Genomic DNA, 57,671 nt, shown 5'->3' with positions numbered 1-57,671 from the left:
AAATCGGTATGGCTAGAAGACACACCAACACGTTGAAAAATTTCATAATAATTATTTATAAAGCTAATATTTGTTTGTTTTAGAAAATAGTGTGAGCTTGATCTAAAAGTAATAACAATGTTGAAATTATCACTTTTAGACATAAGTGTTTTTTCTATGAGTTTGCTTTGTATGCTGCTTTAGCTTCTGATTTTGATAAGCCGCCTAGTGTTGAACAGGTGCCTTTTTCTACTAATTTCCATTCACCTTTATCATTATCAAGTGTTGATTGACCTGCACAAGAATGTGTACCAGCTAAGTTTGCACAATCATTTTGACCTGCCGCTGCGACGCCATAACATTTTTCTTTACTTGCTGCTTGTGCCGGAGCTGAAATACCTGCTGCGATAACGGCTGCTAATGCTGCACTTGCTAATAGTTTATTACTCATAGGAAAATCCTCTCATTGATAAAAATAAATTGAAAATTAAATGTACTGTTCTATCCATTGCATTAATTGAATAGGAGGGATTCCACCTATTTGTTGTGCAACAATTTCGTTATTTTTTACTAACAGTAGTGTCGGAACACTACGAATGCCATAATCTATAGCATCATTTTGCGATGTATCAACATCAACCTTAATAATGTTAAGGCGTTCACGCATTGCGTTGGATACATTTTCAATAACAGGTGTCATTGATTGGCAAGGTCCGCACCATGAAGCACTAAAAAACAATAATGAGTGTTCATGCTCTGATAATAAGGTATCTAGGTTATCGGTAGAGGTTAGTTTCTTCATGGTTAACATCTCGCTTATTTATTATTAACACTAAAGAGGTATTTGGCAATGTTTGTGCTCTTAAATTAAGATGTACATTGCATATCAACCGAATACGCTCTTTAGAATGGGTCTTAATCGTTTATTTCTTCTATTTGTGCCGTTGTAAGGCCTTTAATAGTTGTCCAGTTACCTTGTGATTGTTTAAGGTATCCAGGTACATCTGTTAACCATTTCTTTTGAACATCTTTGTTAAGGTTTAAATATAATTTGTCACCTTTGATGTGCCATGCTGTTGGGTCAGTATCAAATTTTTGGTTTAAAGCAACACCAAATGCACAGAAACCACCATATTGAGGTGCATATTTAGCTGGATCTTCTTTAAATAAGTCACGGTTATCTGCGCTTGCGAAGTGATAAACAGCGCCGTTATAAGCTGCTGTATATTTATCTGAACCTTTAGTAGGTGTTCCTTCAGTAAAATATGAAACAGTATCGTAACCTTTAATTGCTAGATCATTATCGTTTGCATTAACTTCAATATTAGCGGCAAATGCAAAGCTACTTGCTAACAGTGCCGTACTTACTAGTGTTGATTTGATTAATGATGAAAGTTTCATTGTGTATCTCCATATTGAATAAATTATTAATATTTAATTTAAGTTAGGACTCACCCTTGGCTTGGTTGATAATATAAGGCTTTCAATATTTCAAAAGGGATGACATAGTCCTTATATTGAACCCAATCGTCCAAAACAGTCATGAAGAGAGTCAAAATGGATCAACTTTCAATTATATTGAAGCGATTTTCGATGAACACGGAAGTCTTTTTTAGTGGTAATTTATGCGGTATTAGCCATTTCGATAAACAACCTAACCAAGGTCATCTACATCTTTTACAAAGTGGTGAGTTAACATTAATTGATGAGCTGGGCGTGTCGCAGGTGTTTAATGAACCGACAGTATTGTTTGTGCCTTTACCGCATACCCACCGTATTATTGGTAGTGACGATAACCCGCCGAAATTGGTTTGTGCTAATGTAATGTACGATGAAACGACCTCTAATCCTATTGCTGAAGCCTTACCTAGCTTACTTTCTTTTAATTTCAATGATTGTCCAAAAATAAAGCAAACTTCATTGCTGTTATTTGAAGAAGCTTTTAACGATCGATGTGGTCGAACACCAATGATTAACTCATTAACCGATATCTTTATCATTTATATCTTGAGACATGTTTTAAGTAATAAAATCATGGAATATGGTTTATTAGCAGGATTAGCTCACCCACAATTATCTAAAGTAATATTAGCGATTCAAGATGCGCCCGAGCAAGCTTGGGGATTGCAAGAAATGGCTGAGCTTGCATTAATGTCTCGCTCTAAGTTCTCTGAATTATTTAAACGAGTTATTGGCCAAAGCCCTGGAGATTATGTGATTGATTGGCGTATTGTTGTTGCTAAAAGTCTATTAAAACAAAAAAAATCTGTCGCGTTAGTTGCGAATGCTGTTGGATATGAAAATGGTTCAGCTTTAGCTAGAGTATTCCGAAAGAAATTAGGTATTTCACCTAAAGAATGGTTGGAATTAAATAATTAATAATGTTAATTACTTATATGACCGCTGTCGTTCAAGGTGCTTTGTTCAGACGTTAGTTTAGACTCCAAATTAAGGCTCGACATGATGACAATAGCTAGTACTTATCGAAGGTGGTAACGCAGAGTTAGTTTTCAAGTTAACGACTCAGAGGGCAAGTGGTGAAGTAAAAACCTTCGTTGTTCAAAGTATCGGTTTAACTCGTTAGAGCTTCCTCTTGCTGCCTAGAAGCTGTTTACTTCATTGCTTGCTGAATGTTGTACCTTGAATAGTAATGGGTACATATAAAAGCACTTAACGGAAAAATTAATTACTACTTATATGTTTGAGATTCTACATAGTAAATTGAATATGATAGTTATTTTTTATTAACAAGGCTTTACAGGGGCTTTTTAATATTCTACTTTGAATATAGGTCTACTTTGAGTATAGTTTTACTTTTATATAATGTAATATATTGTGAAATAAGTGTTGTAATGTAGACAACCTTTTTTATAGCGCGTTAAAGTTCATATGGACATTAATTTAGAATACTTCTGCTTAATTATTTAACCCTGTTAGGCAGCTCATTTATAATGGAGAAAAAGTGAGATACTGTAAGCTTACAATTGGTTTGTTATTTTCATTTGCAGCTAACCTATCTGCTTTAGAGTTGGTTACGCCGTCTGAAGAGTCTGCCATAGAGCAAATAAATCAAGAATATGACATTAATAGTCTATTGATATCCTCTAATAATAAACTAGGCCGCTATAACAAAAATGAATTTGAATATAGAGCGTTAGGTTTAGAGATTGAAAATAGTAAAAATAATTATCAGAAAAGCCTTAACGTGCTAAGTGAAAAAGTGGTTGCAAAGGATAATGTAGAACAATTCTTTAAAGACTTAGAAGCGCTTGTTTTAAAAATAGATGCTCTGGAAAAAGATTATGAAAATAAAGGGCTTGAGTTAAAAGAAGAACATAAATCTATTTTAAATGATGGCCAAAAACTGAAAGATACACGTATAAAAAGAAGTACTGAATTAGCTGCGTTAAAACAAAAAGTGGTAGGACGTTTAACATCTGAACTAGCCGATCCTAAAAGTGTGAAAAATGTTTCATTAAGTGGCACTGCTGTTTGTACTAAATTTCAATCTATTAATGAATGTTTGAATGAAAATGAAAGTCAGATCATCAAAAATGCTAAGCAATCAGATGACTTTTTAAATGAACGAAGTGTTTTATTGTCATATAAAATAGTTGATGCGAGTCAAAATTTGGACGGTGAATTGTCTTATCGTGCTGCTATTTCATTTAAACCATCTTACAATTCTAAAATTGAATCTATTTTAAATGAAAAATTTGGACTTAAGTCTGCTGTCTTAACTTTAAAAAGTAATGTCAAAGTAGATTGGTACATTGATGGTAATAAAGTCGGTAGTGGCAAAGAAATTACACATGAAGTCTCACTGGGGCGACATGGTATATTGGCTTCTTATAATTCTATTGGTCAATCAACTATTGAGATGATTGAAAGTAATGGTGAGTTTTTCTATACTTTTTCAGAAAAAACTAAAAAAAATCAAGCCAATAAAGCAGTCTCGACACAAAATAAATTAGCTAAAACTAACTATCCTAATGTGTCATTGACAGAGCCCCATAGTCAAACTAATAAACCTGTTATCAAATTGAAACCAAGTGATACTCCTGCAAGTAAAAAAGAGAAAGGTTATTTATATTACATCGGACTTGAGCCGAAAGATGAATTACAAGAAACTTTTTAATCGAGTTATATGATTGAAAGTAAGTGATTATTAAAAAGTAACGTCAATGTGATGTTACTTTTTTTTATCAATTGGTAGCTAAATAATAAATGACTTACTTTCACTTTGAATCCATTGAAAGACCCCAACAGATATCTTTATCTAATGGAGGTGAGTATATAGAAACATATACACAAAGTAGTTATGATATCTGGAAATAGTCGTTTTTTTGTAGATGAGTATTAGTGCCAAAGTAAATTATAAAATGATCATTATATTTATAATAGATTAAGTTATTAAAACTTGGCCATTATTCTTAAATAGCTTCCACAAGTAGAAGTGTATTAATCACCTTTTTGATTACTGCTATGGCGATGACCAAGTTGTTTAATAACTTATTCCGTTGGTTCCACAATATTCTTAATACCAAAAGGAATGTGTACGGAAGGAGCAACTTTACTGGTTGAACTTAAATGTCCTGACTGGTCATCGAAAAAGATATGTGGCTTTAATACGCCTAATACCAATCCTTTATCAACACCGCCTAAGAAGAAAGCATCGTTTGCCATGACTCCCCATTTTTTTAACGTGTTTAATGCACGTTCATGAGAGGGGGCATTTCTCGCCGTAACAATAGACACGCGTAATCTATTTTTATATTGAGTATCTATTTTCTTTTTATTTTCTTCTCGTAGTTGAATAGCTGATATTTTAACTAAAAATTCTTTTAATGGCCCTGGTGTATGGGGTTGTAATATGTTCTTGGTTTCATGATTGTGAAATTGTTTTAAATCATTGGTGTTATGCATCACCGTTTCAGATTCGTCATCAGCTAGTACGCCATCAAAGTCAAAGGCAAGTCTTAAATCATCATCGTCTTCTTCATCAATAATGGTTGAACTTAAAACATGGCCAGCAGGGTAGCCACGTTTAATTGCTTCTCTTACATCTGATAAGTTACCTGAAAGAAAAAGTGAAATGCTCAAGGCTGGAATATATTCATAAGGTGATTTACCTTGCATGAAAATCGCTCTAGAGATTTGTAAATGATGATGCTCTATCGATTTCATTACACGAAGCCCAGTATCAGGGTCATTGCGAGACAATAAGACCACTTCAACTAAAGGATCATCACTTGGATCATCACTTAAATCATTTAACGAAAGTAATCGTTTAATAAAAGAGAAAGCAACGCCTTTGTTAAGTGGCTTTTTAATGTTTTTAGCTTGGTATTTTCTATACTCAGCTTCACCTTTGCTTTTAAATACTTGATCTGATTCTGTTAGGTCAAATACCGCACTCGAGGCAACACCAATGACTAAACGTTTTCCTAATTCATAGGACATATTTTTACCTCTTATATTGTAAGTTTAAGTGAGCTCACTCAATCTTTTAATGGTACGTATATTATCAGGTGCTATTTGAACACTATTTGGTGTGAACCAGATAGGCGTGATACCGACAGATATTGCTGGTTCAATGTCTTTTACAAAAGAATCACCGACCATTGTTATATTGGTTACAGGAATTGCTAACGTTGAAATAATAGCATTAAGAAATGCCGCAGTTCCTTTCTCTAATCTTATATTTTCTTTGCAAAAATAACCTGATATATATTGGCTTAGCTCGACACGTTCAAAGGCTGATTTAATTTCCTGTTCAGTTGAATCTGCAGCACCTGTCGCTATATAAATTTTCGCTTTTCTGGATAAAACCGCTAATGTTTCTTTTGCACCGGCGATCGCTTCCACTGTTTCCCATTCACACATTTTTCCTGTGTTTTGAGGGAAATCAACCATTAACGTATCACCCCAATCAAACAGATAGACATTCATTACAACCGTTCCTTTTAGTAAGTGTTTAATGCTGAGTATTTAAAGTTACATCCGTTAATGTAAAGCAGTGAATGTTGAATAGAAGTCATTAATATGGACAGCTAATATAGGTACTAGTATAAGTACTAGTATAGGTCATAACATTAAACGCTAGGGATTAAGTTTAAGCTTAAACTTATAAAAGTATAATAGTTATTTACAGGCTTATTCATATAGATACTGTTCACTATCTTCTAGTTGTCGTTCCTATATGTGGTTCTTGAAGCGCAAAGTAATCGTCATCACTAATATGAACGAAACGATCCTAATAAAGGTTATTGTTTCACTGCTTGTTGAATTTTGCACCTTGAATGGTAACGGAGATATCTGGCACCGTTATATTAAGGTGTTCAATTTTAGCCATAATAGCCCTTATCTTTATTCGCTATGATGGATGAAGATTTTTTACATTTAACTTTATAGGAAATGTAAAATTTAGCCTTTAAATCAATGGCTTAAATAGATATTAGTATTGAAAATACAGTTAAGTTAAAAACCTCCCTCAGTCTCCTCTATAAATAACCGTTTAGCTTAAGATAAAGCCTGTAAAAATAACCTCATAAAAGAGGCTTTATATTGACTGTTTAACCCGTAACACGCTATTGTTCAGCTTCCTTTGGATATAGCATTAAAGCTATGCATTGATGACTTATAAAAAATAAGATATCAATGTTTGGGAACTTGGTTAAATGCCAAGGCTGCCCCCGCAACGGTAAAGCAAGTCGAATTGATTCTCTTGTTAAGCCCGGATACCAAACCATAGGATGATACTTGCTCTTTAAGCGAGTACCGTGGTGTTGCGGAGGGCTTCACCGGCTGGTCTTCTTTTATTGATAATGAGTATGTAAATACTCTTAGATAAAAGTAACCATCTCCTCCACAACTTCGCCTGTTCATTACTCAGACGGAGATTTTCCTTTTGCTAAACGTAAAAAATACTAAGTCAACTTCATATTTAAAGTCATTTTTGACTACATTCTTTATTGCTACAAGCTGTATGCTTTCATTTTCAGCGAGTGCACATTTTCAAATGCTTTATACCCCGAACTTATTACATGAAAAAGGCGGTGCAATCACATTGAAAATGCCTTTTACTCATCCTGCCTCGAGTGGACATGTGATGGCGGTTGATAAGCCTCAAGCTTTTTATATGATTAAAAAAAGTAAAAAAACGGATTTAATCGATACTATTTCTGATATTGAGTGGGAAAGCTCGGTTGATAAAGGCCATGCTTATCAAGCTGATGTTAAATTACGAGGATTAGGTGATTACGTGTTTATCGCACAACCTTCCCCTTATTTTGAAGCTGAAGAAGATAGTTATATTCAGCAAATCACCAAAACGATTGTTAATGTTGGCAATCTACCAACAGACTGGAATACAGATTTCGGGTTAAGTGCTGAAATAGTGCCATTAACTAAGCCTTATGCTATTTATGAAGGTGGTATTTTTAGTGCCGTGGTTAAATCAAGAGGCAAGCCAGTACCCTTTGCTGCCATTGAAGTTGAATTCATGAACTATGTGCCAGATATGCAAAAAAATCACTTTGCTAAAGAACCTATCATGACCCCGCCTTCGGAAGTGTTTGTGACACAAACTATCTACGCTGATGCCAACGGTACTTTCCATTTTTCATTATTGAAAGCAGGTCAGTGGGGATTTGCTGCGTTAGGCATAGGCGAAGAGAAAACCTATAAAGGCAAAGCACTTTCACAGGATGCAGTTATTTGGGTACAGGCAACTAAACTGCCATAGTTACTGCCGTAGTTACTGTCGTTTTTTAAGCTGTTGTATTTGGCTTGATTGCTATATTTATCAAGCCAAATTATTTTTTATGATAAAAGTCTATTCTAGAAAGGCTTTGTAAATTATTGAGCTGTTTAGTTTTTTAAATATGTTGAAATGTTAACTAAATAGTAAAAAGGTAAATTATGCATATTGTTGATGGGGCATTATCATCTCCTGTATTGATAACTGGAGCTGTATTAACCGTTATTGGGGTTTTTATTGGCCTTAAAAAAATGGATTATGATCATTTACCATTAGTCGGTGTATTAGCGTCGGTATTTTTCATTGCTTCTTATATCCACTTACCGTTAGGCTTTTCGAGCGTTCATTTAATTATGAATGGCTTATTAGGCATCCTATTGGGTTGGGTTGCCTTTCCTGCTTTATTGGTTGCGTTGTTATTACAGGTTATTTTCTTTGGTTTTGGTGGTTTATTGGTGCTCGGTGTGAATACACTGAATATTGCATTGCCTGCCGTGATTATTTATTACCTTTGTTATAAAGGTATTCGCCATGAAAGTGCTAAAGTCGCTGCTATTTGGGGCGCCATTGGTGGCGCTGGTGCGATTATTATTACCTCATTAATGGTGGCATTCTCCTTAGCATTATCTGGTGAGTCATTTGTATTAGCTGCGAAAGCGGTACTACCTGCGCATATTCCGATTATGATCATCGAAGGTTTTGTTTCTTATGCGGCTGTTTATCTAATCCATACCGTTAAACCTGAATTTATTACTAAGGATGCTCATTAATGAAACAACGTATAGAATTAATGAAAGCGAATGCTTTATATACTGTTCTGTTGTCTCTTTTCTTATCTGTTTCAGGGTTTAGTTCACTTGCTCGTGCACATAATGTAGTGGGGGGCGTTTATGCTGAAGGGGTTACTATTGAAGGTGAAGCTGGCTTTTCAAATGGGTCTATGGCCAATGCAGGTACTGTCGTTAAAGTGTCGGATACCTCGGGAACACCTCTTGGTGAAGCGGTTACTGATGATCAAGGTTACTTTGTTTTTACCGCTAAGAAACGCATTACTCATGTTTTTGAAATTAACATGGGAGCAGGGCATCTCTTAAAAATGCAGTTACCAGTAGAAGAACTGCCAGACAGTTTAGATGATGCAACAGCCACAACGGCAAGCTCTAATTCTGCAGCTTCTACAAACGATATAACACAAACCTCTAATAATAATGGGCAAGTTGAAAATACTAATCAAGCAACGAGTAATCAAGCTGTCATTCAAAAAGAAATTCAAAAACAAATTCAAAACCAAATTACGCCGCTGATGTTAGAAAAAGCGATTGCTAAGCAGATAAAACCATTACGCAGAGAAATTAGTGCATTAAAAGAAAAATCAGGCATGCGCGATATTATCGGCGGTATTGGTTACATCTTTGGTTTATTGGGGTTAGTTGCTTTTTTGCGTGAGCGTAAATTAAAGGCAAAACAATAATGTCACAGGGTCTAGAGCATAGCCTGACATCTTGGTCGGGTCAGGCGTTAAAACATCAAGCATCATGGATTGATGATATTGATGCACGTGTACGTGTTGTTTGTTCTGGACTCTTTGCATTGGTCGTTGTGTCGAGCCAGCATTTTGTACCTGCATTATTAGGTTTGTTATGTGCTTTTTTATTAGTTAAATCTAGCAAGCTTAATATTAAGCGTACTTTACGTCGTGTTGTAGCGATGGATTTGTTTATGCTGATGTTGATTTGTGTACTCCCTTTTACCACGCCTGGCGATCCTATTTTTAGCGTATTTGGGTTGACGGCGAGTTGGCAGGGTTTATTACATGCGCTATTGATAACGGTGAAAGCGAATGCCGTACTATTGGTATTATTTTCTTTAGTTGCGACCATGAGTGCCTCAACCTTAGGTCACGCACTTGCACATCTTAAAGTACCTGATAAATTGGTTCACTTAATGTTGTTTATGGTGCGTTATTTAGATGTGATCAGCCAAGAATATAAAAAGATGCGTCGTGCTATGCAAGCACGTGCATTTGTATTACGCACCAACAGACATACTTGGAAGAGCATCGGCTATCTATTTGGTATGTTACTCATTCGCTCAGTAGAACGAGCCGAACGTATTTCAGATGCAATGAAGTGTCGTGGTTTTTGTGGTCGTTATTATCTTAATGATGAGATGAAAATAGGGCGTGTAGATGTTGTTTTCGGTGTGGCTTCTTTATGTTTTTTAGTACTGTTAATAGGGCTCAATATTGATGACTTATTCAAATAAACCTATGATTAAAAGTGATACCCCATTAATTGAAATTAATAACCTTAGCTATGCTTACCCGAGACGTGGCAGTGTATTAAAGGATGTTAACTTTGCTTTATACGAAAGCCAACGAGTGGTGATAAACGGTGATAATGGTGCTGGAAAAACAACCTTATTACATCTTATTGTCGGCTTAAAAAAAGCAAAGCAAGGTGACATTATTGGTTTTGGTGAAACCTGTAAAACAGAAAAAGAGTTTAATAAATTACGTGCTAAAGCCGGGCTATTATTTCAAGATCCAGATGACCAATTATTCTGTCCTACGGTGTTAGAAGATGTCATGTTTGGACCGTTAAACTTAGGCTTTACTAAACAACAAGCCATTGAGAAATCATTACAGACATTGAAAAATTTAGGGATGCAAGGCTTTGAGTCACGTATTACGCATCAACTTTCTGGTGGTGAAAAACGTATGATTACCTTAGCCAGTGTTCTAGTAATGGAACCAAAAGTGTTAATTTTAGACGAACCAACTAACGCGCTGGATGAAAAAGCAAAAACACGTTTAGTCAATGTGTTGCAAGCTTTACCCCAAGCGATGATTATTATTTCTCACGATAAGTTGTTTTCAGATAAATTAGCAACAAGACAACTTAATCTTAAAGATGGTTTGTTAACTGAACAGTTAGCCGCAACGGTAGCAGTAGCTTAGGTTACTGTAATAGAAAATTATTATGAATAAATACGATGAGCAAAAATTCATGAATCAAGCGCAACAAGAAATTATTTTTCCTTTTAGTGCGGTACAAGGTCAACCTTTGTTTAAACTCGCACTATTGCTTGCGACGGTTAATCCTTTAATTGGCGGAGTGTTGATTTCTGGCCCTCGTGGTAGTGCTAAATCGACGTTAGCACGCGCAGTGGCGGATCTTTTACCGGTAACAGAAGGTATGACACCTGAGTTTGTGACCTTGCCTTTGGGGGCGAGCGAAGAAATGTTGATTGGCACCTTGGATTTAGACCACGTATTAAAAGATAAACAAGTTAAGTTTTCACCTGGTTTACTCAAAAAAGCACATACTGGTGTGTTATATGTCGACGAAGTTAATCTTCTCTCCGATCATCTTGTTGATCAGTTACTCGATGTTTCCAGCAGTGGTGTGAATATTGTTGAACGAGACGGTGTTAGCCACCGTCATGATGCTCGTTTTACCTTAATTGGCACAATGAATCCCGATGAAGGTGAATTGCGACCACAACTGAAAGACCGTTTTGGTTTAATGGTGGAATTGGATAATGTTTATAGTATCGAAGAACGTATTCGCATTGTTAAAACACGACAGTCTTTTGAGAAAGATAAAGTCGCTTTTTGTGATAATTACCAAGCGAAGCAAATATTATTACAACAACAAATAAGTGATGCACAGGAATTACTTCCAATCGTGAACTGTGACGATACTTGTTTGGTTGAAATCGCAACGCGTTGTCAGCAAGCTAATGTTGATGGGTTACGTGCTGATATTATGATGCACCGAGCTAGCTTAACGCATGCTGCATGGTGTGGAAGAAAAGAGGTCACTTTTGCTGACATCGAGCAAGTTGCCCCGCTGGTTTTATTACATCGTCAACAAAGTGCTGGTTCGCCGCCTCCGTCAACTTCATCTCAGGCTGGATCATCGCCAGATAAACCATCAGAAAAAAATAATAGCGGTGGTTTTTCACGACCTCAAGCACCTCAACAACATGATTCACAGTCAAAATTAAAGCCTGAACAGCAAAATACTGATCAAAATACTGATCAAGGTAATGAACAAGCTGAAGAATCTTCAGATGAAAAAGGTAATATCGGAGAATGGGGGGCAATGCCACCTCAAGCTGGCGAAAAGCAAAAAACCAATGAAGCTGTAAAAGTAGTACTGCCAAGTTTGCAACATAGCACTCTGAGTAACGCTTTAAATACGACTTTATTGAGTGAAGCCTTTAATAAAAATAATCAGGGTAACACCACCAAAGGCGAGAAAAAATCAACGTTGGAAAGTAATAAACCTGATTGGTTTAACACGCTAACCAATAGTTTAGGGCAGTGGCCTCCTACAAAATTTTCATTTAAAAAGGTCAATACAGGTAAGGAAAAGTTACACCTTATTTTATTGGACACATCTGCTTCTACATTGAGTGATAGTTTGTCATCAATCGCGAAATCAGTCGTAATGAATATTACTGACAAAGCCTACATTCAGCGTGATAAAATCAGTTTATTAGGTTTTGGAAATAATAATGTTGAAACGATTATTAAAGCAGGACGTGCGCCAAAAAAAGTGACCAGTTTATTAGATAATATCAGCGCGCTAGGAGGCACTCCTTTACGGTTGATTTTAGAAAAGGCAGGGCAAAGTATTAAGCAACTTAGTCTGCAATATCCTGGTGTTTCACTTTTTTGTTATTTAATTACTGATGGTCGTAGTCGTGTTGATCTCAACGATTTAAAATTGAATATACCCACATTGTTAATTGATATCGAAAGCGCGCAGATAAAACGTGGTCGTGGCCCAGTATTAGCAAACCAGTTAGATGCACAATATTTTGCGGTTTCACCTTGATTCTTGTTTGCTTAACAAAGTTGAAAGAGCAGCAAGCTAAAACAGAAGTAAGTTAAAACAGAATTAAGTTAAAACAGACATATAACTGGTTAATGTAAATAGAGAGTAGGAAAAGTAGATGACAGAGAAAGCAAGTTGCCCCGCATTATTTTTAGCCGCTCCGGCGTCAGGGCAAGGTAAAACAACCATTACTTCAGCCATTGCTCGTTACTTTACTGAGCAAGGCAAAGTGGTACGTGTTTTTAAAACTGGACCTGATTATCTTGATCCACAAATTCTAGCGCAAGCATCACATGGCCATGTTGAACAGTTAGACATGTGGATGGCAGGCGAGAACTATTGCCAGCAAAAATTGTATGAAGCAGCAAAAGAAGCCGACCTTATTTTAGTCGAAGGTGCGATGGGGTTATTTGATGGTGAACCTTCAAGTGCCGACCTAGCTGCTCGTTTTAATATTCCTGTTGCGATTGTGATGGACGTAAAAGGCATGGCGCAAACCGCAGCCGCCGTTGCTATTGGTTTAGCTAACTTTCGTGATGATTATAGTTGTTATGGTTTAATCGCTAATAATTGCAGCAGTGAACGCCATGCTCAATTAATTAGAGATGCATTGGCTGAACAATTACCGTTATTAGCATGTCTTAAAAAAGATGCCGATATTACCTTGCCTGAGCGTCATTTGGGGTTAGTGCAAGCCAGTGAAGTCTTTGATGAATTAGAAGAAAAATTCACATTGGGTTGTGAGTGGTTAACTGATGGTGTTAAACGTGCGGATGGCAACGACAGTACTGAAAACCTATTACTTACATTACCGCCAAGCGTTGATTTTTATGCCGGAAAAACTGAGAAAGTAGGCAAATTGCTCGAAGGTAAAAAAATTGCTATTGCACGTGACCTGGCTTTTAGTTTCATCTACCAAGCTAACACGCGATTATTAGAAGAGATGGGGGCGACGCTGCATTATTTCTCTCCACTAAAAGACACGCAATTACCAGATGCTGACGCTTTATGGTTACCCGGCGGATACCCAGAATTATATGCACAGCAACTTGCCGCTAATATACAATTACAAACACAAGTTGCTGATTTTTATGAGGCAGGAAAACCGGTGCTCGCTGAGTGTGGAGGTTTTCTCTATTGTTTGAATGAGCTGGTGGATCTTGATAACAAACACCATAAAATGTGTGGTGTGTTAAATGGTCAAGGTAGTATGTCAGGTAAACGTGGTTGTCAGGGCATGCAAAAAGCGATGTTACCGGAAGGTGAAATACACGGACATGCACATCATCGATCTCGTGCGATCATGGAAGTTGATGCAATGGGCTATGGGCAACGTCAACGTCACCCTGCACCCGGTGAAGCTATCTATCGTGATAAGAAATTAACGGCGAGTTACTTACATCTATTTTTTCCGTCTAATCCAACCTTGATTGCTGATTTGTTTATCGGGAAATTACAAGCGGTGGATCAGAAAAAGCTAACAGACTGGCAAAACTACGCAACTTTAGACACTAATAAAGATGCTGAAAGTTCAGCTTCTCCTATCAATGCGTCAAGTGATGCTCCTCAAAAGCAAGCTGTTCATGCCGCTATGCAAGCACAACAGTAGGAAACGTTTATGTGGCCTGAATCGAGCGAAACAGAACAACCATTACGTAATGGTTTAACCACAGGAAGTTGTGCAACAGCTTGTTGTGTTGCTGCTGTGCGCTCGTTATTAGCCAACAAGCAACCCAATAGTGTTGAAATTACTTTACCACGCGGTGAAAAAGTCGATCTGAATATTATCAGTTACCAACCAATCGACAATGGCATTCGTACCAGCACTATTAAAGATGCTGGTGACGACCCCGATGCCACTCATGGTGCGACGTTGTTTGTTGAATTACGCTTAACCGATCAACAAGGTATTAAATTTAAAGCTGCGGAAGGTGTTGGTACTGTCACTCGAGATGGTTTGGTATTAGCAATTGGCGAACCCGCTATCAATCCTGTACCACGAAAAATGATGAGCGAACATCTTGAACATTATGCGCTAGCTTATCAATACGGTGGTGGTTTTGAAGTGTCAGTGGGTATTGAAAATGGTGAGCAGATTTCACTGAATACCATGAATAGTCGTTTGGGTATTATTGGCGGTTTATCTATTTTAGGCACAACAGGTATTGTCCGTCCTTATTCTTGCGCTGCTTACATTGCTTCTATTCATCAAGGCATTGATGTTGCGCGCGCTAATAATTTCACTCATTTGGCCGCTTCGACGGGTGTTGCTAGTGAGCATGCGATTAAAGCATTTTATCAAATGGATGAAGTGAGCTTAATTGAAATGGGCGACTTTGTTGGTGCGATGTTGAAATATTTACGCCGTGAGAAAGTCGATGCTAAAACAGGTAACCAAATTAAAAAGCTCAGTATTAGTGCGGGCTTTGGTAAGTTAACTAAGCTTGCCAATGGACATTTAGACTTAAATAGCCGTCAATCGAGTATCGATTTTCAGCAGTTAGCTAATATTGCTAAATCCTTAGGGGCGTCGCAAACACTACAGCAGCAAATACTAGATGCTAATACGACTATTGAAGTGTTAAATAAAACCAAAGAAGCTGGATTAGATATTGCCACTGTTGTGTGTGTTGAAGCATTAAAGTTTGCTAAAAGTATTGTTCATGAATCTATTGAAGTAGAGGTCTGGGCCGTTGATAGAAAAGGCTTATTTGTAGCGAATAGTTACAATGATCGCTTTGATAAAAATGGACATCAGATTAAAATATCAGACGAACAATTAAATAGTGAAGTAAAACAATGAAAGTCTTAGTCATTGGTGGCACAGCAGATGGACGTAAACTAGCCACTCAATTATTTGAGTTAGGTTTTGATGTGGTTTATAGCATTGCTGGGATCGTGCGGAAAGCAACGGTACCAGGGCCTGTTATTAGCGGTGGTTTTACGCAATTCGGCGGCTTAGAAAAATACATAACCGACAACCAAATAACTCACCTTGTTGACGCAACACATCCCTTTGCTGAGAAAATGAGCCATACCATTTCACAAGTCACTGAGCGTTTATCTATCCCTGCAATACGTTTTCACCGTAAGCAATGGCTTAAAACCGAAAATGATCATTGGATTGAAGTGTTAGCGTGGCCAGAATTAATTGAAAAAGTAGCCCAACATCAGTCTTTATTTATGACAGCTGGGCAAATATCGCAAGATATTATCGAACAGCTAGCTAAACAAGCTAAGCATCTATTGCTGCGGACAGCGATGCCAGCAAGAGCTATCTTACCTAGCAATGTTACTTGGCTAAAAGCGATTGGCCCTTTTCTGTTAGAAGATGAAAAACAGCTACTTCAAGCCTATAAAATAGATGCCATTATTAGTAAAAATAGTGGTGGTGAAGCTACCTACGCAAAAATACAAGCTGCCGCACAAGCGGGTATTCCCGTTTATCAATTTAAACGCCCTGAGCTTGCACCACTGCAATACGAGTTTGATAATGCAGCTGATTGTATTGCCTTATTACAAACCTGTTTAGCTGAGTCTAAATTGTCTAATTCTGCTTTAGCGTCCTCTGGCGCATCAACTGAGTTTAAAAATGAAATTTGATTATATCCACGATCCGAGCTTGATCGAGAATGAAAGCTTTCGCCAAATTAGAACCTTAACAGACCTTGATCATCTATCAATAGAAGCCCAACAAGTGGTGATGCGTGTTGTACATAGCGTCGGTATTCCTGCGGTTGCTTCACAGGTTAGGCTGAGTGAACGCGCTTGCCAATCAGGTATTAATGCGTTGAAAAAAGGGGCGGCAATCCTGTGTGATGTAGAGATGGTTAAACAAGGCATCACTAAACGAATGATTAAAACTGATCCTTTGTGTTTTTTAAACGCCGAAGGAGTGCCCGAGCGCGCCAAAGCAACGGGCGAAACCAGAACCATGGCTGCATTAACAGCTTGGTTACCTTATTTAGAAGGTAGTGTGGTAGTGATTGGTAATGCGCCGACTGCTTTATTTCGTTTATTAGAAATGATTGATCAAGGTGCGCCTAAACCTGCTTTGATTATCGGTATGCCGGTGGGGTTTGTCGGTGCCGCTGAATCTAAGCAAGCGTTATGGGATGTTCATCAAGAGTTAGGTATTGAATGTATTACTTTATTGGGGCGAGAAGGTGGCAGTGCTGTATCTAGCGCAAGTTGTAATGCCTTATTACGTTGTATCAAAGGAGAGTTGTATTAATGAGCATCATTAAAAAGTTAATGGGAATGTTTGGGGTGAAGCTGCATAGCAGCGCTAAATCATCGTCTAAGTCAGTGCGTGAAATTGCTGTCATTGGCCTAGGCGTAGCTGAAAATGCCATGCTCAGTGAGCAAGCTCTATTCGCATTACAATCAGCAGACTTAGTGATTGGATCTGAGCGTCAATTAAAAACATTAGAAAAGCATTTAGCGATTCAACCTAACATAGAAACATTGGGGGAAGGGGACCAACAACAAGTTGAACCTCAATCAATCAGCTTGCCACCTCGTACTGAAATTATTCCTAAATTAAAAGAATTAAAAGCGCTGATAGAGTCCGAACAAAAAGTCGTCGTATTAGGATCTGGTGATCCGCTTTACTATGGTATCGGGACATGGATCAGTAAACACTTTAACGATGCAGTAGTACGTTTTTTTCCTGCTGTTTCAAGTATTACTCAAGCATGTCATAGCTTATCAATTGCACAACAAGATGTGCATGTAGTGAGCTTACATGGGCGCCCGTTAGCTAAATTAAGAGTGGCTTTGAAAGCACAGCAAACGTTATTGTTATTAACTGACAAAGATAGTTTACCGCATCACCTTGCGGCGGTTTGTAAAGAAACGGGATTTACTGAAGCTGAAATCATTGTATGTGAACGCCTTGGTTACACAGAACAAAAGATATCTCGTTTCACAGTACAAGCATTATTAGAGGCTGAAGCAGAAGAGAATCTCCAAGATTTTGATGCATTACATGTGTCTTTTGTTATTTGTGGTGCAAACAAAGGTTATTTACCGGAGTTTCCGGGGATTAAGGATGCAAATTTTGAAACGGGTGAGTTAGGCAGTAAAGGGATGATCAGCAAACGTGAAGTACGTTTAGCTATTTTGTCACTATTACAACCAAGCAAAAGAGACATTATTTGGGATATCGGTGCAGGTTGTGGTGGTGTATCAGTTGAGATGGCTTATTGGCAACCTAAAGCCAAGGTTTATGCCATTGAACATAACCAAGAGCGATTTGATTGTCTGTTAGCAAATAAGCAAAAATTTGGTGTGGTAAATAATTTAAAAAGTACTTTTGGACGTGCGCCAGAAGCACTGACTGGTTTACCAACGCCTAATAAAATCTTTATTGGGGGCAGTGATGGCGAATTATCTGAGTTACTAGAAACACTGTGGGCCAAACTTCCAGAAGACGGTCAAATTGTTGTTTCTGCTGTGATGGAAAAAACTAAGTCTCAATTACTTAATTTTTATACAAAACGAAGTGTTGCTGAAGATAGTCAATTAGAGACATTACAAGTTGCCGTTAATAAAAGTAGAACGTTAGGTGGTCAGCTTGCTTACAATCCTGCTTTGTCTGTTAGCTTATTTAGCTTTATCAAAAAGAACAACACACAAATAGTAAAGGGATAGAAAATGAATGATCTTGCTTCAACAGTCCAAGCTGGCTTATTTATCGGTGTGGGTGTTGGCCCTGGTGACCCTGAGTTACTAACCTTAAAAGCATATCGAGCGATTCAACATGCTGATGTTATTTGTTATTTAGAAAATGAATCAGGAAAATCGCAAGCACTTGATATCGCTGTTGAAGCATTGAAAAGTCCTATTAAAAAGCAGCAACATTTAGGCGTTCGCTTTGCGATGTCTCGTGAACGTGTTGCGGCTAATTTAGCTTATGACAAAGCAATAGGGCAAATTCAAGAACAATTAAAACAAGGAAAAACGGTCGCATTTTTATGTGAAGGCGATCCGTTGTTCTTTGGATCTTTTACTTATTTATTAGAGCGTTTAGACAGCCAATTCGCTTCACATGTTATTCCTGGTATTCCTGCTTTTGTAGCCGCGACGGCAGAGCTTAAAATACCATTAACGGTATTAAAGCAATCTTTTGCCGTGATCACTGGGCGTCATAGTGACGCAAAAATTAAAGCGGCTTTATTAGAACATGATGCCGTTGTGATCATGAAAGCTGGCATCGAAAGACCGCGTTTATTAACACTGTTAAAAGAAACACAACGTTTTGATGATGCTAACTATTTAGAATATATCAGTCGTGATAATCAAAAGATCATCACTGATTTAAACTTATTAGAAAATACAGCTGGCCCTTATTTTTCATTATTTGTTATTACTCGCCAGGAATTACGTAAGAAAGCTAATCAGGAAATGAAGGTGTGATTAGAATCATTTGCTTAACTGAAGTTGGGTTGCAACTAGCGAGGCGTTTACAGCATCTTTTATCTGATACTGAAAGCGAGGTGTGTTTCAAACCGGTACCTTTTATTGATTCAGTACAAGCCTACTTTAAACAACGAGACACGTTAATTTTCATTTCTGCCACTGGTATCGTTATGCGCACGTTAGCGTCTGTTATTAAAGATAAATATAAAGATCCTGCTGTATTAGTACTTGATGAGAATGGACAATTTGTTATCCCATTATTATCAGGCCATGAAGGTGGAGCGAATGAGCTTGCACGACAAGTTTCAAATCTGCTAGAAAATCAATTAGTGATTACTACTGCTAATCGTTATTTAAAACCAGTTTATGTGGTTGGTATGGGGTGTGAGCGACATTGTCCAGAGCCTGTCTTACACGGTTTATTAGATGAGTGCTTAGCTAAAGCAGGTTTAACGATTAATGATATTAGCGCTATCACCAGTATTGATATTAAAAGTGATGAAGTGGGCTTGATGGCACTAGCTAATCATTTAAATAAACCCTATTTGACCTTTGATACTGGGCAACTTGGGTTAATGGAAGAGCGACTCTCTACTAAGTCTGATTATATTTTTAAAACTGTTGGTGTTTATGGTGTTGCAGAGTCAGCTGCTTTATACCAAGCACAGCAGATGACCAACAATGGCAGTGAACTGCTATTAAATAAACATAAGAATAAACAAGCGACGTGTTCAATAGCACGATCGTATATGCAATAACATTTACCGTTAATGTGATGGGGTAAATTGAGGAAATGGGCTTAATCATCCAAGTTAATAGCCTACGTTAAGAATCTGAGTTAAGAGCTTAAGTTAAGAATTTAAATTAAGAAATAAGTTAAAAGAAAATAGGGAAGAAAATGAGTAATAAAAAACAACTTTTTGTTGTCGGTATGGGACCGGGTGATGCTGATTTAGTGGCTCCTAAAGCATTAAAAGCAGTACAACAAAGTACCGATTTAGTGGCTTATGGACTCTATTTAGATCTTCTAGGTGAACCCTGTAACAACAAAGTGCATCACGATTTACCATTAGGTGAAGAGATTGGGCGTGCACGATTAGCATTAGATTTAGCGGCAAGTGGCAAAACTACATCGCTCATTTCAAGTGGTGATATCGGCATTTACGCAATGGCAACCTTAGTCTTTGAATTACTGGATAGGCAGCTTCAAGGTCTTGAAGAGCACCCTGAATGGTTAGAGGTTGAAATAGATGTTGTACCTGGTATTTCTGCGATGCAAGCTGGTGCAAGCCGTATTGGTGCAATGTTAGGCCATGACTTCTGTACAGTGAGTTTGTCAGACCTGTTAACGCCCTGGGAAACGATTAATAAGCGTATTCACAGCGCAGGCGAAGGCGATTTTGTTATCTCTTTCTATAATCCCGTGTCTAAAAAACGTGATTGGCAGCTTAACCATGCGCGTGATGTGTTATTGAAATATCGTCCAGCATCAACACCGGTTTTATTAGGCCGTCAGTTGACCCGTGAAGATGAAAGTATCCGTATTATCCGTTTAGATGAGTTAGATGCAAAAGATGTGGATATGTTTACGTTAGTGAGTGTTGGCAATAGTGAGTCTCGTCATATCGTCAACGGTGATAAAAACTGGGTTTATACACCTCGTGGTTATAAGAAAAAATTATAGCTAATAGCGTTGCACTACGAACAATTTCTGCGTTTAAAGTGCTCACTTAGAAACTGCGCTCAGCGTTTGAAAAATGAATTATAGCGTCGCACTACGCGCAATTTCTTCGTTGAAAGTACTCACTTGGTGAACCAAGCTCCGTGCTTTCGCCTTGAACTAGCGTGAATTGCTTAGCCATAATTCATTTTAGATTTAACGACGTAAAATATTAAAGAAAAATTAAACAAAGGGTTTTACATGAAAGTTTATTTTATTGGCGCAGGGCCGGGTGATCCTGAATTAATGACGATTAAAGGGGCGCGTTTGTTAAAGCAGTGTCCTGTTGTGTTGTATGCAGGGTCGTTGATTCCACGTCAAACTTTACAAGATGTTGAAGATAGCGCTGAATTGATTGTTGATACGGCGAAAATCAATCTTGATGAGATGGAAGCGTATTTTGTTGAAGCTGCAAAAGCAGGTAAGGATGTGGCGCGTTTACAATGTGGTGATCCTGCTTTATACGGCGCAATTGCAGAGCAAATTCGACGTTTAGAAAAGCATGGTATTGATTATGAAGTCATTCCCGGTGTGAGCGCAACGGCTGCGTCTGCTGCGTATTTAGGTAAAGAGTTAACACTTTCAGGTGTGTCGCAAACGGTGATCATGACGCGTTATGAGGGTAAAACACCTTTCCCTGAACGTGAACGTTTACCGCAACTGGCACAAAGTGGTGCAACTTTAGCAATCCATTTAGGTATTACTAAGATCCGTAAAATCGTGGCCGAGTTAATTCCACATTACGGTGAAGATTGCCCTGTGGCGGTTTGTTACCGCAGTTCATGGCCTGACCAAGATAAAGTCACGGGTACATTAGCTGATATTGCAGAAAAAGTAGAAGCCAAAGGGTTTAAGTTAACGGCACTTATTTTGGTTGGTCACGTATTAGATACGACCAATTTTGAAGATTCGTACCTGTATAAAAAAGATAAACCTAATATTTTCCGTCGTCGTAAAAATACACTTTCCATTGAAGAATTAGAGGTCAAAAATGACAACAAGTAACTCATCAGCAAACAGTGCTTTAAATAACAGCGTTTCATTAAATAAAATTCCAACGACGGTGGTGACTGGCTTTCTTGGTAGCGGTAAAACAACGTTATTAGCTAACTTGCTTAAAAAAGCAAAAGGCAAACGTATTGCCGTGATCATGAATGAATTTGGTGAATTAGATATCGATTCAGAATTACTACGTAGCTGTCCCTTTGATGAAGAAAGTGGATGCGAGGGAGATGGCGCAGAGCTAGTCGGTGGCGATGACGGAATCTACGAATTAGCGAACGGTTGTATCTGTTGTACAGTAGAAGAAGAGTTTTTACCTGTCATGAAAAAATTGGTTGAACGTCGTGACCAAATCGATCATATCCTAATTGAAACATCAGGTTTAGCGTTACCAAAACCATTAGTACAAGCCTTCAATTGGCCGGGTATTAAAGAATATTGCACCGTAGATGCTGTTATTACATTAGTTGATGGTCCTGCAATTGCAGCGGGTCGTTTTGCAGCTGATGAAGATAAAGTAAAAGAACAACGTGCATTAGATGAAAGTTTAGATCATGACCCAAGTTTACAAGAACTATTAGACGATCAACTTAACTCTGCTGATTTAGTGGTCGTGAGCAAAAGTGATTTATTAACTGAAGAAGAGCAAGCACGCGTTAAAGCTGTTATAGAAAAACGTGTACCAAGTTCAGTTAAAACTGCCTATATCAATAATGGTGACGTACCACTTGAAGTGTTAATCGGTATTAATGCGGGTACTGAAAAAACCATTGATAAAGTCCATAACCATCATGATCACCATCATGCTCACGGTGCACATCACGACCACGCACATGACCATTTTGATTCAATGGTGATCAGCTTAGGGACGGTTGATGCTGACAAACTAAAAGTAAGTGTTGAAAAACTATTAAACGAATTTAATTTATTCCGTATTAAAGGTTTTGCAGCTGTTGAAAACAAACCTATGCGCCAAGTATTGCAAGCCGTTGGTAAACGTTTAGAAGTTCACTTCGACCGTTTATGGGAAGCGACTGAAACGCCAAAAACTGAATTAGTGTTGATCGGTAAAGGCTTAGACGAAGCTGCGGTTATTGCTATCTTAAAAAGCGCAGAGGTTTAATAAAAAATGCATCTATTAGCGGCACAACCAGGCGGATTTATTGAAGAAGAAGGCATTGTCGATTTAGCACAATCGCCAGCGCCTTTGGTTGTGTTTAGCGCTGCCGACAGCCAATTAACCGCGCTTTCTGCCGGATTTAAAAAGGTGACCGCTAAACAGGTGAATGCTGAATCTTCGAAAAACCTGTCTTCGAATCGCTTGGCTGAAACGCGTTTAGTTAATTGGACTAACTTACTAAAGCCTGCTGCTTTTGATCTTTATGAAGATAAAGTCCTAGAGCAAGCAGAAGTCGTTGTGGTGTCGCTATTAGGTGGTAAAGCTTATTGGCAATATGGTGTGGAAGGATTAATTCGTTGGTCAAAAGCAAAATCCAATCGCACGCTTATCCTGGTACCCGGTGATGATAATGTTGACCCTGAGTTAATTGAATTATCAAATGTATCCGAAAAAATTCAACATCAAGTATGGCGATACTTACGTGCTGGTGGGTTGGATAACAGTGCACAGCTTTTTGCTTATTTGAATCAGCTTTATTTTGCGTCAAATATTGATGTTAATGACCCTCATTTTTTACCTGTTGCGCAGTTTTATAATGAGCAACAAATCAGACGTAAATGGAAAAGTGAGCAAAGTGTCGTCGCACTAATTTTTTATCGTAGTCATTTACAATCAGCTAACTGCGAGATGTTTGATCAGTTTATTGAGTTGATGTCAGCGAATGGTTTAAACCCATTACCAATAGTGATTAGCTCGTTAAAAGATGAACAAGCTATGAGTGTGGTGAATCAGCTTTTAAGTGTGCATGATTGCCGTTTGATTTTAAACAGCACTGGTTTTGCTGCGAATAGCGTGAGCAGTCCGGGATTAAGCTCTCAACCGAATAGCTTTAAACGCTTGTTTGCCGTTGATATTCCTATTTTACAGCTGGTACTTTCAAGCAGTACTTTACAAGATTGGACGGATTACAAGCAAGGCTTACGCAGCCGTGATATTGCTATGCAGGTGGTACTACCTGAAATGGATGGCAAAGTATTAACTCGCGCCATTAGCTTTAAAACCGAAGCTTTTTTTGACGAAAAAACACAAATTTCATTAGTGCAATATCAATTACATAGCGAGCGTGCTTTGTTTGTGATTGAGTTGGCTAAAAAATATATTCAGCTTTCACGTACCGATAATAAAAACAAACGTATTGCGTTGATCTTAGCGAACTATCCAACCAAAGATGGCCGCATCGGTAACGGTGTAGGATTAGACACGCCAAACTCGACAGTGAATATATTGAATGCCTTAAAGGACGCGGATTATCCTATTGATAGCGTGCCTGAAAACGGTAATAAACTGATTGAAACCTTATTAGAGTCAGTGACCAATAACCCCAATACGTTACATCATTTAGCCTGTTGGCAGAGTTTGTCGTTAAGTGATTACAAAAAAGCCTTTGCAGATTTACCGTTAGTGAGTCAGCAAGCCATTAACGAGCGTTGGGGTAAACCCGAAGATGATATTAAATGTCGTGATGGACGTTTGATGATCTCAGGGATCCGCTTAGGTGAAACCTTTGTCGGTATTCAACCTGCACGTGGCTTTAATATTGATTTACTCGCTAACTACCATGACCCTGATTTAGTGCCTCCGCACAATTATTTAGCCTTCTATTTTTGGCTACGTTTTACTTATCAAGTGAATGCGGTTATTCATGTGGGGAAACACGGTAATTTAGAATGGTTACCGGGTAAAGGCCTCGCGCTTTCTAACGAATGCTGGCCTGATGCAGTGTTAGGTCCAATGCCACATTTTTATCCTTTTATTGTTAACGATCCCGGTGAAGGTGCGCAAGCGAAACGACGTACGCAAGCGGTGATTATTGATCATTTAATGCCGCCAATGACACGTGCTGAAACTTATGGAGAATTGGCTGAGCTTGAAGGTTTAGTCGATGAATATTATCAAGCACAAGGTTTAGACGTTCGTAGGGAAGTGTGGTTACGCGAACAAATTTTAGAAAAAGTACAAAGCACTAATATTCTCGATGAATTAAATGAAGCTGCGCGTGAAGACGATGCTCAGGTATTAGAAGAGTTAGATACTTACCTCTGTGATATTAAAGAAGCGCAAATTCGTCATGGATTGCATATTCTTGGGCAACTGCCGGAACCACATAAAGTAGCGAATACTTTAATTGCTTTATTACGTTTGCCACGTGGTGAAGGCGTTATAAATCAAGGTGTTATACACGTATTAGTGAGTGATTTTTCACTGATGGTGGGGGATCAACCTTTCGACCCTTTAGAAGCGACTCGCGAACAATGGTGTGGTGAAAAACCAGACTTATTAATGAACATTAGTGAAACCCTATGGCGAACGCATGCGGATACGCGTGAGCGTTTAGAGTTGTTGGCCTTAGAATGGGTTGAGCACTTTTTACTTAACGATAACGATCTTATTGAGCTGAATAATTATCCTGCAACACAGGCATTATTAACCTATGCAAAATCAACGATTCAGGCTGCGTTAAATCAAAGTGTTAAAAACGAATTAAGCGCAATCATTGACGGGTTAGATGGCAAATTTATTGAAGCTGGCCCAAGCGGTGCACCAACGCGAGGTCGATTAGATACACTACCAACAGGTAGAAATTTTTATTCTGTTGATAATCGCGCAATACCCTCGAAAGCCGCTTGGGTATTAGGTCAACAATCGGCGCAAGCGTTAATCCATCGTCATTTGCAAGAACATGGCGATTACCCTAAACAACTGGGTTTATCGGTTTGGGGAACGGCAACCATGCGCACTGGCGGTGATGATATTGCACAAGCCTTTGCACTAATGGGCGTTAAACCAATTTGGGCGCAGGGCAGTAATCGCGTGGTGGATTTTGAAATTATTCCATTTCAATTATTGAACCGTCCAAGAGTTGATGTGACTTTAAGAGTTTCCGGTTTTTTCCGTGATGCTTTTGCTAACGTGATGGCATTGTTTGATGCGGCTGTGGTTGCCATTAGCGAACTCAATGAACCGGGCAGCGGTAATTTAATCCAACAAAATATTAAACAACGTGAAGCACAGTTAATTGCCGATGGTATGGCAATTGGTGAGGCTAAACGCGAAGCCAGTTATCGTGTATTTGGTTCTAAACCGGGTGCTTATGGCGCAGGATTACAAGGTTTAATTGATGAACGTTGTTGGGAAGAGAAAAGCGATTTAGCTGAAGCGTATTTAAACTGGGGTGGTTACGCCTACGGTAACAGCGATAAAGATGGCGTGCAGGCTAAAGATGCCTTTTTACATCAACTAAGTAACATTGAAGTCGTAGTACAAAATCAAGATAACCGTGAACATGATTTATTAGATTCCGATGACTATTACCAATTTCAAGGTGGCATGAGTAACGCGGCACAAGTGTATTCAGGTAAAGCACCAGCCATTTATCATAGTGACCATAGTAATCCAAGTAAGCCTATTATTCGTACTTTAAAGGAAGAATTGAATCGTGTGATACGTTCGCGTGTTTTAAATCCTAAATGGATTGAAGGAATGCGTGAACATGGTTACAAAGGGGCTTTTGAAATGGGCGCCACGGTTGATTATCTTTTTGCTTATGATGCGACCACAGATTTGATTGCCGATTATCAATATGAGCAAGTGACTGACACGCTACTGTTTGATGATGTTAATCAGCAGTTTTTAAAAGATAATAATCCACAAATTATGGAAGAGATGGCTGAGCGCTTAATGGAAGCGGCGCAACGTGGTTTATGGCAAGCGCCTGATGAATATCAACAAAAGCTACAAGATCTCCTGTTACAGTGTGATGAGATGCAAGAAGCTAAGTAAAGTCAGTTGGATATAAAGCAAAACAAAAAAGCACTTAATTAAAAGTAAAGTAGTCAATAATGAAAAGTCAGCATAGCTATAGTCAAGTTGAGAAAGAAGCCGTTTATCGCGTGATTAAAGAACGGCGAGATATGCGTCATTTTAGTCATGAGCCGCTTGAGAAAGGATTGTTAACGCGTTTACTAACGGTTGCGAATCAAGCACCAAGTGTTGGCTTAATGCAACCGTGGCGATTTATTCGTATTACAGACAATGCATTAAAATCGTCGATAAAAACGTTAGTGGAAACTGAACGTAATATAACAGCAGAACTTTTGAATCAGCGTAAGAATGACTTCTTAAAGTTAAAAGTAGAAGGTATTTCAGAGTGTGCTGAATTGATTGTGGTTGCCTTGCCTGAAGGACGTGAGAAACATCTGTTTGGTCGTCGTACTATGCCCGATATGGATTTAGCGTCAGTGGCCTGTGCGATTCAAAATATGTGGTTAGCGGCACGCGCTGAAGGGATTGGTCTTGGTTGGGTCTCTTTGTTTGACCCGATTCAATTAGCCAATTTATTAAATATGCCAGAAGACAGCCGACCGATTGCACTTTTATGTATCGGACACGTTGAAAAATTTTATGAAAAGCCAATGTTGATTGAACAAAACTGGGCTCAGGCAGCAGAAGTTGATACTTTTTTGTTTGAGAATAGCTGGCCAGAAAGTAAGTAGTTGTCGTTATTAAATGATTAGGTACGCGAATCTAGTGATACGAATTTAGAAAAAATAAACAATTGTCGATTGCTGTTTTAGCTGTCATTGATACCATGGCGAAATAAATGCGTTCAAGCCGAATCAATTCCGTTTACAGCAAATTAATAGCGCCAAATGAAGTGTAAATAAAAAACAATTAAAAGATATAAAGAGATTAAAAATGAATAATAAAGTAGTTAAAAAAGGCATTATGGTTTGTGGTCACGGTAGTCGTGATAAAGACGCTGAAATGGAATTCTCATTGGTTGCTGAAGGGTTAAAAAAACGTTTTCCTGACCTGCCTGTTGAATACGGATTCTTAGAGTATTCTGCGCCCAACATTCACATGGGTTTAAACAGCTTGATCAACCAAGGTGTTGAGCATATTTATGCGGTACCGGGTATGTTATTTGCTGCAACACATGCTAAAAATGATATTCCTTCTGTATTAACTACTTTTGAAGAAAAAAATGAAGGCTTAGCAGTAAGTTACGGCAAAGAATTAGGTTTACAAGAGCCAATGATCAACGCGTTTCAAGCACGTATTTATGAATCATTAGGGTTAGATGCTGATAATCCACCTGCTGAATTATACGATACGATGTTAGTGGTTGTTGGCCGTGGTACCTCTGATACACAAGCGAATGCTGAAGCGGCTAAATTAACACGTATAGTTAGTGAAAATATGGGCTTTGGTTGGGCTGATACGGTTTATTCAGGTGTGACTTATCCTTCAGTTGGTGTGGGCCTTGAAAAACTGATTAAACTTGATTACAAACGTATTGTGGTTGCGCCTTATTTCCTATTTACAGGTCGTTTAATTAAACGTATTTCTGGTTATGTTGATAAAGTTGCAAAAGAAAACCCAAGCATTGAATTTATTAACACACCCTACTTACGTGACCATAACAAAGTCATCGATGCATTTGAAGTCCGTGTTCGTGACATCATGGATAATACACAATCAAGTGAAGAAGATTTAATGGCGATATTCAAGCGTCGTTTAGCTGCTGGTGAAGTTGATGTACATCACCATCATGCAGAATATCAAGATCCAGCAAAAGAGCAGGCTCATTCGCACGATCATGACCATTCTCACAGCCACGATCATGCACATGATGAGCATTCACACGGTCACTCACATGATACTGAACACTCACACACCGATCATTCTCATAGCCATGACCACGCTCATACGCATGTAGAGCCTCATAGTCACGGTGTGTATAAACATATTGCACATCCATTAGGCCCTAGAACCATGATTGGTGAAGGCGTCTGTTGTTGTTTCATGGGACAATTCCCACAATGGTTATTGGATGAAGAAAAAGAGCGCATTGATAATGGCGTTCAAGGTGAAGCGTTAGCACACCGAAAATAATAGTTGCTAATCAACTAGTGAATCTAATAAACAGTTAACAACAATGTCTGATAACTGTTTACCAGAAATTAAGCACCGTATATTATTATTTTATACGGTGATTTTATACTACGGTTTAAATGAAGTTTGATAACTTATTCGATATGCTAAATAGCTTAAATATCTGGAATAGTACTATCAAAGTTTATCACTATCACTTTACACAACACTCCATTAATATAAGAGTTCACATTGAATAAGAAAACTACTTTTTATCTTGCCCGTCATGGACAAACTGAATGGAATGTTGCACACCGTATTCAAGGTCAACTGGATAGTTCACTTACACCAGAAGGTAAAATTCAAGCTGCTTTATTGGCAGAACAATGCCGCACACTAAACATTACTCAAATTCTAACGTCTCCGTTAGGGCGAGCAGTACAAACGGCTGATATTTGTAGCCAAGAATTGCAAATTAAACCCATATTAGTAAAAGGTTTTGAAGAGCGTCACTTCGGGGAGTGGCAAGGACAGTTTACCTACGAAGTACAACCTTTAGCTGATTATGATGAAATAACCTCTGAAATTACCGACTGTAAACCAGCACAAGGTGAAAGCGCAAAGCAACTATTAACACGTTTTGAAACGACCTTAAGAAAAGAATTAAAAAATGCTTCAAAAGAAGTTTCTTTGATTATTATTCATGGCGATATTTTACGTTGTTTTATGGCACAATTTGTTCCTGATTTAATACCGACTCCTCACTCATCACCAAAAGAAAATGCAAGTACAGGGTACGATTATAAAAATGCTGAGTTAATAGCACTCAGTTATGATCAGAATACCGGTACCTTCTCAAGCTTATGATTGTATTTTTTACTTTAGTCATGGCATTGATTATTGACCATTTTATTGGCGAGCCTAATCGTTATCATCCATTGATAATATTTGGTAATGTTGCGAACAAACTAGAAAAGAAATTCAATAAAGGAAACGATCAACAGCGTTTTATTAATGGGGCTGTGGCGTGGGCTTTATTAGTATTACCGATACCGTTAATTTACTTCATAATAATGTGGTTACTCCCAGGGTACTTAGTGGTTTTAATCAATATTTATGTCGTTTATTGGGCGGTGGCATTAAACAGTCTTAATGCACATGGCATGCAAATATACCACCCCTTGAACAATGATGATCTTTCGCAAGCGCAACATTTCTGCTCTTATATTGTCAGTCGTGATACTAGCCAATTAGATGCGCAAGCAATCAGCCGAGCAACCACCGAATCTATGCTTGAAAATGGTCATGATGGTGTTACAGCAACGCTTATTTATTTTGTAATCGGTGGGGCTCCATTGGTCATTATTCATCGCTTAAGTAACACATTGGATGCCATGTGGGGTTATCGGACTGAGCAGTTTAACTATTTTGGAAAATGCAGTGCACGAATGGATGATTTATTAGGGTTTGTCAGTGCTAAAATCACCACACTATTATTCGTCGTGATTGGTTTATTTAATAGCACAGCCAAAAAGGCGTTAATCAATGCATACCAACAAAGCCTTGAGTATAAAAGCCATAACGGTGGGTGGGTAATGGCATCTGGCGCAACGGTGATTAAAACGTGTTTAGGTGGCAGTGCCGTTTACTTTGGTAAGACGGTTGTCTCTCCGCAATTAGGTGAAGGCGAAGTTGTGCAAAGTAAACATATTAAAGCGAGTTTACGGCTAGTGAAACAGGCAGTTATCTTGTGGATATTAATCATTTTTGTCTGGTCATTTTTCTAATTTTTATAGTAAATTACCAATGAAAAACCTTCATTTACGTATTCATTCTATCAATTAAAAAGGCGTTAAATCATGGCTATTTTACATGGAGGTCAACTAAGTCGTGTTGCAAAACAATACCAAATCCCAGAAAATGAATGGTTAGATCTATCAACGGGTATTGCACCGTTCAGCTACGGTATTCCAGTGATTCCAGCTAAAGCTTGGCAAGATCTCCCTACTATATCCTCATCTCTCATTAAAGCTGCTAAACATTATTACCGTGCTGATTTTTGTTGGCCTGTAGCTGGGAGCCAGCAGTTAATAGAAAAGCTGCCTAAATTGTGGGATGAAAAGTTAAACCAGAGAGTAAGTGAAAAGCACGATGTAAAAAATAGCAGAGTGGAAAATACTGAAATCAAACACGCTTATCTACCTAAGGTCGGTTACAAAGAGCATCAACAAGCTTGGTCTAAAGCGGGTTATCAATTACACTTTTATCAACAATGCTTACCGGAAAATATCGAGAAAAATAGTATTGTTGTGGTGATTAATCCAAATAATCCGCTCACGGATACCTTTACCATTTCACAACTTCTCAGCTTAAAAAAATACTGTGAACAACAACAAGCACTATTAATTATTGATGAAGCCTTTGCAGATATATTCGTTCCAGAATTTAGCTTTGTACCGCATATTATTAATCATCAACACGAGCACAATGATGTGATCGTATTACGTTCATTTGGTAAGTTCTTTGGATTGGCTGGTGTACGTATTGGCTTTGCCTGTAGTACTCAAATATGGTGTGAAACGATTAAAAAAAGTATTGGCCCTTGGTCTATTAATGGTCCTGCTTTATTTATTGCAGAGCAAGCGTTGCAAGATAAACAATGGCAAGTTGAGCAAAATAAGCGTCTCGATCAACAAAGTCAGATCATGCAACAGTTATTGAAAACATACCTTCCTGCAGCACGTGTTGAAGCTAATGCTTTATTCATTACAGTATTTTTAATTAATGCACCAGCCGTATATGAAAAATTATGTCAGCAAGCCGTTTATGTACGTTTAACTGATGAAAACAATGCACTTCGTTTTGGCCTTACTGACAAGGTTAATACACAACGTTTATCCGACGCATTAGCAACGATTGTTTAATATTTATATTTAAACGTAAAGAATCGTCTTAATCATCTTTTATGCAATAACCTATCTACTATCAAAATATGTGAGCGCTGTAAAATTGTTGATGTTTTTCATTGCTCAATATCTATAAAGTAAACTAGCCGCATTATAAATATGATGGTACTTTAAATTTTATTTTAAACCCACACGAAGAGAAATAATCATGAAAAAACTTATTACGTTACTATTTTTGTCACTTTTTATCTCAAGTCATGCCAATGCAGCAGATGGATTAATCTCTGTTGAAAGTAAGCATTCAGTGAAAGAAACAGCTGATAAGTTTGCCTCAATTGTAGAACAAAAAGGGTTAACTTTATTTGCTCGTATTGATCATCAAAAGAATGCCGCCGGTGTGGATTTAACCTTAAGAGAGACTGAGGTTATACTTTTTGGTAGTCCTAAAGTGGGGACACCATTGATGCAATGCGCACAAACAATGGCCATTGACCTACCTCAAAAAGTACTCGTATGGAAAGATGCAGATAACAAAGTATGGCTTTCATATAACGACCCTGAATACCTAAAAAAAAGACACAGTATCGAAGGTTGTGATCCGGTAATAAAAAAAGTGTCTAACGTATTAAGTGCGTTAACGGGTGCAGCTGCTAAATAAGCGCTACACAGTTTTTATTACAGTCTTAATCTCTTTTATAAGATTGACATGGCACGTTAGCGAATAAGCTAACATTCTTTTATCTTTTTTAAACGGTTAAAGTTAAATATTGGATAGCTAAGCTCATGATTCTGATGCATCATTCTTAATGAGTTATTTCGTTTCGATTTAAATAGTAATTCACCAAGAGCAATTTCAATATTAATGCGAATCTCAATATTAATATCAATATCAATATCAATATCAATGTAACTAACAACTATCACCTTAAATAAGGACATTTATGAAACTCTCTCACATTGCTTTAATTTCTATTGCTGCTTTAAGCTTTAATGCTCAAGCAGACTTACTTGACGATATTCAAGAAAAAGGTGTGTTAACCGTTGGCACAACCGGTGACTACAAACCTTTTACGTATTTTGATGGTAGTAATTACTCTGGTTACGATGTTGATGTTGCCAAGCACGTTGCAGAGCAACTAGGCGTTGAAGTGCGCTTTGTAAATACCACTTGGAAGCACTTAGTTTCAGACCTAAAAGACGGTAAATATGATATCGCAATGGGGGGAATTACACGCCGTATGTCTCGTCAATTAGCGGCTGAGCAATCTCAAGGTTACATGACATTTGGTAAAGTATTTTTAGTAGCTAATGGTAAAGAGGCGCAATACGATACGTTGCAAGAAGTGAATGTACCTAGTGTTAAAGTTGGTGTGAATATCGGTGGGACTAACGAGAAATTTGCAGAGCAGTTTTTAACTAAAGCCACCATTGTAAAGTATGAAAATAACTTGGATGTACCTAAAGCTGTTTCAACAGGGAAAGTCGATGTAATGGTAACTGAAACGCCAGAAGCGCTGTATTACCAAACAATAGATAAAACGCTACAAGCGGTGAGAGAAGAAAATCCCTTTACTAAAAGCCAGTTTGGTTACTTGATGCCAACAGGTGAGCAACGTTTATTAAATACGGTGAACTTCATTATGGATGAAATGAAGCTAAAAGGTGTTGATGAAACGTTAATGAAGAAAAATTCTTTAATGTAAATGTTGAAGTTACCTTTAAAAGTAAACGATAAAATGATGTTGTTACTTTTTTAATCTAAGCATTTTTTAAATGTACTTTTAAGGCCTAGCTAATTTAGTTGGGCTTTTTTTATGGCTAAGCATTTTTGTTTCTTGTTTTAACTTTCAGCTTTGAAGCATTGCTTTAATCCGCTAAGAACTATTGCTGTGTAAATCAGTAAATCAGTAAATCAGTAAATCAGTAAATCAATAAAGCTATCTAAGAAAATAGCGAATAAGCATATCTAATAAACATTGCCGATAAAGAATAAAGTGTGAACTCCATCATTTAGCTTGTTTTTTAAAAAAACCTTATTAATATAACAATCAGTTAAACGACTTTATTTATTGTTAATAACAATGAGTAAAGGACCTTTAGCTAACTCGACTTCAGGGCGGGGTGTAATTCCCCACCGGTGGTATTTTTACAGAGTATAATTTTCTAGTAAAAGAGCCCACGAGCGCCTAGCCTTATTAAGGTAACTTTTGATAAAGCTAGGGTCAGCAGATTTGGTGAGACGCCAAAGCCGACGGTTATAGTCCGGATGGAAGAAGATCGATAATAAATAGATTTACCTTATATTAAAAACAGATCAGGTTAGGCGATGAATAATGCCAGCGATTGTTTCTGTTATTTGTATTTTTTGCTTTAGTCGCAGGGCATTTTCCTGTGTCTATTCGCATGGTTAAAGTACCTAAAGTTATCTGTCATCACGCTATAAGTTTACGGATATTTTTGTACTGTAAAATTTAAGTCTATTTGTTGGATTCTTTAGTGATTAGGTTTGTTTGATCCTATTGAATCATGTTCTTTCCAAGCTCTGTCCTTCTCTCCTTTTTTGTTTAGGAAATGTAATGACAGGTATTATCTTTATTTTTCTCGCGTGCCTACTTTGGGCCGCAGATACATTAATTCGCTACCCTTTATTATTTGGTGGTTCCAGTGCGCAACAAATAGTGTTATTTGAACACTTAATTGTATTTGTTGTACTGATTGGTATTTTTGTATTTAAGCGTCGTAAACCAAGCTTTTTAAGTCGTGGAACCTTACTGCCATTTATTGTGATTGGTGTTTTTGGATCGGCTCTTGGAACATTGGCTTTTACCGAAGCTTTCTATCTCGCTAATCCAACCGTGGTTATTTTATTACAAAAGCTACAGCCTTTAGTTGCTGTGACCTTAGCGTGTGTCTTATTAAAAGAACAAATCAACCCTCGCTTCTTTTTCTGGTTAGGTATTGCTTTATTGGGTAGCTTATTACTTATTTGGCCAGATTTACAAATACTCTCTACTAGTTTTAAAGAAGGTAATATAGAGCATAACAACAATGCATTATTAGGTTATGGCCTTGCTTTATTTGCTGTGGTTAGTTGGGGATGTGCCACCGTGTTTGGTAAAAAACTTAGCACCAAAGGCTTAGATAGCGTGGACTTAATGGTTGGCCGTTTTAGTTTTGGTTTATTAGGGATGTTGCCTTTTGCCTTTATGACACCAACCTTAATCACAACGGTAGAGATAAGTGTTTTACAAAAAATAGCGATACTCGCTTTGCTATCAGGTGTGTTAGGTATGTATTTTTATTACCAAGGCCTAAAACGTATTCCTGCTCATTGGGCAACATTGGCTGAAATGTTCTTCCCTGTTGCCGCTATTTTTATCAATTGGTTATTTTTAAGTGTGGAAATGACACAAGTTCAATTGGTGGGTGCCGTTACGCTAATTGCTGCTAGTACTATGGTGCAACGAAAACCAATGGAAAGAGCGATTAAAACTGCTTAATAGTGGCTGTCTAATAGCGACTGCTTAATCGTTAGATTGTCTACAGTTAGGCTCTTTGAATAACAAAGAGCCTAATACCAATCACAATAAATAGCTTATTTATTTTACTTGTTAGAACAGTCTACTTCCTCGTTGTAAATGTCGTAAAAGGAACAGCCATTAAAGAATTAACCTCTTTTGGTTAATCTTCTAAAGGCTCAATTTACGCCTTAAATTGAACTGTTTTTCCAGCGTGAAATTTAGATGATATATTTAATGTAATCGCTGTAACACGTTATTTTAACTGCTTTTTATCCTCAATACTGAGGACGACTTCCTTATTTAAACAATCTTTTTTAGCTTGTCACATCAAGTATTTCAACTTACTTAAGTCTATTATTGTATTTTGCATTGTATTTGCACGGTGTTTGCACATTTAATCGTTATTGTTGGTTAAATTTAATTGATTTGAGCTAAAAAAATGCAACATTATGGTGTCAAAGCTGGAGACGTTTTAAAAAAATCATCTGGTATTCTTATTGCTTTCTCATTAGTTGCATGTGGTTCAGGTGTTGAAACTACCACTGAAATAACTACAACTATTGACTCTGTAACAGAATCTACAGAGGGCGTTTTATGTGACTACTCATACAGTGAATATAACGACTCAGAGTCAGTACAGGCAACAAGTACTTCTAACTGGAGTTGCAGTAGTAATACTCGTGATTTAGTGGCTAATGGTATTCCTGACCATGATGTCGGAGAGTTTCCGAATGAAGGTAATCCTAATACTATTTATGAACAATCAGTCAGCGAAAGCTTTACCTTGGAGCCAGTTGAAACAACAAGTTCGACTACTTTAGGTGGCCCGCGTGGCAATATTGGTGTGGTGTTAAATGGTATTAAAATTGATGCTGGCACAGCAGGTAGTTGTGATGATTCAGGAGACAGTTGTAGTTTAGTTGATAACAGTGGCAACTGGAGCATTGAAGCATTAGGTCAAGATGTATTTTATTTTGGTACTGACAGCAATAATGCGCACGTTCAGCCCGATGGAACTTATCATTATCATGGAATGCCAGAAGGGTTTATTGCACTTCAAGGTGGCGATAGTTCGAACGTGACATTAATTGGTTGGGCGGCCGACGGTTTTCCTATTTACGCCCGTTACGGTTATTCCGACGCAGGTGATGAAACGTCGGATATTAAACTTATCACTGGTAGTTACCAATTAGTCAGTGATATTAGTGATAGTCGTCCATCGACTGATATCTATGCACTTGGTTCATTTTTACAGGATTGGGAATATGTGGAAGGTTCAGGAGATCTTGATGAGTGTAATGGTCGTGTTGGTGTCACTCCTGAGTTTCCTGCTGGGATTTACCATTATTATGCAACGGATAGTTATCCATACTTTCAACGTTGCGTAAAAGGTCAGCTCTAACCTTATTAATAAGCTTTAAATAGCCATTAAAAAATAGATAAGCATCATATTAAAACTAATTGTAAAGATCACCTGAAAAATGTGAGAAAAAATGAAGTCCTTGAAAAAAATATTAATAAATGTCGCTAGCCTTAGTCTTTTAACTCTTCCTATGGCCGGTTCTGCTCATTTAATGGTTCCTGAAAATGGGACGTTAAACTTTGTTGATGATAATGTTTATGTTGTTTTATCATTACCTATCTCTGCTTTTAAAGGGATTGATGACGACCATGATGGACATGTTTCATTGAAAGAATTTAATGATCACAGAACAGAAATAAGTGCGAATGTTATGCATAATGTTTATTTATCTGACGTGAACAATAAGTTTAATATTGATGGTTTATTACTTAATCCAACCGCATCACATGAAAATACTGCTGAAATAGACGAATTGACCATTATGGGGCGTTACTCTTTACCAACCCCAGATATCAAGGTGAGCTTTAGTGTAAAACTGTTTAGTGTGCATAAAAAGCTGCAACACTACGACATTACTGCGACTAATAAAAAACAAGCGCTTCACAATAAATTTCAACTTAATCCAACAACACCTTCTACGATCGTATTTAAATAATCAATAAACTTGAAAACAGCAGTGTTGTCTCGCTTTGCTTATCCAGCACTGAGGTTACTTAGATTAAAAAGCGGAACGAGGCTAACAATTAATGCTTATTATTTTTGCTCCAATTTTCTAACAAAATAGGGATGTCTTGCGCTTTAACGGGTTTAGAAAATAGATAACCTTGTAACTCTTCACAATCTAACTTCTTCAAAAAGTCCCATTGCTCTTGTATTTCTACACCTTCAGCAATTACTTTTAATTTCAGTCCCTTAGACATCATAATAATCGCGGGAACAATACTCGCGTTTTCTTCGTTATTAGCACAATCATGAATAAATGAACGGTCAATTTTTATAATATCTACGGGTATTTTATGAAGGCAACTTAAGGATGCATAGCCTGTTCCAAAATCATCAATGGCGATTGTAAAACCATAATTAGATAATTGTTGTAAAGTCGTTTGTGCTTTTTGATGATTATCAAAAACCGCATTTTCTGTGATTTCTAATGTAATGGTGCTTGGATCTATTTGTTTTTCTTCAAGTATATTAATGAATTCAGTTGCTAAGTTTTTATTTTGAAACTGTTTTGCTGAAACATTAATAGAGCATTTTAAGTGAATGCCTGAACGGATCCATTTTTGTTGTTGTATACAGGCATTTTTAAAAACACGGAGTCCAATTTCTTCAATTAAACCAGCTTCCTCTGCTAAAGGGATAAATTCTTGTGGATTAAGGCCATGATACTTTTCTGCGGGTAAACGGAGTAATGCTTCGACACCACATATTTCACCAGTACTACTTTTAACTTGTGGTTGGTATACAAGAAAAAAATCATTTTCACGCAGTGCTGTATGCAAGGTATGACGAATCTTTGCGGTTCGATTAAGTGAATCTTCTAACCCTTGTTGATAAAAAGAAAACTGGTTTTTACCACTGTGTTTTGACAGGTACATCGCCTTATCAGCTCTTTGTAATAAGATCTCTGACTGTTCTCCATGCTCAGGGAAGACTGCGATACCAATACTGGCGCTAATAAAAGCAACTTGTTCTTTAATGGTGACTGGGACTGATAATGTTTTTACGATTTCTCTAGCAATGTCCGCTGCAAATTGGTCATGCTCGATATTTGGTAATATTAGAATAAACTCATCGCCAGCAAAACGGGCTAATATATCTTCACTTCGTAAACATTTTTTTAACCGCTTACTCACTTCTATTAATAATAAATCGCCACCATCATGCCCTAATGAATCATTCACTAATTTAAACCCATCAAGATCGATAAATAGCAAAGCAAATTCAAGTTTCTGTTGCGTTGATGTTGAGATCATTCTGTTCAAATGTTCATTGAATAACACTCGATTAGGTAAGTTGGTGAGAGGGTCTTGGTATGCAAGCATTCTAATATGCGCTTGTTGTGCCTTAAGCTCTGAAATATCTTTATAAGCGCCACGGTAGCCAATGGTTTTTCCATATTTAATAATAGGGTTACCTGTGGCAAGCAGTACTTTCTCACTGCCATCTTTGTGTTGGTAACGTGTTTCAAGACCTGCTAGCTCATCTTGATTTTGCATCGATTTTATTAGTTTTTGTAGTTCGTCTGTAGAGTGTTTAGCAATAAAATGCGTCATCGGCTGGCCAATAATCTCTTCACGGGAATAACCTAATACTTGTTCGACGCCATCTGAGCTGTATTTAAAATGTGCTTCTGTATCGATTTCCCACAGCCAGTCTGAGGCACTATGAGCAATGTCACTAAACTTCTTCTCAGCTTCACTTAAGTGGTTGACGTGAATCTGATTTTTTAAAGCAGAGGAGAACAGAGTGAGTAGCCCTTCATATATAACACCTTTACGTACAGCAAGGTCTAATATACAAGTTCCAATAAAATCTTTTTTAAAAGATAACGGCATAATAACTAAAGCAAATAATGAGTTATCGTTTTTAATATTGGGTGGAATTAATTCTGAAGCGGGATAGAGGGTTTTAGATATCGCTAAGCGTTGCTTATCATGCATTGCAAATACACAATTCATTTGTGTTTTATCTTCACCTAAGTCTTCAAAAATACTGATATAACAATCATTAAAATGTAAGCCCTGCTGTAATTGCAGTGCTATTTCATCAAAATTGAGTTCTGAATTTAATTGAATGCCGATTTCTCTCATCGTACCAAGCTGTTGTTCTGTTTCAAAGCTACGATAGTGGCCTGCTTTTACATGGCATTGCTGTACTATTTTAAATAGATCACTCGCAATATTGATCGACTTACTTTTGTTTTCAACACGTTCAATTGACTGTATTAATCGATGGTGGATAACTTGCGTAAGTTGACCCCATAAGAATATTTGGTCTGTTTTTAACGTTGATTCTAATAGGTCACTAAAGTACCCAATTAACTGATAGCTCTCATGATTTTGTAAGTCCGTTAGTAGCATTGTTGATAATGTGGAAGCAATATCAGGGGGAGCATATTCTCGTTGATCTGATGGAAGGTGGTTAATGACTTGCGCTAACTCCATTTGAATATTTTCTATTGTTAGCGTTTTTTCAGAATGCTCTGCATTAACTAAGTTAGATGATTGAGATAACCCCATATCAGCTTGATGACACCCACAAGATTGTCTTACTACTAATGACGTTGGCAGCACTGTATTGTCGGTGATGACCTTCCCATCAATAATATCGATTAGTTTTTTAGCCGCGTACCATCCGAGATCATAGGTGGGTTCAATAATACTGGTTAGTGGTGGATCGGCAAAAAGGCTGTTCATATTGCCCATACTACCGGTCACGATAATATCTTCTGGTACTTTTACACCTTTCTTTTTTAACGATGAGATGATTGAAATAGCTTGGCTATCAGTACTGACTACAATTGCCTGAGGCCATTCTTGCTTAGGTTTTTCTAGTAGTTCATCAAGCCTTGGTATTGAGGCATTAGTGGACATATCACTGGTGATATACATGCCAGGGTCAAAATGTATTCCATACTGTTCTAGCGTCGCTTCAAAAAGCTGTTTCTTACGTTGGCTAGAAAGGTGATCGCCTGTTGGCCCTGCAAAGGCAAAACGTTGAACATGATGTTGATTGATCAAATGTGTGACTAAATCTTCAATACCTTGCTGAGGACTATAACCAACATCGAGATAACCTGGGATAGAACTCGTCACCGTGATCACGGGGATATGAGAAAACTGTTCTAAAAATAGCAGTTGTTGTTCCAATGAAATAAAGCGGCTCAGTGCGCCCATGGGAATAATTAAACCATCAATGGCATCTTTATCAATTAGCTCAAATATTCGGTCTCGAGACATATTGGTTTTAGCTGGCTTAGCAAATTCTGCCCCACTAAAACAGAGAGTATTATATTGCTGTTGCTGAGCGTAATCCTTAGCACCAAAAATAATACCTTCTGAAAAAGGGGTTGCCATCATATTGGTTAATATTGCGATAGTCGGAAAGTTATTCTTTAGAAGGCTCATCTTCATTTAATCACCTTAAATGAAGATCCACTTCCTTTCTGTTGATAGTTGTTAATACCCACTACAATAATCATATCTCTATCCTTGAGCTTTTGAATTTTTTAATGAGTGCGTTCTCTTCTTGTGAACGCGTGAACTGTTAGTGGAATAAAAGTATCGAGGTCATCTTTAGCATGATTAATTAAAGTTAGTACGGTATTCATTAATTAACTAATAACCAGTCAATCTACTAAACAGTTTTGAAAATGCTAAATATGACTGGTTTTTAAAAAAGGTCAAAATAAGAAAACGACTTTGGTTTATATTAACACGAGACTCTGATCGTGGTGCACATGACGATACAATTAATTCATTACGATTTTATATATATTAATTGTTTAAACTTTACTAAACAATTCACGATTAAGAGATTAAAGTATGAAGCACATATTTGAATACTAATAGAGGATATAAAATGTTTAGTCATGTAGTACTAGGTACAAATAACATTGAGCAATCAAAGAAATTCTATGATGCCACTATGGCTGTGTTAGGTTATCCCGAAGGCGTAATCGATGAAAAGGGGCGTTGTTTTTATTTCACTTCAGAAGGTGTCTTAGGGCTGACTTTACCTATCAATGGCGAACCCGCAACGGTGAGTAATGGCATGACAATAGGTTTTAAAGTCGCGAGTCCAGAAATCGGTAATCAATGGCATGCCGTTGGTATCACTAATGGCGGAGTAGCTTGCGAAGAGCCTCCAGGTCTTCGAGTTGGCCCAGCTAAAACATTGTACCTTGCTTATTTACGCGATCCATCAGGCAATAAAATTTGTGTCGCTCATATTTTACCGCGCTAAAATGAATGAGTATTGCTTAACTAAAATAATGGCGTTTGCCTGACTAAAGTGAATGGGAGTTATACCGATTACATTAAATATGTTATCTAAATTTTGCGCTGGAAAAACAGTTCAATTCAAGGCGTAAATTGACGTAAATGGCCATTCCCTTTACGAAATTTACAACGAGGAAGTGGGCTGTTTTAACAAGTAAAATAGATAAGCTATTTATTGTGAGTGGTATTAGTATTGAGTCATTTTTGTACTCGTTTATTAATTCCCTTTTTAATGGGTTCACTGATTGCATCGTCGACCTAATAAATAACTGACAACTTAATAAAAGGATATTGTTTTTATGTCAGAGACTGCATTAAAAAAAATAGAAATATTAACGCAACACCGTTGGTTTGAAGATGCAATGGCAATATTAATCGGCACGAGTTTAGTGTCTTTTGGTGTGGTGTTCTTAAAGCATGCAGGCCTTTTAACGGGCGGTACGGCAGGGTTGTCACTTTTAATTCACTACAAACTTGAGATTCAATTTGGTTTAGTGTTTTTTCTTATTAATTTACCCTTTTATTACTTTGCGCTTCGTCGCATGGGGTGGGTGTTTACGCTTAAAACTTTTGTTGCTGTATTCCTTGTGTCGACGTTTTCATCGTTACACGGCAAGTTTATTGATATCCAATCGCTCAATGCAGTTTATGCGGCTATCTTTGGCGGCTTTCTGTTTGGTGTCGGGTTTATTATTTTATTTCGTCATAAAGCCAGTTTAGGCGGATTCAATATTTTAGCTTTATATCTACAAGACAAGTATTCGATTAAAGCAGGGTGGTTATTAATGGGAGCCGATTTGACCATTATGTTAATTTCGTTATCTGTGGTGTCGTTTTATCAGTTAGTGTTATCGATAGGATGTGGGGTGGTGTTGAATGTGATCATCGCATTAAATCATCGTAATGATCGCTATAACGTGTGATTCCTAGATTGCAGCTTAAGATCCTTTATCTTTTTCATATTGAGCGTAAAGAATATCAGCAAAATCTAGTTCTGTGATGAGACCTAATACTAGGTCTCTTACTGCATCTGCAAGTAAATCATTATCTGAAGTTAATTCAAAATCATTGAGTGATAAGTATTCAAAAGCAACTGCTAAACCAGTCCTTTTGTTAGCATCTGGTAATGCGTGAGATACAGCAATGCTGGCTGTATATTTTGCTGCTATTTCAAAAACGTCGTCAAGTTGCTCATAAACAATAGCATTATCAATACGACTTAAAGCACCTTGAAGTTTCGAAAGATCTATACTTCCTTTCATTCCTGGTTCTGTTGCCAGAATAAAGGTGTTAATTTCAACAACCCTTTCATACGGAAAGCAAATTATTTCCATTACATGTAAGCCAGTTTCTTAAAGGTTTGAACATGAGTTCTTAAAGCTAATTTTGTCTCTGATTTAATAATTTGTTGCCCTAACGCTCCAGAAAGATCAAGTTCTTTAGTCGCTTTTATTTTAGGGCGGTGCACCGCTTTAACACCATATTTCTCTACTTTAGTATTCATAATTAATATTCCAAATATACAATGAAGTCAATTATACTCGATAATACGTGAAAACATAATAATTGAACGAGGTTGTTTTTTGACCTGAATAAAAACAAACGTTCATAACGTACTGTTCATACCACTTACTCTAATGGCGATTTTAGTTGATTTCTTCTTTTCGTTATCATTCTAATTATGATCTAAGTGACGTTATAACCGTAATGACTTATTAACGTATCCACCAATAAAAAAAGAGTATCGATTGAAAAGATTATTAATAGTTATTGCACTCATTCCTGTTGCGGTGCTGGTTTTTGCATTCATAAAAGACAGCACAGTGACTGGACTTAACATACTCAATACTGGTGTTTCATTATCGTCAAACATGACGGTACAAAAAGATATCGTTTTTGATACTAACAAAGATTTAAAACTTGATATTTATAGCAACGCCGATTGGAAAGACAATACTGAGCGCCCTGTCATTGTGTTTTTTTACGGAGGCGGTTGGAGTTGGGGAGACAAAGCTTACTTTACCTTTGTGGCCGATAGCTTTGTGAAAAAAGGCTACGTTGTAGTGATCCCTAATTACACACTTTATCCGGCAGCAAAATATCCAACGTTTGTGAAAGATGGTGCGAAAGCCGTGGCATGGGTAAATGACCATGTGTCCGATTTTGGTGGGGATGTTAACAATCTATTCGTAACGGGGCATTCGGCCGGTGCTTATATTGCTGCGATGGTCGCGTTTAATGACCAATATTTAGCAGCTGAAAATAAACCAACGTCAATCATAAAAGCCGTAGCAGGTATTGCTGGACCGTATAATTTCACACCAAAAGCGCAAGAATATATTGATGTTTTTGGTGAAGAAAGTTTCGATGATATGAAAATTCAACATCATGTTAACGGTAATGAACCACCTGCATTGCTTATTCATTCTGAAGGCGATACGACGGTAGGTCTCTTTAATCAAAAATTAATGGCAGAGGCACTGATTGCAAATGGAGATACAGTTGAGACGTTAGTCTACGGGCAAGACATAACACACATAAAAGTATTGATGAAGTTACATCCGTGGTTTGCAGATAAAGTGGATGTTGCATCTGATATCGATGCATTTTTTAAAGGTATAAATACCCAATAAAAAGGGCAAATAGTAATTTCTCTTTGCCCTTCATCATATTGATTTTTGGTATAACAATTAATTGCTTGAGCACTTTAAGCTTGTGCTTACTTATTTGTGCTTAGTTAACTGTTTTTAGATAATAACGTTTTTAACAAAGCACTTAACTCATCTTATTCAGCTGTTTTTGTGGCTAACTCAATGTAAATTTCACGTAATTTTTTCGCTACATTACCTGGTTTTCCATCACCGATTGTGTGACCATCGATTTCAACAACAGGCCATACAAAGGTTGTTGCTGAACTAACAAATGCTTCAGCAGCTTGGTACGCTTCTTCTGCCGTAAACAAACGTTCTTCAATTTTGATCGCTTCTTTTTCAGCAAGTTCAAGTAATGCCTTACGGGTAATACCGTGCAAAATATCATTACTTAACGGACGTGTTACTAATACACCGTCTTGCGTCACAATATAAGCATTGTTTGAACTACCTTCAGTGATATAACCATCTTCGATTAACCATGCATCATCTACTTGTTTTTCGATAGCTGCTTGCTTAGCCATACATGGTGCAAGTAGACCCACTGTTTTGATATCACGGCGTTTCCAACGAATATCTTCAGTAGTAATCACTTTCATGCCTTTCGTTGCTTTTGGACTATTTAATAGTTCACGCGCTTGAGTGAATAGCACTAACGTAGGCTTCACATCGGCAGGGTAACCAAAATCACGATCACCAGCAGAGCCGCGGCTAATCTGTAAATAAATGCCACCTTCATTCAGTGCATTCTTTTTGATTAGTTCTTTCTGGATATTAGTGATTTCTGCTAGTGGGACAGGTAATGCTATTTGTAATTCATTACATGAACGCTGTAAGCGAATCATATGGCCTTCGTTGTCGACTAATTTACCATTAATCACCGCCGTTACTTCATAAACGGCATCGCCAAACAGGAAACCACGATCGAAAATAGAAACCTTAGCTTCATCTTCTTTAAGATACTGACCATCTAGGTAGACAATACGTCCCATCATTTAACCCTCGTAATATAGCGATAATCTGATTCTCGCTATTTATAAAATAGATAACCTAAATTCATTAACTTAAAATTTGGGTTCTTGTTAATGAATTAACCCCAAAGCGTTGCTTGGTAAAAATTCATTAGACTTTCATCAAATTGGATACCTGATTGACGATCTTCAGCCAGTAATAATGGCCCATCAAGATCTACAATTTGAACGTTTTGTGCGACGATAAAAGCAGGTGCCATTGCAAGCGATGTTGCAACCATACAGCCAACCATAACCTGTAATCCTGCTTTCTCAGCTTCTTCTTTTAAAGCGATGGCTTCTGTTAAACCACCGGTTTTGTCTAACTTAATATTGATCATGTCATAGCGACCAGTAATATTTTTTAAGCTACTACTATCATGACAAGACTCATCAGCACAAAGCGTAATTGGTCGGGGTAAATGCGCTAGGGCGGCATCATCACTTGCCGGAAAAGGTTGCTCAATCATCTCAACACCCAGTTTTACTAGCTCAGGTACCATGTCTAAGTATTGCTGTTCATTCCAACCTTCATTAGCATCCACAATAATGCGTGCTTTAGGAGAGCCTTCGCGAACAGCCGCAACACGTTCCACATCACCTTCACCTGCAAGTTTTAGCTTTAGTAAAGGTCTGTGCGCATTTTTAATTGCTGCTGCTTTCATACGTTCTGGTGTATCTAACGATAACGTAAACGCGGTAATAATTGGTTCAGGTTGTGAAACCTCAAGCTGTTGCCAAATGCGTTTGCCTGATTGCTTACAAGCTAAATCCCAGTAGGCACAATCTAATGCATTACGTGCGGCACCTGCTGGTAATAAAGTCTGCATGTTTTGTCGGGTTAAGCCGGCGGCTATTTTGTCTTTTAAAGCAGCCAGCTCAGCAATGACTGACTCGATTGATTCATCGTAACGGGCATAGGGAACGCATTCCCCACGGCCAGTATGTTCACCTTGTTGCAGTTCAACTACAACAACATTGGCATGGGTTCTACTACCTCGAGAAATAGTAAAAGATCCTTCAATAAGCCAACTTTCGTGTAATAGATTAACCTTCATCACTTAGCCCTTAAATTTTTGCTAATGCTTCAACAATACGGCTAACACCTTCACGGAATGGGTCAACTGCTGGCAGGTTAAATTCTGCTTCAACTTCCGCTAAGTATTTAGCAGCTTCTGCTTCTGAAAGTTGTGAAGTATTAACTGAAATACCAACAAACTTAACGTCTGGATTAGTAATGCGCGCCATTGTTAAGTTAAGTTCCATACATGTTTTTAAGTCAGGAAGTGGGTAAGTCGGTAAACCACGCATATGTTCACGTGTTGGCTCGTGACATAATACTAATGCATCAGCTTGTGAACCGTGGATAAGACCCGCTGTTACGCCTGAGAATGAAGCATGGAATAATGAACCTTGACCTTCAATGACATCCCAGTGATCAGCATCGTTTGCTGGTGCGATAGTTTCAACTGCACCGGCGATAAAGTCAGCCACAACAGCATCAATACTGACACCTGAACCACTAATCAAAATACCTGTTTGACCAGTCGCTCGGAAACTGGTTTTCATGCCTTGTGCTAGCATTTCTTTTTCAAGTGCTAATGCGGTATACATTTTACCTACTGAGCAGTCTGTACCCACTTGTAATACACGTTTACCAGAGCGTTTTAAGCCATTTGCAACAGGGAATGTTTGTGTTGGGAAACGAACATCAAATAAGTTACGACCTAAGCTATCAGCCAATTCTTTAAGTTCAGGAATATCTGTTAATTTATTGTGTAAACCTGAAGCTAAATCCATACCAGCTTCTAATGCTTCTTTTAAGATAGTTAACCAATTATCTGAAATAATGCCACCACGGTTAGCAACACCAATCACTAATGTTTTAACGCCAGCAGCTTTAGCTTGTGCAATATTCATGTCTGTTAAACTACAGTCAGCTTGACAGTCTTCCATGCGGTATTGACCTGCACAGTATTCTGGATGCCATTGTTTAATACCTTGAGCCACTTTCGCTGCTAGAGGATCTTGTGCATCGCCTAAAAATAATAGGTAAGGTTTTTTAATTTCCATATTTATATTCCCATTGGTAGTAGAGTGTATTTTATTATTGCCTAACGGCTCAGTTGCACTGTTTTAATCATGCTTAGATTCAAATAGTAATGCATCAAAATAATTAGGCTAGCTAGTCTGATAGAGCAGGTTACATGCCAAAAACCAGAATTTTAATTAATTTACCTAAAGCACTTTTCATCTTAGTTAATGTTATTTTGTTATCAATTACTCTAGCAGTTTTGCATTAGTCTATAATGCTTATTTATAGTTAAATTGTAGTTGATTGTTCTGTTGTTGTTTGTTTTGAATATGATGGAGAGTTTTTTGTTTTGTTGTATTTTTTTCTCTATTTTTTTCTAAAAATAAATAAACGCTTAAAAATATCAATATGGCTTTTTAATTAATTGACGTTTTAAATCTTAAATTTAAAAATCCTTTGTATTTGCACCTTCGTGGCGTTTTTTTTATTTCGGCTGTTCATTTTTGGTGCAATGTTATTAACGTTTATTTTTAAGTAATTTAAAAAGGATAATTAAATTAATCGTTAAATAACTAAGGTTTATTTAATGTTTTATCAGGTTTTTTATTGGTTATATTGTGCTGAAAAATAAGTGTTAAGTAATTTATTCCTCTATTCAATAAACTGCTGGTTAATGAGCAACAGGTTAATGATCTGCAGAATTCCCTGTATTGAGATCCTGTTAGTTTACATGTTATTAACGTTGATTTTTCCTTGTCTGAGGTGACATGCTTTCTATCCGAGTAAAACTATTCACCTATGATCTGAACTCAAAGATTATGTCACTTTTCTTATTATTTGAATTCAAGTTGCTTTAAGACCATATCCCAAATCATTAATCCATATTCCTTCAAAATACCCTCTATTGACAAAGTTTACTCCGCTCAGGATAATGCCTTTTTATAAAGTTATGTTATAACATAACAATAAGTGGTGTAATTAAGTTGGTTTTAACTCTTTTTTATAAAAAGAGATAAGCCAAGCCTTGATGACTGACTATTAAATTAAGTTGAAATGTTACATGGCAAACTGTTCTGGATAACATTCCAGATCTGTTGCTTGTATGGGAGCAAACATGAACGCAATAAACTCGGCCTACGCACTCGATATTGATACTTGCAGTGAGCAAGCAACAAAAGTTCGACATTCTATTCAGGGCAATGAGCCTCACGTTTTCACCGACATCTATAGTGAAGAGGTCAATATCGCTATTTGGCAGCGTAATTTGTCATCAACATTAACAGGTTCTGTCGCCGACTTTTTAACAGAAAAACCAAGGTTTAAAGCGTCGATGACTGTCTCACCGCAAAGCGTATTAGAAAGTATTAGTGAGTCGTTAGGGACTGAAATGAGCGAACTCAGTGAAAACATTGCAGAGCTGGTGGAGATGTTTTGTTGTTTGTTTGAACTTAAACGTGTTGGACTGCGTTTAACCGTAGTTGATAGCGCGATGTGCCCCAAGTTTCATGTGGACAACGTACCGTGCCGTTTAATAACAACCTTTCAAGGTGTTGGCACAGAGTGGTTACCTCATCAAGTGGCGGATAGAGAAAAACTAGGCAGGGGAAGTAACGGAAAATCCGATAGTGAATCTGGGATATATCAAAATGAAAAAGAGATACAACAACTTAATTGTGGTGATGTCGCTTTATTAAAAGGCGAACATTGGGAAGGAAATGAACAAACTGGGCTGGTACATCGATCTCCTGCGTTAGGAGCAGATGAACGACGTTTGATATTGACACTTGATTTTAGTTATTGATTTTTCCAACTGCACAAAGCCTTAGTTTGCTGAGGCAAGAGAAGCCTCTTTTTCTAAAACCATTAAACTTACGCTATTTTAGTGGCTTGTTTTTATCATCTAACAGTATAAAATCAATAGGTAGCAACATTCTCTATTTTATATTAATGTGAGATCACAATGAAAAATGTAATGACTCAAACGAAACTGAAAAATACGCGTTCTTTCACTACTAAAATGTGTAACTTTGAAACAAGTTCTCGTTATGAAGGATTAACTTTAAAAAAAGAAAATGAAGGCAAGTCTCTTCAAGAATTAAAACTAAAGTATGCACGATAAGTATAGTATCAGCCAGGATCCTTATTGCTATGAAAACTCGAATGTACTTAAGAATAAATTAAATATAACCGATCCAATCGAGTTAGATGATGCAGAATTAGCATTCACCGCTTTGCGTTATAAAGAATACTCTTCAACTATCTCATCCATTGAAAGCTTTAACTTAACCCACCTTTGCTCATTACATTTTCATCTTTTTCAAGATTTATATGCTTGGTCAGGAAAGATAAGAACTGTTGATATATCGAAAGGAACTACCCGATTTTGTGCCTGTTTACGGATTGAAGTTGAAGCTAAAAAACAGTTTTCTAGGCTTTCTAAACTTATAGATATTAATTCACAGGAAGAGTTAATTAGCGAAATTTCTGATATTTTTTGTGAATTAAATATTATTCATCCATTCAGGGAAGGTAATGGAAGAACGTTACGCTTTTTATTTGAAGAGTTATTTTTCTTTTTAGGGATTGATTTTGAATGGCCTAGTATCACAAAAGAAGAATGGGTTGATGCTAACGTTTGTGGATATAATTGCGACCTTCGCGCTTTAAATAAGATTTTTACAGCAGGTGTATTACCTGCTTAATATTTATTAATAAACAAATTCCCTTTATGCGCTAACTCGCCACCGAATCCAAACAATGGTCGTCCCTTTAAAGTCAGCTTTCTTAACTCACTTACAGTAAACGTCCTGCTTGCTGTTGCTGAAAGTTATACATTGTTTGGGAAAATTCAACGGTGGAATTGAACCATCCATCTTGTGCATCGTTTTACATTAACTTATTGATATTTTTGAGATCAATAAGTGGATATCCCATATTTTTATTGTTTTACTCATAGCCAATTGCTTTTAAGGTTCGTCTACGCTCATCCAGTCATTTCGGTTATTAGTTTCAGTGTTTTCGCCCTGTCGGCGACTCTACTTTCTCTCTGCCAGCAGAGAAAGTAAGCAAAGAGACTGGCACCGAGTCGCTTTCTAATCCAAACCATGTAGAACTTTCTTAATGCACCAGTTCATACGACACGTCCATGTGTCGGATGAACTTACAGCAAACGTCCTGTTTGCTGTTGCTGAAAGTTATCCATGGTTTGGGAAAGCTCAACTGTGGGGTTGTCGTAGCCGCATTGAGTTTCGTTTTTATTAATTGATATTGTTGATTCAACGAGTAGATGCCCAATACTTTTTATTCATCAGACCAGTTTGGGCTTCCATAAACTGGATGCTCAGGAATATAGATCTTGAATTTGTTTGGAACTATTTCCGCTTGGTAGAGTTTGATATTCATTCCATGTTCTTCATTTACTTTATTTATTAACTCTTTAATTTCAGATTTTAATTTTTCATCGAACTTTACGCCTAAAATAATAGAAGATAAAAGTGCCTCTCGTAAGGGGGAATGCCATTTCCTCGATCAAAATCTAATACTCTTATTTCGTCCTCATAGTTCCAATCTTCTCCTTTAATTAAAAGATCGTGGGTAACGTCTGATTTATATATTTCTCGGATAGGTTTATCATTCTGATATTTAATATGAACTGCAAATAAATATTTAGAACCTAAAGAGTAATCTTGAGGAATTACGCTTTTAAATTCAGCTGCAATACCAGTATGTTTATTTCCATAATGAGCCCACATTAAAAGGTTACATGGTTTGGTTGTCATTGAACATATGCCAATTCCGTTTTGAATAGATTCTAAATATTCTCCAGTATAAACATGATTTTGGAGCGTCTTTGCAAACTTTCCTTTGTTTTGTATACGTTGTGATGGAGATAACCCAAGTGAATCGGAGAATTCACGAATAAGGTGTGATGTTACATTTGAAATATTTTGTATTGATTCTTCTGAATATGAAGGAACGCAATCAAAAGGATCATTAAATTCATTTGCATGACTGAACTTCATTGTTGCATTCTTTATTAATGCTTCAGCTCCATCACCATAAGGCATATATTTGTATTTATATTTTCCTATAAATGGTCTTGCTTCATTCGCCATAAGATTTACCTTTAAAAAATTTTAAATATTATTTACTTTTAATCTGAATACAGAATAGATTATTTATCTAATTGATGCCTTCTAAAAGAATAAGGGGCTAGATGTTAATCGCTAGAATATTACTCAACGTGGCTACGATTCGTCACTGTTGAGCTTTCCCAAGCGATGAATACCTTTCAGCAACAGCAAACAGGACGTTTGCTGTAAGTTCATTCTGCGCATGGACGCGCCGTATGAACTGGTGCGTTTAGAAAGGTATTCATCGATTGGGATTTAAAAGCGATTCAGTGTCAGTCTTTTTGCTTACTTTTTTCTTCTGACCAAGAAAAAGTAAAGTCGCCGACAGGGCGAAACACCAAGCCACAATTATTAATAATGCTTAAACGAGCGCAGACGAGACATAACCCAACCAACAAAAATCACCCCAAGTTTGATCCAACTTCCACCTACCTCATCATCAACACTAAAAAAAATCAAATTTCCTCTTGAAATCGCTTCAACTGTCTCCATCTATAAAGTATCTAAGTAAGACCAATAACCACTTGTTTAAGAGAGAAATAGAAATATGGAAAAGCAACAAAATCATACTTTCAGTGCTGATACAGGCAAACTGCTTAAATTAATGATCCACTCTTTATACTCAAATAAAGAAATTTTCCTACGTGAACTCGTTTCTAACGCTGCAGATGCTGCTGACAAACTACGTTTTAAAGCACTGTCTGACGGAAGTTTATTCGAAAACGATGCAGACTTACGTGTACGTATTAGTTTTGATGAAGAAGCAAAAACAATCACTATTAGCGATAATGGTATTGGTATGACGCGTGATGAAGTCATTGAACATTTAGGTACCATTGCTAAATCTGGTACAAGTGACTTCTTTGAACAATTATCTGGTGACCAAGTTAAAGATTCACAGTTAATCGGCCAATTCGGTGTCGGTTTCTACTCTGCATTTATCGTTGCTGATAAAGTCACTGTTAATACGCGTAAAGCGGGTGAAGATGCATCTACTGGTACTTCTTGGGAATCTGCTGGTGAAGCTGACTATACGGTAGCTGATATTGAAAAAGCGGATCGTGGTACAGAAATCATCTTACATTTACGTGATGATGAAGCTGAGTTCTTAAACGATTACAAACTACGTAATGTTGTCTCTAAATACTCTGACCACATTAGTATCCCTGTACAAATGTTTAAAGATGCAGTGCCTGAGTCTGACGGTCCTGATGGCGAAAAAGTACCTGCTGTTGAAGCTGCATGGGAAACGGTTAATAAAGCGACTGCTTTATGGAACTGCGCTAAAAGCGAAGTGAATGACGACCAATACAAAGAGTTCTACAAGCACATCGCTAATGACTTTGAAGATCCACTAACATGGTCTCATAACAAAGTTGAAGGTGAGCAAGAATATACAAGCTTACTTTACATCCCTAAACGTGCGCCATACGATTTATGGAACCGTGAAAAAGCACATGGCCTAAAACTATACGTTCAACGTGTATTTATTATGGACGATGCTGAACAGTTCATGCCAACGTACTTACGTTTCGTGAAAGGTGTGTTGGATTCAAATGATTTACCACTTAACGTTTCGCGTGAAATTCTACAAGATACTCGTGTAACGACTAAGTTACGTAGTGCTTGTACTAAACGTGCACTTTCTATGCTAACTAAGTTTGCTAAGAAAAATGAAACTGAATACAACGCGTTCTGGAAAGAGTTTGGCCAAGTATTAAAAGAAGGCCCAGCTGAAGATGCAAGCAACAAAGAACAAATTGCTAAGCTATTCCGTTTTGCTTCAACTGAAGCGGATGTTGCAGATCAAACTGTTTCTTTAGATGCTTACATTTCACGCATGAATGAAGAACAAGATAAAATTTACTACATTACTGCTGATAGCTTTAATGCGGCTAAAAACAGCCCACACTTAGAGATCTTACGTAAGAAAGGTATCGAAGTGTTATTACTATCAGACCGTGTTGATGAATGGTTATTAAGCCATTTACCAGAGTACGATGGTAAAGCGTTTATCAGCGTAACACAGGGTGATTTAGACCTAGGTAAACTAGATTCTGAAGAAGAGAAAAAAGAGCAAGAGAAGCAAGAAACTGAATTTGCTAGCTTCATTGAGCGTGTTAAAGCAGTACTAGGTGATAAAGTGAAAGATGTTCGTTTAACACAACGTCTAACGTCTACACCAACTTGTATTGTTGCGGATAACGATGATATGAGCACGCAAATGGCTAAGTTGATGGCACAAATGGGACAACCTGTTCCAGATAGTAAGCCAATTTTTGAACTTAACCCTGAACATTCGATGATTACTAAATTAGCTGATATGGCTGACGAAGAGTTATTTGCAGAGTGGACTGAGCTGTTATTACAACAAGCTGTTCTTTCTGAAAAAGGTAGTTTAGATGACCCATCAGAATTTGTTGCTCGAATTAATAAGTTACTATTAGCTTAATTAATCGCTTAATATTTTAATAAATGTGTTGAAGGCCTGCTTATGCAGGCCTTTTTTGTTGATATTCTTGAGAAATTCCTCGCAACGGTGTAAATTTCGCTCTGGAATTTATTAATTATATAGGAAGCTATAATGCGCATTATTTTATTAGGTGCTCCAGGTGCTGGTAAAGGAACACAAGCCCAGTTCATGATGGACAAATATGGTATCCCACAAATCTCTACGGGTGACATGTTACGTGCCGCTGCAAAAGCAGGTACTGAACTTGGTTTAAAAGCAAAAGAATTAATGGATGCAGGCCAATTGGTATCTGATGAGTTAATTATTGGATTAGTGAAAGAGCGTATTGCAGAAGAAGATTGTGCAAAAGGTTTTTTACTCGATGGTTTCCCACGTACAATCCCACAAGCTGATGCTATGAAAGAAGCGGGTGTTATTGTTGATTTCGTACTTGAATTTGATGTGCCAGACGAAGAAATCGTTAAACGTATGGCTGGTCGTCGTGTTCATTCTGGTTCAGGCCGTACTTACCACATCGTTTACAACCCACCAAAAGTGGAAGGTAAAGATGATGTAACAGGTGATGAACTTTCTATTCGTCCTGATGATGAAGAGTCTACAGTACGTAAACGTTTAGATATTTACCATTCACAAACTGCACCGCTTATTGCTTATTACAAGAATGAAGCTGTACAAGGTAACGGTGCTCACCATAAGTTTGATGGTACTAAAGCGGTTGATGTGATCAGTGCTGAACTTGCTGAGATCTTAGGTTAATTCTTTAACCTATTAAAACAATTGTGAGGGGCGTAAGCCCCTTTTTTGTTGGTTATTACGGCTATTATTTTATATTTTTTCGATCTATTAAGATTGATAAACGCAATAAAGAAATATTAATAAATGGCATTTCTTGATTACGTTTCTATACTGAATCTCACACTAAAACATTAGCAACGCTATTAATTACTAAGGTAGATAATAGAGGATCTAATCGTTTAGTTGTAGAAAATAAAAACCTATTTATAAACAGTGATGGTCAATGCATCATTGTTTTTGCGTAAATGACAATGATGCACAAATCGCATTATTTATAAACTTGGTAGAATAATTAGATGACAAACGTAATCAAAAATTACTTTAGACATGTGAGCTTATTGGCTGTGGTTTTATTATTAGCTGCGTGTAGTTCTGCGCCAAAACAAGCTGAAATCAACACGGTTACTAATACAGGTAATAAAACACTGACCAAAAGTGAATCTAAAGAAGCCAAAGGTCATCATTCTGATAGCGCAAAAAGTTCAGATCAAGAGATGAGCCCTGAAGATTTGTTGTATGTGTTATTACGCAGTGAATATACTCATTGGGTCGGCAGTCCTTACAAATACGGTGGAAACACATTAAGCGGGATTGATTGCTCTAGCTTAGTCCAACAAGTGTTTGAAAATAGTTTTAATATTGATTTGCCTCGTACCACTGAATATCAGGTTAAAAAAGGTATCTCTATTAAAAAGAGTGAATTGGAAGTCGGTGATTTAGTGTTCTTTAAAACGGGTCGCAGAACGCGTCATGTTGGTATCTATATGGGTGATGATGAGTTTTTCCACGTATCAACAAGCCAAGGTACGAAAATTTCTTCATTATCTAATGTGTATTGGAAAAAGCATTACTGGCAATCTCGTCGAATCATCGATTAACTAAATCGCTAAATCGCTAAATCGCTAAATCGCTAAATCGCTAAATCGCTAAATAACTAAATAGCGCTTAATTTCCTTAGTTTAAATCTTAAAGGCGAGTGTATTGATGACGTTGGCTTGTAATGAAATCTAATTATTCTCTTGATGACTTACGTAGCTTTTGCACTATTGTGAAGCTCGGTAGTTTTAAAAAAGCCTCTGATAATTTAGATATCCCCTTATCGACCTTAAGCCGCCGTATACGTCAATTAGAAGACGATTTACAATTACGTTTATTAAATCGAGATGCACATCGAGTCACTTTAACGCAAATCGGCAGTCAATATTACGATCGTTATAATACTTTGTTTGATGAGTTAAATGGCATCGAGCTAGACCTTAATGAAGAGAAAACTGAACCCAAAGGTAAAATCAGGATCACCGCGCCCATTTATCTAGGTAAACATTTTCTAAGTGCTATTTTTTGTGACTTTTTATTAGCATATCCTGACATACAATTAGATTTACGCTTTTCAAACAGTTTGATTGATATTGAAAAAGAAGGGATAGACGTTGCCTTTAGAATGAGGAACCCAACGATTGATGATTGGGTTGTTCGACAGCTTAAATTTACGCGTAATGTATTATGTAGCCATCCAAGTCAATCCTTCGACCATATTACTCATCCTGAACAATTAGAAGTTTTTCCTAAAGTAACCAGTTTTCGGTTAGTACCGTGGCAGTTGAAAAATCAACGTACTGGTGAGAAATATAATTATCATCCTACTAACTTGGTTCGACTTGAAGTGGATGAAATTCAGATGATGACCTATGCCGTGAAAACAGGGCTAGGAATTAGTTATATCCCTGACTATATTGCGTTGCCGATGATTGAACGGGGAGAAGTGAAACAAATTCTTCCTGATTGGCAAAGTGAAGGGCAGGTGTTTTCGATGCTGTACCGCGATAGAAAAAATATCCCATTACGCGTTAGGCTGTTTATTGAATATGTCTTAAAGCACCTTGCTTAAGGTGCTTCATTTAATCGCTTTTTTTTAATGGCTTTTCTTTAATGGCTACTGGCTTAAACGTAAAATAAGAATACCCACCAATGCTGTCGTTAATCCTAAGATCTCTTGACGACTGAAGGACTCTTTTAGGAAAATGCGCGAGTAGAGTAAAATAATTAAGATATTCATCGCTGATATGGCAGACACTAATCCCGTGGTACCAATGGCAAACGCCGATAATATCGCCATCATCCCCGCTACATTAGTTAAACCAACAACTAACCCACAGCAAAATGTTTTTGTATCTGACCATGTTTTGATTTCAGGATGATTCGAACTTAGCTCATTCATTTTTTCGGTCATTTTTTTACGTGTTTTTAACCAACTTGCTGCAAATAGCAGGCTACCAAAGCCGAACATTAAGGTTAAGGTGCCAAACATATCCGCATCTAAGCGGGTTGATTGCTTTCCTAAAATATCATTGAATGCAAAGCACAGCGCAGCTAGTAAGCCCCATTGTGCGCCTTGTAAGTTGCTAAAAGAGATATCGTTTGAATAACGGATAGTATAGAGGCCTGCAAAAATAATAATGAAGCCTATTAATTGTTGAGTGGTTAGTGTTTCTTGCCAAAATAGAAAAGCCAATAACACCACAAACAGTGGCGGCAGCCCTGATAAAATGCTGATTAAAGAAGCTTTACCGACAGAGAAACCTTTGTGTAAGGCCGCATTGGCAACAAAAGATCCTAAGCCAAGCGTTAAGCCGACCAACATATCCTGCCAGCCATACCATTGTTGGTCGAGTAACATCATGGCGAACCCACTGATGATAAATCCCACAAAAAATACACCGAATAACATTAAGTTACGGTTAATATTTTTTTGTGAGGTCCATTGATACATTATGCCCCTTGCACCAAAAAAGACGGCGGCTAATAATGCATAGACGATCCACATGACTGACTCCTTGAATATGATTTTTACTTACTGGTTAACTTGTTGTTTCTATAAGTTGCTTTGACGTTGCTTGTCGCATATACATTGAGTGATAAAAAGCTGACTAATTTGTACTTTATACCAAAAGAATTAATAAGGTGATCATTCTTGCTGGTTAAAATCACCCCTAA

At 37.4% G+C, this 57,671-nt stretch carries 52 protein-coding genes and 2 riboswitches; of the genes, 39 read left to right on the top strand and 13 right to left on the bottom strand.

Annotated elements, in window-relative coordinates:
* Nucleotides 1-154: 154 nt before the first annotated feature.
* The 3 genes from V6255_RS10345 to V6255_RS10335 all read right to left on the bottom strand — a co-directional run bounded on the left by V6255_RS10345 (nucleotide 155) and on the right by V6255_RS10335 (nucleotide 1,380).
* Nucleotides 155-430: a DUF2282 domain-containing protein gene (locus V6255_RS10345; protein WP_341628083.1), complete on the bottom strand. Its 276-nt coding sequence runs from the start codon at nucleotides 428-430 to the stop codon at nucleotides 155-157.
* A gap of 36 nt (nucleotides 431-466) precedes the next feature.
* Nucleotides 467-781 (bottom strand): thioredoxin family protein, encoded by a 315-nt coding sequence (locus V6255_RS10340; RefSeq protein ID WP_341628082.1) that lies wholly within the window; start codon nucleotides 779-781, stop codon nucleotides 467-469.
* A gap of 113 nt (nucleotides 782-894) precedes the next feature.
* A complete protein-coding gene (locus V6255_RS10335) occupies nucleotides 895-1,380 on the bottom strand; it encodes a YHS domain-containing (seleno)protein (RefSeq protein ID WP_341628081.1) in 486 nt (161 codons plus the stop codon).
* A gap of 156 nt (nucleotides 1,381-1,536) precedes the next feature.
* Here V6255_RS10335 and V6255_RS10330 point away from each other — a divergent pair, with 156 nt between their 5' ends.
* On the top strand, nucleotides 1,537-2,358 hold the full coding sequence (locus V6255_RS10330; RefSeq protein ID WP_341628080.1) for an AraC family transcriptional regulator: 822 nt from the start codon (nucleotides 1,537-1,539) through the stop codon (nucleotides 2,356-2,358).
* Between the two features lie 583 nt (nucleotides 2,359-2,941).
* A complete protein-coding gene (locus V6255_RS10325; RefSeq protein ID WP_341628079.1) occupies nucleotides 2,942-4,117 on the top strand; it encodes a hypothetical protein in 1,176 nt (391 codons plus the stop codon).
* Between the two features lie 374 nt (nucleotides 4,118-4,491).
* On the opposite strand, the gene V6255_RS10320 is transcribed toward V6255_RS10325, so the two are convergent.
* Both V6255_RS10320 and V6255_RS10315 read right to left on the bottom strand, forming a co-directional pair.
* The gene (locus V6255_RS10320; RefSeq protein WP_341628078.1) at nucleotides 4,492-5,442 is read right to left on the bottom strand and encodes a 5'-nucleotidase; all 951 of its coding nucleotides are present in this window, start codon (nucleotides 5,440-5,442) and stop codon (nucleotides 4,492-4,494) included.
* 24 nt (nucleotides 5,443-5,466) lie between these two features.
* A complete protein-coding gene (locus tag V6255_RS10315) occupies nucleotides 5,467-5,931 on the bottom strand; it encodes an HAD family hydrolase (RefSeq protein WP_341628077.1) in 465 nt (154 codons plus the stop codon).
* A gap of 660 nt (nucleotides 5,932-6,591) precedes the next feature.
* A riboswitch (cobalamin riboswitch) is annotated at nucleotides 6,592-6,745 on the top strand.
* Between the two features lie 192 nt (nucleotides 6,746-6,937).
* On the opposite strand from V6255_RS10315, the gene V6255_RS10310 reads away from it, so the two are divergent.
* The 27 genes from V6255_RS10310 to V6255_RS10180 all read left to right on the top strand — a co-directional run bounded on the left by V6255_RS10310 (nucleotide 6,938) and on the right by V6255_RS10180 (nucleotide 37,232).
* Complete coding sequence (locus tag V6255_RS10310) at nucleotides 6,938-7,726, top strand: DUF4198 domain-containing protein (protein WP_341628076.1); 789 nt, start codon at nucleotides 6,938-6,940, stop codon at nucleotides 7,724-7,726.
* A gap of 176 nt (nucleotides 7,727-7,902) precedes the next feature.
* On the top strand, nucleotides 7,903-8,511 hold the full coding sequence (gene cbiM, locus V6255_RS10305) for a cobalt transporter CbiM (protein ID WP_025565674.1): 609 nt from the start codon (nucleotides 7,903-7,905) through the stop codon (nucleotides 8,509-8,511).
* Nucleotides 8,511-9,212: a hypothetical protein gene (locus tag V6255_RS10300; RefSeq protein WP_341628075.1), complete on the top strand. Its 702-nt coding sequence runs from the start codon at nucleotides 8,511-8,513 to the stop codon at nucleotides 9,210-9,212. The genes cbiM and V6255_RS10300 overlap by 1 nt, the downstream gene beginning before the upstream one ends.
* The gene (gene cbiQ, locus V6255_RS10295; RefSeq protein ID WP_341628074.1) at nucleotides 9,212-10,006 is read left to right on the top strand and encodes a cobalt ECF transporter T component CbiQ; all 795 of its coding nucleotides are present in this window, start codon (nucleotides 9,212-9,214) and stop codon (nucleotides 10,004-10,006) included. Before V6255_RS10300 ends, cbiQ begins: the two co-directional genes overlap by 1 nt.
* Nucleotides 9,990-10,700, top strand: a complete 711-nt coding sequence (locus V6255_RS10290; protein ID WP_341628073.1) for an ABC transporter ATP-binding protein — start codon at nucleotides 9,990-9,992, stop codon at nucleotides 10,698-10,700. The genes cbiQ and V6255_RS10290 overlap by 17 nt, the downstream gene beginning before the upstream one ends.
* Nucleotides 10,701-10,722: 22 nt before the next feature.
* A complete protein-coding gene (locus V6255_RS10285) occupies nucleotides 10,723-12,588 on the top strand; it encodes an AAA family ATPase (protein WP_341628072.1) in 1,866 nt (621 codons plus the stop codon).
* A gap of 118 nt (nucleotides 12,589-12,706) precedes the next feature.
* Nucleotides 12,707-14,197 (top strand): cobyrinate a,c-diamide synthase, encoded by a 1,491-nt coding sequence (locus V6255_RS10280; RefSeq protein ID WP_341628071.1) that lies wholly within the window; start codon nucleotides 12,707-12,709, stop codon nucleotides 14,195-14,197.
* Between the two features lie 9 nt (nucleotides 14,198-14,206).
* Nucleotides 14,207-15,391, top strand: coding sequence for a cobalt-precorrin-5B (C(1))-methyltransferase (locus tag V6255_RS10275; protein WP_341628070.1), 1,185 nt, complete (start codon nucleotides 14,207-14,209; stop codon nucleotides 15,389-15,391).
* The gene (locus V6255_RS10270; protein ID WP_341628069.1) at nucleotides 15,388-16,191 is read left to right on the top strand and encodes a precorrin-6A/cobalt-precorrin-6A reductase; all 804 of its coding nucleotides are present in this window, start codon (nucleotides 15,388-15,390) and stop codon (nucleotides 16,189-16,191) included. The genes V6255_RS10275 and V6255_RS10270 overlap by 4 nt, the downstream gene beginning before the upstream one ends.
* Nucleotides 16,181-16,822: a precorrin-8X methylmutase gene (locus tag V6255_RS10265; protein WP_341628068.1), complete on the top strand. Its 642-nt coding sequence runs from the start codon at nucleotides 16,181-16,183 to the stop codon at nucleotides 16,820-16,822. The genes V6255_RS10270 and V6255_RS10265 overlap by 11 nt, the downstream gene beginning before the upstream one ends.
* Nucleotides 16,822-18,243 (top strand): precorrin-6y C5,15-methyltransferase (decarboxylating) subunit CbiE, encoded by a 1,422-nt coding sequence (cbiE, locus tag V6255_RS10260; RefSeq protein ID WP_341628067.1) that lies wholly within the window; start codon nucleotides 16,822-16,824, stop codon nucleotides 18,241-18,243. Before V6255_RS10265 ends, cbiE begins: the two co-directional genes overlap by 1 nt.
* A 3-nt stretch (nucleotides 18,244-18,246) precedes the next feature.
* Complete coding sequence (cobI, locus tag V6255_RS10255; RefSeq protein WP_341628066.1) at nucleotides 18,247-19,008, top strand: precorrin-2 C(20)-methyltransferase; 762 nt, start codon at nucleotides 18,247-18,249, stop codon at nucleotides 19,006-19,008.
* Entirely contained in the window at nucleotides 19,005-19,769 is a 765-nt protein-coding gene (locus V6255_RS10250) for a cobalt-precorrin 5A hydrolase (protein ID WP_341628065.1), read from the top strand. Before cobI ends, V6255_RS10250 begins: the two co-directional genes overlap by 4 nt.
* A 140-nt stretch (nucleotides 19,770-19,909) precedes the next feature.
* A complete protein-coding gene (gene cobJ / locus V6255_RS10245; RefSeq protein ID WP_025565687.1) occupies nucleotides 19,910-20,695 on the top strand; it encodes a precorrin-3B C(17)-methyltransferase in 786 nt (261 codons plus the stop codon).
* A gap of 237 nt (nucleotides 20,696-20,932) precedes the next feature.
* Entirely contained in the window at nucleotides 20,933-21,736 is an 804-nt protein-coding gene (gene cobM, locus V6255_RS10240; protein ID WP_341628064.1) for a precorrin-4 C(11)-methyltransferase, read from the top strand.
* On the top strand, nucleotides 21,723-22,856 hold the full coding sequence (cobW, locus tag V6255_RS10235; RefSeq protein ID WP_341628063.1) for a cobalamin biosynthesis protein CobW: 1,134 nt from the start codon (nucleotides 21,723-21,725) through the stop codon (nucleotides 22,854-22,856). Before cobM ends, cobW begins: the two co-directional genes overlap by 14 nt.
* A gap of 6 nt (nucleotides 22,857-22,862) precedes the next feature.
* On the top strand, nucleotides 22,863-26,693 hold the full coding sequence (gene cobN, locus V6255_RS10230; protein ID WP_341628062.1) for a cobaltochelatase subunit CobN: 3,831 nt from the start codon (nucleotides 22,863-22,865) through the stop codon (nucleotides 26,691-26,693).
* A 59-nt stretch (nucleotides 26,694-26,752) separates the two neighbouring features.
* Nucleotides 26,753-27,406: a 5,6-dimethylbenzimidazole synthase gene (bluB, locus tag V6255_RS10225; RefSeq protein WP_341628061.1), complete on the top strand. Its 654-nt coding sequence runs from the start codon at nucleotides 26,753-26,755 to the stop codon at nucleotides 27,404-27,406.
* Nucleotides 27,407-27,608: 202 nt separating this feature from the next.
* Complete coding sequence (locus tag V6255_RS10220; protein ID WP_341628060.1) at nucleotides 27,609-28,808, top strand: sirohydrochlorin chelatase; 1,200 nt, start codon at nucleotides 27,609-27,611, stop codon at nucleotides 28,806-28,808.
* 231 nt (nucleotides 28,809-29,039) lie between these two features.
* The gene (locus tag V6255_RS10215; protein WP_341628059.1) at nucleotides 29,040-29,654 is read left to right on the top strand and encodes a histidine phosphatase family protein; all 615 of its coding nucleotides are present in this window, start codon (nucleotides 29,040-29,042) and stop codon (nucleotides 29,652-29,654) included.
* Entirely contained in the window at nucleotides 29,651-30,574 is a 924-nt protein-coding gene (gene cbiB, locus V6255_RS10210; RefSeq protein ID WP_341628058.1) for an adenosylcobinamide-phosphate synthase CbiB, read from the top strand. The genes V6255_RS10215 and cbiB overlap by 4 nt, the downstream gene beginning before the upstream one ends.
* A gap of 72 nt (nucleotides 30,575-30,646) precedes the next feature.
* A complete protein-coding gene (locus tag V6255_RS10205) occupies nucleotides 30,647-31,711 on the top strand; it encodes a threonine-phosphate decarboxylase (protein WP_341628057.1) in 1,065 nt (354 codons plus the stop codon).
* Between the two features lie 190 nt (nucleotides 31,712-31,901).
* Nucleotides 31,902-32,351 (top strand): DUF302 domain-containing protein, encoded by a 450-nt coding sequence (locus V6255_RS10200; RefSeq protein WP_341628056.1) that lies wholly within the window; start codon nucleotides 31,902-31,904, stop codon nucleotides 32,349-32,351.
* A gap of 283 nt (nucleotides 32,352-32,634) precedes the next feature.
* The gene (locus tag V6255_RS10195; protein WP_341628055.1) at nucleotides 32,635-33,396 is read left to right on the top strand and encodes a transporter substrate-binding domain-containing protein; all 762 of its coding nucleotides are present in this window, start codon (nucleotides 32,635-32,637) and stop codon (nucleotides 33,394-33,396) included.
* Nucleotides 33,397-33,796: 400 nt separating this feature from the next.
* Nucleotides 33,797-33,976: riboswitch (FMN riboswitch) on the top strand.
* A gap of 293 nt (nucleotides 33,977-34,269) precedes the next feature.
* Nucleotides 34,270-35,193 carry a DMT family transporter gene (locus V6255_RS10190; RefSeq protein ID WP_341628054.1) on the top strand — a complete coding sequence of 308 codons (924 nt, stop codon included), beginning with the start codon at nucleotides 34,270-34,272 and terminating at the stop codon, nucleotides 35,191-35,193.
* 460 nt (nucleotides 35,194-35,653) lie between these two features.
* On the top strand, nucleotides 35,654-36,616 hold the full coding sequence (locus tag V6255_RS10185; RefSeq protein WP_341628053.1) for a YHYH protein: 963 nt from the start codon (nucleotides 35,654-35,656) through the stop codon (nucleotides 36,614-36,616).
* Between the two features lie 91 nt (nucleotides 36,617-36,707).
* Nucleotides 36,708-37,232: a hypothetical protein gene (locus V6255_RS10180; protein ID WP_341628052.1), complete on the top strand. Its 525-nt coding sequence runs from the start codon at nucleotides 36,708-36,710 to the stop codon at nucleotides 37,230-37,232.
* An 88-nt stretch (nucleotides 37,233-37,320) separates the two neighbouring features.
* Here the strand turns inward: V6255_RS10180 and V6255_RS10175 are convergent, their stop codons facing one another.
* Nucleotides 37,321-40,713, bottom strand: a complete 3,393-nt coding sequence (locus V6255_RS10175; protein WP_341628051.1) for an EAL domain-containing protein — start codon at nucleotides 40,711-40,713, stop codon at nucleotides 37,321-37,323.
* Nucleotides 40,714-41,161: 448 nt separating this feature from the next.
* Between V6255_RS10175 and V6255_RS10170 the strand changes: the two genes are divergently transcribed.
* Nucleotides 41,162-41,545, top strand: a complete 384-nt coding sequence (locus V6255_RS10170) for a VOC family protein (protein WP_341628050.1) — start codon at nucleotides 41,162-41,164, stop codon at nucleotides 41,543-41,545.
* Between the two features lie 334 nt (nucleotides 41,546-41,879).
* Entirely contained in the window at nucleotides 41,880-42,503 is a 624-nt protein-coding gene (locus V6255_RS10165; protein ID WP_025565196.1) for a YitT family protein, read from the top strand.
* Nucleotides 42,504-42,518: 15 nt separating this feature from the next.
* On the opposite strand, the gene V6255_RS10160 is transcribed toward V6255_RS10165, so the two are convergent.
* On the bottom strand, nucleotides 42,519-42,914 hold the full coding sequence (locus V6255_RS10160; RefSeq protein WP_341628049.1) for a type II toxin-antitoxin system death-on-curing family toxin: 396 nt from the start codon (nucleotides 42,912-42,914) through the stop codon (nucleotides 42,519-42,521).
* Nucleotides 42,914-43,084: a hypothetical protein gene (locus V6255_RS10155; protein WP_025565193.1), complete on the bottom strand. Its 171-nt coding sequence runs from the start codon at nucleotides 43,082-43,084 to the stop codon at nucleotides 42,914-42,916. Before V6255_RS10155 ends, V6255_RS10160 begins: the two co-directional genes overlap by 1 nt.
* 244 nt (nucleotides 43,085-43,328) lie before the next feature.
* On the opposite strand from V6255_RS10155, the gene V6255_RS10150 reads away from it, so the two are divergent.
* Complete coding sequence (locus tag V6255_RS10150) at nucleotides 43,329-44,213, top strand: alpha/beta hydrolase (RefSeq protein WP_341628048.1); 885 nt, start codon at nucleotides 43,329-43,331, stop codon at nucleotides 44,211-44,213.
* Between the two features lie 152 nt (nucleotides 44,214-44,365).
* On the opposite strand, the gene V6255_RS10145 is transcribed toward V6255_RS10150, so the two are convergent.
* The 3 genes from V6255_RS10145 to dgcN all read right to left on the bottom strand — a co-directional run bounded on the left by V6255_RS10145 (nucleotide 44,366) and on the right by dgcN (nucleotide 47,314).
* Nucleotides 44,366-45,226 carry a D-amino-acid transaminase gene (locus V6255_RS10145; RefSeq protein ID WP_341628047.1) on the bottom strand — a complete coding sequence of 287 codons (861 nt, stop codon included), beginning with the start codon at nucleotides 45,224-45,226 and terminating at the stop codon, nucleotides 44,366-44,368.
* A 95-nt stretch (nucleotides 45,227-45,321) separates the two neighbouring features.
* Nucleotides 45,322-46,299, bottom strand: a complete 978-nt coding sequence (gene dgcA / locus V6255_RS10140; RefSeq protein ID WP_341628046.1) for an N-acetyl-D-Glu racemase DgcA — start codon at nucleotides 46,297-46,299, stop codon at nucleotides 45,322-45,324.
* 10 nt (nucleotides 46,300-46,309) lie between these two features.
* Nucleotides 46,310-47,314 (bottom strand): N-acetyltransferase DgcN, encoded by a 1,005-nt coding sequence (dgcN, locus tag V6255_RS10135; RefSeq protein WP_341628045.1) that lies wholly within the window; start codon nucleotides 47,312-47,314, stop codon nucleotides 46,310-46,312.
* A 1,076-nt stretch (nucleotides 47,315-48,390) separates the two neighbouring features.
* Here dgcN and V6255_RS10130 point away from each other — a divergent pair.
* The 3 genes from V6255_RS10130 to V6255_RS10120 all read left to right on the top strand — a co-directional run bounded on the left by V6255_RS10130 (nucleotide 48,391) and on the right by V6255_RS10120 (nucleotide 49,978).
* Nucleotides 48,391-49,077: a DUF1826 domain-containing protein gene (locus V6255_RS10130; protein ID WP_341628044.1), complete on the top strand. Its 687-nt coding sequence runs from the start codon at nucleotides 48,391-48,393 to the stop codon at nucleotides 49,075-49,077.
* 171 nt (nucleotides 49,078-49,248) lie between these two features.
* Nucleotides 49,249-49,395: a hypothetical protein gene (locus tag V6255_RS10125; protein ID WP_341628043.1), complete on the top strand. Its 147-nt coding sequence runs from the start codon at nucleotides 49,249-49,251 to the stop codon at nucleotides 49,393-49,395.
* Nucleotides 49,385-49,978 (top strand): Fic/DOC family protein, encoded by a 594-nt coding sequence (locus tag V6255_RS10120; protein ID WP_341628042.1) that lies wholly within the window; start codon nucleotides 49,385-49,387, stop codon nucleotides 49,976-49,978. The genes V6255_RS10125 and V6255_RS10120 overlap by 11 nt, the downstream gene beginning before the upstream one ends.
* Before the next feature lie 771 nt (nucleotides 49,979-50,749).
* Here the strand turns inward: V6255_RS10120 and V6255_RS10115 are convergent.
* Nucleotides 50,750-51,391, bottom strand: coding sequence for a DUF2971 domain-containing protein (locus V6255_RS10115; RefSeq protein ID WP_341628041.1), 642 nt, complete (start codon nucleotides 51,389-51,391; stop codon nucleotides 50,750-50,752).
* Between the two features lie 565 nt (nucleotides 51,392-51,956).
* Between V6255_RS10115 and htpG the strand changes: the two genes are divergently transcribed.
* The 4 genes from htpG (at nucleotide 51,957) to V6255_RS10095 (ending at nucleotide 56,565) form a co-directional block, all read left to right on the top strand.
* Nucleotides 51,957-53,861, top strand: coding sequence for a molecular chaperone HtpG (gene htpG, locus V6255_RS10110; RefSeq protein WP_341628040.1), 1,905 nt, complete (start codon nucleotides 51,957-51,959; stop codon nucleotides 53,859-53,861).
* A gap of 132 nt (nucleotides 53,862-53,993) precedes the next feature.
* On the top strand, nucleotides 53,994-54,638 hold the full coding sequence (adk, locus tag V6255_RS10105; RefSeq protein ID WP_341628039.1) for an adenylate kinase: 645 nt from the start codon (nucleotides 53,994-53,996) through the stop codon (nucleotides 54,636-54,638).
* Between the two features lie 335 nt (nucleotides 54,639-54,973).
* Nucleotides 54,974-55,555, top strand: coding sequence for a C40 family peptidase (locus tag V6255_RS10100; protein WP_341628038.1), 582 nt, complete (start codon nucleotides 54,974-54,976; stop codon nucleotides 55,553-55,555).
* A 122-nt stretch (nucleotides 55,556-55,677) separates the two neighbouring features.
* Nucleotides 55,678-56,565: a LysR family transcriptional regulator gene (locus V6255_RS10095; protein WP_341628037.1), complete on the top strand. Its 888-nt coding sequence runs from the start codon at nucleotides 55,678-55,680 to the stop codon at nucleotides 56,563-56,565.
* A 45-nt stretch (nucleotides 56,566-56,610) separates the two neighbouring features.
* Here the strand turns inward: V6255_RS10095 and V6255_RS10090 are convergent, their stop codons facing one another.
* A complete protein-coding gene (locus tag V6255_RS10090) occupies nucleotides 56,611-57,501 on the bottom strand; it encodes a DMT family transporter (RefSeq protein ID WP_341628036.1) in 891 nt (296 codons plus the stop codon).
* Between the last annotated feature and the right edge of the window lie 170 nt (nucleotides 57,502-57,671).

This window comes from Psychromonas arctica, assembly GCF_038155225.1.
Taxonomy (GTDB): Bacteria; Pseudomonadota; Gammaproteobacteria; order Enterobacterales; family Psychromonadaceae; genus Psychromonas; species Psychromonas arctica_B.
This window is presented reverse-complemented; position numbering and strand designations above follow the sequence as displayed.

What these genes read in the sequence shown, in the direction of transcription:
- adk (WP_341628039.1), top strand. Translation starts at nt 53,994, where the DNA reads ATGCGCATTATTTTATTAGGTGCTCCAGGTGCTGGTAAAGGAACACAA.
- V6255_RS10175 (WP_341628051.1), bottom strand. Translation starts at nt 40,713, where the DNA reads ATGAAGATGAGCCTTCTAAAGAATAACTTTCCGACTATCGCAATATTA.
- V6255_RS10285 (WP_341628072.1), top strand. Translation starts at nt 10,723, where the DNA reads ATGAATAAATACGATGAGCAAAAATTCATGAATCAAGCGCAACAAGAA.
- V6255_RS10300 (WP_341628075.1), top strand. Translation starts at nt 8,511, where the DNA reads ATGAAACAACGTATAGAATTAATGAAAGCGAATGCTTTATATACTGTT.
- htpG (WP_341628040.1), top strand. Translation starts at nt 51,957, where the DNA reads ATGGAAAAGCAACAAAATCATACTTTCAGTGCTGATACAGGCAAACTG.
- cobN (WP_341628062.1), top strand. Translation starts at nt 22,863, where the DNA reads ATGCATCTATTAGCGGCACAACCAGGCGGATTTATTGAAGAAGAAGGC.
- V6255_RS10265 (WP_341628068.1), top strand. Translation starts at nt 16,181, where the DNA reads ATGAAATTTGATTATATCCACGATCCGAGCTTGATCGAGAATGAAAGC.
- V6255_RS10095 (WP_341628037.1), top strand. Translation starts at nt 55,678, where the DNA reads ATGAAATCTAATTATTCTCTTGATGACTTACGTAGCTTTTGCACTATT.
- V6255_RS10270 (WP_341628069.1), top strand. Translation starts at nt 15,388, where the DNA reads ATGAAAGTCTTAGTCATTGGTGGCACAGCAGATGGACGTAAACTAGCC.
- V6255_RS10340 (WP_341628082.1), bottom strand. Translation starts at nt 781, where the DNA reads ATGAAGAAACTAACCTCTACCGATAACCTAGATACCTTATTATCAGAG.
- dgcA (WP_341628046.1), bottom strand. Translation starts at nt 46,299, where the DNA reads ATGAAGGTTAATCTATTACACGAAAGTTGGCTTATTGAAGGATCTTTT.
- V6255_RS10165 (WP_025565196.1), top strand. Translation starts at nt 41,880, where the DNA reads ATGTCAGAGACTGCATTAAAAAAAATAGAAATATTAACGCAACACCGT.
- cbiM (WP_025565674.1), top strand. Translation starts at nt 7,903, where the DNA reads ATGCATATTGTTGATGGGGCATTATCATCTCCTGTATTGATAACTGGA.
- V6255_RS10170 (WP_341628050.1), top strand. Translation starts at nt 41,162, where the DNA reads ATGTTTAGTCATGTAGTACTAGGTACAAATAACATTGAGCAATCAAAG.
- V6255_RS10180 (WP_341628052.1), top strand. Translation starts at nt 36,708, where the DNA reads ATGAAGTCCTTGAAAAAAATATTAATAAATGTCGCTAGCCTTAGTCTT.
- cbiE (WP_341628067.1), top strand. Translation starts at nt 16,822, where the DNA reads ATGAGCATCATTAAAAAGTTAATGGGAATGTTTGGGGTGAAGCTGCAT.
- V6255_RS10275 (WP_341628070.1), top strand. Translation starts at nt 14,207, where the DNA reads ATGTGGCCTGAATCGAGCGAAACAGAACAACCATTACGTAATGGTTTA.
- cobI (WP_341628066.1), top strand. Translation starts at nt 18,247, where the DNA reads ATGAATGATCTTGCTTCAACAGTCCAAGCTGGCTTATTTATCGGTGTG.
- V6255_RS10115 (WP_341628041.1), bottom strand. Translation starts at nt 51,391, where the DNA reads ATGGCGAATGAAGCAAGACCATTTATAGGAAAATATAAATACAAATAT.
- V6255_RS10280 (WP_341628071.1), top strand. Translation starts at nt 12,707, where the DNA reads ATGACAGAGAAAGCAAGTTGCCCCGCATTATTTTTAGCCGCTCCGGCG.
- V6255_RS10320 (WP_341628078.1), bottom strand. Translation starts at nt 5,442, where the DNA reads ATGTCCTATGAATTAGGAAAACGTTTAGTCATTGGTGTTGCCTCGAGT.
- V6255_RS10125 (WP_341628043.1), top strand. Translation starts at nt 49,249, where the DNA reads ATGACTCAAACGAAACTGAAAAATACGCGTTCTTTCACTACTAAAATG.
- V6255_RS10195 (WP_341628055.1), top strand. Translation starts at nt 32,635, where the DNA reads ATGAAACTCTCTCACATTGCTTTAATTTCTATTGCTGCTTTAAGCTTT.
- V6255_RS10200 (WP_341628056.1), top strand. Translation starts at nt 31,902, where the DNA reads ATGAAAAAACTTATTACGTTACTATTTTTGTCACTTTTTATCTCAAGT.
- V6255_RS10330 (WP_341628080.1), top strand. Translation starts at nt 1,537, where the DNA reads ATGGATCAACTTTCAATTATATTGAAGCGATTTTCGATGAACACGGAA.
- V6255_RS10220 (WP_341628060.1), top strand. Translation starts at nt 27,609, where the DNA reads ATGAATAATAAAGTAGTTAAAAAAGGCATTATGGTTTGTGGTCACGGT.
- V6255_RS10100 (WP_341628038.1), top strand. Translation starts at nt 54,974, where the DNA reads ATGACAAACGTAATCAAAAATTACTTTAGACATGTGAGCTTATTGGCT.
- V6255_RS10205 (WP_341628057.1), top strand. Translation starts at nt 30,647, where the DNA reads ATGGCTATTTTACATGGAGGTCAACTAAGTCGTGTTGCAAAACAATAC.
- V6255_RS10145 (WP_341628047.1), bottom strand. Translation starts at nt 45,226, where the DNA reads ATGATGGGACGTATTGTCTACCTAGATGGTCAGTATCTTAAAGAAGAT.
- V6255_RS10315 (WP_341628077.1), bottom strand. Translation starts at nt 5,931, where the DNA reads ATGAATGTCTATCTGTTTGATTGGGGTGATACGTTAATGGTTGATTTC.
- cobW (WP_341628063.1), top strand. Translation starts at nt 21,723, where the DNA reads ATGACAACAAGTAACTCATCAGCAAACAGTGCTTTAAATAACAGCGTT.
- V6255_RS10335 (WP_341628081.1), bottom strand. Translation starts at nt 1,380, where the DNA reads ATGAAACTTTCATCATTAATCAAATCAACACTAGTAAGTACGGCACTG.
- cobM (WP_341628064.1), top strand. Translation starts at nt 20,933, where the DNA reads ATGAAAGTTTATTTTATTGGCGCAGGGCCGGGTGATCCTGAATTAATG.
- V6255_RS10190 (WP_341628054.1), top strand. Translation starts at nt 34,270, where the DNA reads ATGACAGGTATTATCTTTATTTTTCTCGCGTGCCTACTTTGGGCCGCA.
- V6255_RS10090 (WP_341628036.1), bottom strand. Translation starts at nt 57,501, where the DNA reads ATGTGGATCGTCTATGCATTATTAGCCGCCGTCTTTTTTGGTGCAAGG.
- V6255_RS10120 (WP_341628042.1), top strand. Translation starts at nt 49,385, where the DNA reads ATGCACGATAAGTATAGTATCAGCCAGGATCCTTATTGCTATGAAAAC.
- cobJ (WP_025565687.1), top strand. Translation starts at nt 19,910, where the DNA reads ATGAGTAATAAAAAACAACTTTTTGTTGTCGGTATGGGACCGGGTGAT.
- V6255_RS10290 (WP_341628073.1), top strand. Translation starts at nt 9,990, where the DNA reads ATGACTTATTCAAATAAACCTATGATTAAAAGTGATACCCCATTAATT.
- V6255_RS10185 (WP_341628053.1), top strand. Translation starts at nt 35,654, where the DNA reads ATGCAACATTATGGTGTCAAAGCTGGAGACGTTTTAAAAAAATCATCT.
- cbiB (WP_341628058.1), top strand. Translation starts at nt 29,651, where the DNA reads ATGATTGTATTTTTTACTTTAGTCATGGCATTGATTATTGACCATTTT.
- bluB (WP_341628061.1), top strand. Translation starts at nt 26,753, where the DNA reads ATGAAAAGTCAGCATAGCTATAGTCAAGTTGAGAAAGAAGCCGTTTAT.
- cbiQ (WP_341628074.1), top strand. Translation starts at nt 9,212, where the DNA reads ATGTCACAGGGTCTAGAGCATAGCCTGACATCTTGGTCGGGTCAGGCG.
- V6255_RS10160 (WP_341628049.1), bottom strand. Translation starts at nt 42,914, where the DNA reads ATGGAAATAATTTGCTTTCCGTATGAAAGGGTTGTTGAAATTAACACC.
- V6255_RS10345 (WP_341628083.1), bottom strand. Translation starts at nt 430, where the DNA reads ATGAGTAATAAACTATTAGCAAGTGCAGCATTAGCAGCCGTTATCGCA.
- dgcN (WP_341628045.1), bottom strand. Translation starts at nt 47,314, where the DNA reads ATGGAAATTAAAAAACCTTACCTATTATTTTTAGGCGATGCACAAGAT.
- V6255_RS10155 (WP_025565193.1), bottom strand. Translation starts at nt 43,084, where the DNA reads ATGAATACTAAAGTAGAGAAATATGGTGTTAAAGCGGTGCACCGCCCT.
- V6255_RS10130 (WP_341628044.1), top strand. Translation starts at nt 48,391, where the DNA reads ATGAACGCAATAAACTCGGCCTACGCACTCGATATTGATACTTGCAGT.